The organism is Serratia sp. HMSC15F11, from assembly GCF_001808215.1.
Classification (GTDB): Bacteria; Pseudomonadota; Gammaproteobacteria; order Enterobacterales; family Enterobacteriaceae; genus Serratia; species Serratia nevei.
In genome coordinates, this window is record NZ_KV792462.1 from 1 (window position 1) to 56350 (window position 56350).

The window sequence follows — 56350 nt, forward strand, 5'->3', positions numbered from 1 at the left end:
AAGAAATGACCTGCTTATTCGCACCTTCCTTAACACCTCGCGGTAATGATTGTGTCTGCCCGCAAGATCTGCGGGCAGACGGCCTGCAATAAGTGTTACGACATCAATGATCAGATGCGGGCGTTAAGCTTGAGGTCATACCCCGTCTTAATCACCGCACCCATGGAGCCATCGTTGTTTTGCTCTTTGTACTCAACTTCGATACGTGCGAAATTCAGCTTGATAACATCGGTTGGCAGCACGGTATCGATTTCAGTACCGATGGTGGAGTTCAGCGGCATATTACCCACGGTCTTGAATGAGGAAACCAGGCAGTTACTGAAGGTCACGGCAATAAAATCTTGCTGACCCTGGCCTGATTTACGGCAAACAAGTTTTGCCTGAGGAATATGCTCGCCGGTGGCGCACATCAGAAACAGCTTCGGCGAAGCCTTATTGCTTACCATACGGAATTCAAAGTCTTTCATTTCGACTTTGCCGGAACCACCGCCGCTGCCGAATCCCCAGCGCCCGGCATTTTCCTCCGCCCATTGCCAGGCTTGCAGCTGAATCCATCCCGGATAAGTTTGGTCAGGGGATTCACCGTCAACACCTTCAATCTTCAAAAAATAGTCTACTAAAGCTTTAGTGCTCATTTTTGTCTCCTTGACTGATAGGTCCTACTACGTTAATTGAAATATCTACTCAGATAAGTCGTTATATTGCCTACGCAATCATTGAAATAGCGACAATGGGAACCCATTAGCCATTAATAAATAGCCATGACGCAGAGAATAACGCCGCTAAATTTCAATGAAATATCAATTCTCACCCACGCCATTTAATAATTAACGTCGGCAATATCCAAACCAATAACCAGCCGTGACTTATCTGCTCCCATCTTTTTTGGCTGACGGAAGTTTTGATACCAATCGCAAGGACACGGTCATGCCTTCCAACTGGTAATGCGGGCGCAAATAGAAATGTGCGCGGTAATAACCCGGATCGTCTTCAACATCCTCAACGCGAACTTCGGCGGCGGCCAATGGACGACGCGCTTTCGTCGCTTCCGTCGACACGGAAGGATCGCCATCCACGTAATTCATCAGCCAGTCATTCAGCCACAGCTGCATATCGTCTCTGGAACGGAAAGAACCGATTTTGTCGCGTACGATGCATTTCAAATAGTGTGCAAAGCGGCACGTGGCAAAAATGTACGGCAGCCGGGAAGAAAGCTTGGCGTTGGCCGTCGCATCCGGATCTTCATATTTCGCCGGGGCATGCATGGTGCAAGAACCGATAAAGGCGGCGAAATCAGAATGTTTGCGATACACCAAAGGCAAGAACCCGGCGTCTGACAGCTCTTGCTCGCGCCGATCGGAAATGGCGACCTCCGTCGGGCACGTCAGCTCATAACCGCCCTCATCGGAAGGGAACGCGTAGGCGGGCAGTTCCTCCACCGAGCCGCCGGATTCGATGCCGCGGATTTTCGAACACCAGCCGTACTCATGGAAGGCGCGGTTGATGTTGACGCCCATCGCATACGCCGAGTTGGCCCAGGAGAAATCATCATCCATATCCGGCCTGACGGCCTCCTCGAAAGCGAACTCTTCGATCGGGTTGGTCTTCGCACCGTAAGGCAAACGCGACAGGAAACGCGGCATGGTCAGCACCAGATAACGCGAATCGTTGCTTTCGCGCAGGCGGCGCCAGGAAGCGTATTCCGGCGTGGTGAAAATCTTGCCGATATCCCGCGGGTTGCCCAATTCATTCCACTTGCTCATCTGCAGCAGCGACGGCGAAGCGGCGGAAATAAACGGACAGTGCGAGGCGGCGGAAATTTTCGCCAGCTCCGTCAGCAGCGTCACGCTCATCGGGCTGTGATCGAACTCAAAATCGCCGATGATGCAGCCGAACGGCTCGCCACCGAACTGGCCATACTCTTGTTCATAAATTTGTTTGAACACCGGGCTTTGATCCCAGGCCGATCCGCGGTAGCGCCGCAGATTGCGCGTCAGCTCATCCTGGCTGATGTTCAATACCCGAATCTTCAGCGTTTCGCTGACGTTGGTATTGTCAACCAGATAACTCAGACCTTGCCAGGCGGACTCCAGCTTCTGGAACTCCTTATGGTGCAAGATATTGTTCATCTGCTGCGAAAGCTGCTCGTCAATCTGGGCGATCAGCGATTCAATGGTCAATACGACATCCTGGCTGACCTTGACCTTGCCCTGGTTGGCATATTCGGACAGCGTGCCGATGGCCCGACGAACCGCTTCTGAGGCCTCGTTCGTTCTGGGCCGGAACGAACGCTTGAGCAGACCGTCAAGCTCGTTTTCCGTTTCCTGCGTTTCAACTTCAGCGACCGCCGTTGCCTGCTGCTTAGCTGAATAGCGTCGTTGCCTCGCTCTCATTCCTCATCTCCTTTATTCCCGGAATCCTGCACATCCTGTTCTGCATCCGCGACCGTTTTACGTGCATCCGTCACCAAACGATGCAGAAAATCGGGCTTCTCCAGCAGATTCTTCACCACCTCTTCCGCGCTGGATTTGCCATCCATATACGTGATCAGTTCCGTGAGATGTTCGCGGGCCTCCAGCAGGCGTTGCATCTGCGGAACCCGTTTGGCGATGGCGCCGGGCGAAAAATCCTCCATCGATTCAAACTCTAATTCCACGTCCAGCAGCGCATCGTCCTCACTCAAGGTATTCTCCACGTAAAATTGAAGACGAGGTTTAATGGCCCGCATGCGATCGTTGAAATTGTCCTGATCGAACGTCAGGAATTTCCGCTCTTCGATCGGCAGCAAAGGTTTTTTCCGATGCCCAGAGAGATCGGACATGACCCCCGTGACAAAAGGTAACTCTACTTTCTTTTGTGAACCGTAGAGCTCTACGTCATATTCAATTTGCACGCGGGGCGCGTTATTTTTACCGATAAATTTCTGAGAGCTTGAGTCCTTAGCCATTGGAAAACTCCTTTGTGAGAAAAATTACTTCCCGGACAATTGATTTAACGAGGCCAGAGATTCCGGCAAAAGCTCCTCAACAATCGTCGCGAAGTCCATACCGATCATTTTTTGTGAACGTCGAATAAGAATGGGGGCCGGATGGCTGGGCTCATAGTTTTGGAAATAGTCCAAAACCTGGTCCAACAGCAAAATGACATCCTGCCGGGAACGGATATATTTGCCAGGCAGGGTGGCCGGCACCTCCGCCGCTTCCGCGTCGGCCGGCGCAGCGCCGATCTCCTCCGGCAACTCCTGCTGTTCGAGAGAGAGCAGTTGGCGGCTGAAGAGCGCTAAATAGTCGCGTACCTGGCGGCAGTCCAGCCGGTAATCTTCAGCCTGCAGGTTGGCGTAGTTTTCCACGCGCTCCAGGGCGTCGATTCCCCGCGACAGCTGTTCTTTTAATGACGGCATATTTCTGCCGGCAAAATAGCTGTCAGCCTGCCCCAACACCTTCACCACTTCCGAAAAATGCAGGCTTTTGCCTTCCTGCTCGTCCATTCGCATATTGAGCAGTTCATCGGTGGTTAACGGCGTATCGGGGAAGATCTTGCTGTTTTTGATTTCGTGCAGGCAGGACGAGGTGGCGAGCCAGCCTAACGCGGCCGCATGGAAGCTGTCCGTCGCCGGCTCCATATCGGCCTGAGGGAAAATGGTGCTCCCCTCTTCGGCATATTTGCCGTCGATAGTCGTGATGCCTTGATAGACAGCCGAAAAACCATCGATATGAAGGTTAGCGCGCATAAACCACAGCACGACATGTAAATCGAAGCACTGTTCAAGTAAGGCGGCGGATTGCTCGCGAATAGCATGCCAATTGATGTCGCGCGCATTATCCACGGCATTCAGCGGATCGGTTTGGCTGTCAAATTCCGATAACGTGAATTCAATTTCACTGTATCGAGGGTCAAATTCGACGCCGTTAACTGCTGTTGAGATGACTTCATTCATGGCCTGATATCCTTTTCATCAGCACTACAAACATAAAGCCTATAAAAATGGGCTTTTACATTCGCCAGTCTTTCCCAGAGTCCTTTTAGCGTAATTAGTCGTCACCAAGCCCGCAAATTGTTTAGATGTATTAATATTAACAACAATAATAGATTAAACCTATCAATAAAAACTCAGTGATCGGTTTAAACTATTTTACATTTACACATTTATTTTTTAATTTTAAAATCAATAAGTTACAAGCAATAATTATGCAAGCTAATAATAGGAAAAAAATCAAAAAATGCCCTAAAAACAACGTTTCTCCGTTGGTAGGATAATTCCAATAAAACCTCAGAATACAAATAATTTAACAATCAAATGGTAACTATGCTAAATAGTGAAATTTTTTCATACAAGCATGACAGTCATTCGTTTCTTGCGATCGGGTAGCACGAAATGATCATGAGAACACGATGACAGTGTGACTTTCATTTCCAGCACTCAGTACTTACAAATGCGAAACCTGGTGTGAAAATAAACAATTTGGCGAGAGTTTTGATTATTAATTTTAAAGCTTAGGTTCTGAGTTAACATTCCGCCGTGGCGCACCTAACACGGTAGTGGCGCGCAAACAGCTGGGTTGATAAAGCGCATTTTTTATAGTTAACCCAGGGTAATGATCAGATTAACTTAAGATTCACTCCCCCACTCACCGACGTATTCTTTTACGCCAGGCCAGCACTGAGTCAGCATCTAAAAAATCGCTGGGTTCGATAAAGTGGTATAAATAATATCATTTCACCTGCCGGAAAAATAACCACTTCAATCTTGTGACGGCGATAACCCCGTTATGACCAGCGATCCACTCCATGCTCAAGGGATGTTTTCCTAACTGATAAGACCACTAATTTGATACTAGCAAAGCCAAAACCAATATCAAGGAAAAACATTATTTTTTTAATAAAAAATTAACAAAATAATATACAATTATCAAACAATTCAATAACTTAAAAAATCAGTATTTCTGTTATTTTTAGTCTGATAAAAATAGTTCACCCAAGTTTACAACCGATCATAATGCCACTCATAAAATCAGTCGGAATCTCTTCACCGTTGAATTCACATCAAAAAAAAAGGAAAAAATCGAAAATAAATGCAACGAGCAGCATTCCTTTCCACAGGATCAACTTTCGCAAAACAAAATAAGCAAGATAATTCCCAATAAGATGGCGAAAAAGAACCGCTAATTAGTTAGCGGTACAAAATAAAAACAAGATTAACCCTATGGAGTTATATCACACGCGCTTCGTCGATTATTATTAAGGAAAAAAACCTTATTGATCTTTATGTTGCCACCATCCTCACACAGTGACGCCGCCGCGACTCCGGGGGTAAAAAAAGACATAAAAAGAATGTGCAGCCGCATAACCAGGTAACGCGTGAAAACGGCCCAGAGACTTTTTTTACCCTACGTTCAGCCGGTGTGAGAATGTTATTGCGGGTGAAAAAGCGGAACGCAACCTCCCCTGCCTCCTTGAACGTGCGCTCCCTGAGAGAGCTGCCGCCTTTCAGCTATCCCTCCACCTCACGCGAAAAGTCGACGCGAAGCCCACCGTTTTACTGATCCAGGACATCTTTCGCATTCACCTGGCTGGTACATTGATTGAAAATCATTCCTATTCAGGAGAAAAGGCCATGGTTAAATCACTGAATGCGGCATTCACTCGTCTTTTTGATCGCCCGGACGCCGGCAAGTTGGCGCTCAGATTGACCTTCGGCGGGCTGATGCTGTTTCACGGCGTAGCGAAAATTCAGCATGGCGTCGGCTGGATCGCCGGAGCGCTGCGGGAACAGGGGCTGCCCGCCTTCATCGCCTATGGCGTGTATGTGGGCGAGATCCTGGCGCCGATACTGATCATTTTGGGGCTGTTCACCCGCCCCGCCGCGCTGGTTTACGCCTTTACGCTGGTGGTGGCGTTTTTGATGGTGGGCACTGGCAAGGTATTCACCGTCACCGACGTCGGCGCCTGGGGCATTGAAAACGAACTGGTGTTCTTTATGGGCGGGCTTGCCATCCTGCTGCTGGGCAGCGGCAAATACGCGATCGCGCGCAATGAAGCCTATCGATAAGCGGTACCATGATTAAGGAGGTTCCTGATGTGAACCTCCTTTTTGCACGCTTAAGGTTTGGTGAGCAGCGTGTTCGCCATGAAAGACAATAAGGCGGTCGATTCGGGGAAGGCCGCGCGGTTCTCGGTGACCGCGCGATCAAACCGCCAGTTCATGATGTAAACCACGGGCGCAGTCGGATACCGATTAATGAAATCCCAATACAGTTGAATTTGCGCATGAAGTTGCTGGTCGTTCATTCCTAACGACGCCGTAGAAGGCGGTACCAACACCCATTTTTGTCCGGCGGCGCTTATCGGCGCCAGGCGATTGTAGGTACTCCACATATCCGCCACCGACCAGTTGTAGTTATCCACCCCAACCCAATCGGGCGTGCTTTTGACGTTGGCCGGGCACGCGGTCGCGGGTGCGCCCTGCTGTATTTCACGGATCCATTCGGCGTCGTTGGCATGCCGGTAGGACAAGATGGTATAGACGGGGATCGCGACCCCATACTGCTGCATGGCCTGCCGCAGGGTGCAAACATAGCTGGAGTATTGGTAAGCGTCATATTTCCCCGCGGTCTGTAAGGCAGGAACGTCGAACGGCTCATCGATAAAATAAATGGCGCCGGGCTTATATTTAGCTTCGGCGATCTTCTTGACCACCGTCCAGATGGCGTTCCAGGAACCTGCGGCCCGGCAACTGCTGTTCGAGACCGCCCCAGGGCAGATATCGATAAACGGCGATCCCGATACCGCCCCCGAGCCAGCCTGAATATTCACGGCGCAGGTGCCACCGGCGCAAACAGGCAGATTAAGGCTTGCCATCGTGTGCACCACATTCAGATTGGTCATACTGAAGCCGGTGTCGGTAATCGCCTTAAGCGCTTCTGTGGCGCTGAAAGACGGCGTGGCGGTTTCATAAAAGTCCAGCCAGTCATAGCCGTAATACTTGATATTGGCATTGGGGCCCGCCGCCAGCGCGTTAGCGCCGAACAGGCACCAGCACAGCAGTGCAAAACGTTTCAACATACTCTTCCCCTTCAAACCCTCGTCGATGCTAGCCAAAGGTGGGCGGCAAACGGCGCCGCCGACCGGAAACACCATCATGGCACCGGCTATCGGCGGTGGCCCGCCGTTTGCGTTGTACAGCGGCAGAGCGAACGCGTTTCAGGTTTGAGGAATACGTCGCGTCGGTTTGCTTGCCGAGCGGCGAGGAGACGCGGGTAAAAAAGAACCTGGAAGAGCCAGGCAAAGCCCGGCGGGAATCAAGCTTTAGAGTCTGAACCGCCGGCTATCGGCCATTAACTCTCGGCCAGGCGGTACACCGGGACCTTGCGCGTGGTGCCGGTCAGGGTGTCGAAGATCTCCGTTTCCGCCGTCACGATCGCCATGCCGGTTTTTCTTAGCCTGCGCACCTCGGCGGCAATGCGCTGGATGCCGAACCAGAACAATCCGTCCAGCGCCGTTACCGGCAGCCCTTGCTCGAGCGCCAGTCTGAGCCGCTCACGCGGCGCCTTGAGCGCCTTGGCGATTTCCCGGTAAGGCAGCGCGTCCACGCCCGATGCCGCCCGGCGGTGAATGCGGGTCGACAGGCTGTACTGAAAGGCCTCCGGCACGCCGCTCAAATCGCTTTTCAGGCTGTAGACGCAGCCGAAACGCTTGCCGTTGAACACCACATTCTTCTGGCTGAGCGGCAGTTCCTCCCGTATTCCGGCGATCAGCTGCGGCGCCCGCACCAGCAATAACCGGAAAGGCAGTTCGAAGCTGGTTACGTAGTCCACGTTGAGCAGCGCAATGCGCAGACGCTCTTCCGCTCCGGCCTGCGTCTCGCGGCACTCGTTCAGCACCTCGCTCCACTGGTGCGCAAGCCGCGGGGCCTCATCCAGCGGCGCGAAATGGTATTTCTCGATGTGATAGTCGATTTTCTCGTTCATGCCCGTTAGCCCCCGCGTCAGTCATCATTGCCATCAGCAAATTACCCTACCCGCGGGCAACAGTACAACACCGCATCGCGTGACAGGAGGCGTAAAAACGGGAAAACGGCGCAGGTCGGGGTGGCGGTCACAGCAGGACAAAGAGTGAGACGAAAAGACGGTTTGATAACGTCGGGACAGGGATATAAGGGACGACAGCCGATAGGAACGCTGGTTTTACTGTGATGGGGATCGTTGAAAGATTTATTCGTAAGTGATTGAATAGTGGCGGAGAGAGGGGGATTTGAACCCCCGGTAGAGTTGCCCCTACTCCAGTTTTCGAGACTGGTCCGTTCAGCCGCTCCGGCATCTCTCCTAACAACGCTTGCTATCATGCCCGCTTTTACGGCATTTTTACAGCATTAGCATACCGCTGAACGTTCAAGTGATGAGTTTACGAGCAACCTGATGATTAAATGGCCGTGGAAAGCGACTCAACCCTCTCAACCCCAGGCAGACACTCAGGCCCAGTGGCAGGACGCGCTGGCGATCCCGCTGCTCTCGCCGCTGAATGAGCAGGAGCAGCAGCGGCTGGTGGCCGTTGCCGGGCAGATCTTGCAGCAAAAGCGCATCGTGCCGCTGCAGGGGCTGCAGCTCACCTCGCAAATGCAGGCGCGCATCGCCCTGCTGTTCGCCCTGCCGGTGCTGGAACTCGGCGCGGAGTGCCTCGACGGCTTCAACGAAATTCTGCTCTACCCCACTCCGTTCGTGGTGGAAGACGAATGGCAGGACGAAATTGGCCTGGTGCACTCGGGGCCGGTGGTGCAGTCCGGCCAAAGCTGGGAACAGGGGCCGATCGTGCTCAACTGGCAAGACGTGCAGGACTCTTTCGATCTTTCCGGTTTCAATCTGGTGATCCACGAAGCGGTGCACAAACTGGATATGCGCAACGGCGGCGTCGCCACCGGCGTACCGCCGATCCCGCTGCGCGAAGTGGCCGCCTGGGAGCACGATCTGCACGCCGCGATGGAAAGCCTGCAGGACGAGATAGACATGGTCGGTGAAGAGGCCGCCAGCATGGATGCCTACGCCGCCACCGATGCGGCCGAGTGCTTCGCCGTGCTGTCGGAGTATTTCTTCAGCGCCCCCGAGCTGCTGGCCGAACGCTTCCCGGCGCTGTACCAGCACTTTTGCCGCTTCTACCGCCAGGATCCGCTGGCGCGCCTGCTACGCAGCCAGGCGGAGAACGACGCGCAATGGGCTGATTGACGGGCACATTGCTCAGATACCGAGCAGTCGCACCACTCAAGGCAATTTAGCGTTGACACACCCGGGGCCGCTGGATATGATGCGCCCCGTTCACACGATTCCTCTGTAGTTCAGTCGGTAGAACGGCGGACTGTTAATCCGTATGTCACTGGTTCGAGTCCAGTCAGAGGAGCCATATTTAGAGAAGCCCGCTTAAGGAAACTTAAGCGGGCTTTTTGCTATGGGGCATTTACAGCCCGCGTTGTTCCATCAGCAGCGCCAAATCGACCAAGCGGTTGGAGAAGCCCCACTCGTTGTCATACCAGGCGAGCACTTTCACCAGGTTGCCGCCGATGACCAGCGTAGACAAACCATCGATAATCGACGAACGCGCGTCGCCCCGATAGTCGCTCGACACCAGCGGTTCATCGCTGTACCCCAAGATCCCTTTCAGCGGGCCGGATACCGCCGCCGCGCGGAAAGCGGCGTTAATCTCCTCCGCCGTTGCCGGGCGTTTCAGCGTCACCGTCAGATCGACGATGGAAACCACCGGCACCGGCACCCGCAGCGAGTAACCGGTCAGGCGGCCGTCGAGATCCGGGATCACCTTGCCGAGCGCCTTGGCCGCGCCGCTGGAGTAAGGCACGATCGACTCCGCCGCCGCCCGCGCGCCGCGCAGATCTTTTTCCGGCTGATCGTGCAGCGCCTGGCTGTTGGTATAGGCGTGAGTGGTGTTCATCAGCCCGTATTCGATGCCGAAGGCCTGATGCAGCACCTGAGCGGCGGGTGCCAGTCCGTTGGTGGTGCAGCTGCCGTTGCTGACCACTTTATGCAGCGCCGGATCGTAGAGCTGGTCGTTAACGCCCATGACGATGGTGATGTCGTCGTTCTTAGCCGGCGCCGAGATAATCACCCGCTTGGCGCCGCCGTGGGTGATGTGCACTTCCGCCTTGGCTTTATCGGTAAAGAAGCCCGTCGCTTCGATCACCACGTCCACGCCCACGCTGCTCCAGGGGATCGCGGCGGGATCGCGCTGCGAAAACACCTGGATCGGCCGGCCGTCCAGCAACAGCTGGTTGTCGCCGGCTTCCACCCTGGCCGCCAGGGTGCCGGAAAGCGTGTCGTATTTCAGCAGGTGCGCCAGCGTCTTGCTGTCCGTCAGATCGTTGATCGCCACCACTTCAAAATCGCTGCGGCCCAGCGCCGCGCGCAGCACGTTGCGCCCGATCCTGCCGAAGCCGTTAATGCCTACTTTCACCATGATGCTCTCCTCGTTTTGGGCTTTGCCTCAAATCTAGCCCTGCCCCGAGGCGGCGTAAATGACGTTTACCGATCAATTTAAGCCAAATTGCGCGCGTGGAAACGTTCGCGGTACTCGCTCGGGGTCAGCTGCAATTTGCGCTCAAACACCCGCCGCAGGTTAAGGCCGTTGCCAAAGCCGGTGGCCAGCGCGATCTGTTCGATGCCCTCCGCACTCTGCTCAAGGCGTTGCCTGGCGGTATGCAACCGCCCTTCTTCGACGAATTTGGCGGGAGAAATGCCCGTCTCGCGGGTGAATACGCGGGTAAAGTTGCGCGGGCTCATCGCCACGCGTTCGGCCAACCGATCGACGCTGAGATCGTCGGCGAGGTTTTCCAGGATCCAAGACTGCAGATCGCGGATCGGGCCCGGCGATTTGGCCTGGTTGAGCGGGTAGCGGCTGAACTGCGCCTGCCCGCCGGGGCGACGCAGAAACATCACCAGATCCTGCGCCACTTCGCGCGCCTGCACGAAGCCATAGTCGTCCTCCACCAGCGCCAACGTCAGGTCGAAGCCGGAACTGACGCCGCCGGAGGTCCAGATCGGCCCATCCTGCACGTAGATCGGGCCATTCTCGACCTGTACCCGCGGGAAGCGCGCCTGCAGCGTTTCCGCCAGCCGCCAGTGGGTGGTCGCCCGCCGTCCGTCCAGCAATCCGGCCTCGGCCAGCAGCAGAGCCCCGCCGCAAACGGAAGCGATACGGCGCGCCTGCGGGGCCGCGCGGCGCAGCCAATCCGCCACCAGGGCGCCCTCTGCTTCGGTCGCCCCCTTGCCGGCAACGATGACGGTATCGCGCGGCAGGGCCGGATCGAGATCCGCCAGGCGATGGTCGGCCAACAGGCTCAGCCCGGACAGGCCGTGTATCACCCGATGGGATTGCGTGGTGGCGACCGCGATCTGATACAGCGGCGCCCCGGCAGGGCTCAGACGGTTGGCCTGCATCAGGATATCGGCGATGCCCGCCGCTTCGAACAGCATGCCCCCTTCAGGGACGATAATCAGGAATGTATGCATGGCGATAATAAGAAGAACGAGCAAAACAGGTCATGCAGCCACTGTATAAGAAAAGCCTCGCCGGTTCACTCTGCGGGCATAAAAAAGCCCGCCGGCAAGCACCGACGGGCCCGGAAAGCACTGCCCTCAAGCCTGCGGCAGGCTCACTCCGCCGGCGCGCGCCAACTGCGCCAGCAGCGCCGTTTGAAACGCCTCGTCGTGTACCGCCGCGTGGGGATCGAACCGTTGCTGATGGTGCCAATAGCCGCCGGACGCCAGGGCCTGCGGCTCATCGCTGGTCACCAACCACGCCTGCGTCACATGCCCCAGCGCCAGATCGTCGGGCGCATCCGCGCCGCCCATTTTGGTCGGCACCCAGCCGGGATCGACCGCGCTGCTGATCACGTCAGGCCACAGGCGCGCCACGGCGGCGGCCAGCGCAGTGACGAACAGCTTGCTGTCCGAATAGGAGCCCGCAGCGCCGCCGAGCCAGTCTACGCCGTTCAGTTCCGGCGCTCCGTCAAAGTGCATGCTGCTGCTCAGGTAGACGATGCGCTTGGGGCGTTCGATCAGGGCCGTCAGCAGGTAGGGCGCAATCACGTTCACCGGCATCACCTGCGGCCCGGTAAACATACCGGCGTTGTGGATCACCGCGTCCGGGCGGCCGAGGCGATTGACCTGCTCGGCAAGCTGCCGGATCTGCTGCACATCGGACAGATCGCCAATCACCGCCTGCGCGCCGCGATCCAGCAGGTCGCGCACCGCGTCCAAACGGCCGGGCGCACGCGCGTGCAGAATAACCTGATGCCCTTCGTCCAACAGCGTTTGCGCGGCGGCGCGGCCCAGCCCGTCTACCGAACCGGTAATGAAAATGCGTGACATGTTACTCCTCCGTTTAGCGCCAGCCGAGCGCCGGCGCGACATGGGTTAAAATCGATTCGATGACGTGGGCGTTGTACTCCACGCCCAGCTGGTTAGGCACCGTCAGAAGCAGCGTATCCGCTTCGGCGATGGCCTCGTCCTGCGCCAACTGCTTGATCAGCACGTCCGGCTCGGCGGCATAGCTGCGGCCAAAGATCGCCCGGGTCTGCGCGTCGATATACCCCAGTTGATCGCCCTCCTTGCCGCCGCCGCCGAAGTAGTTGCGATCCCGCTGATCCACCAGCGCGAAGATGCTGCGGCTCACGGAAACCCGCGGCTCATGCGCGTGGCCGGCCTCTTGCCAGGCGGCGCGGTAGGCGCGGATCTGCTTGGCCTGCTGAATGTGGAAGGGTTCGCCGGTCTCGTCGTTCTTGAGCGTCGAGCTTTGCAGGTGCATGCCGAGCTTCGCCGCCCAGACGGCGGTGGCGTTCGAACCGGCGCCCCACCAGATGCGGTCGCGCAGCCCGGCGGAAAACGGCTCCGGCCGCAGCAGTCCGGGCGGATTCGGGAACATCGGCTGCGGATTGGGCTCGGCGAACCCTTCGCCGCGCAGCGCTTCCAGGAACACTTCGGTATGGCGGCGGGCCATGTCCGTGTCGCTCTCGCCGTCAGCCGGGGCATAGCCGAAATAGCGCCAGCCGTCGATCACCTGCTCCGGCGAGCCGCGGCTGATGCCGAGCTGCAGCCGCCCGCCGGCGATCAGATCCGCCGCGCCGGCGTCTTCCACCATGTACAGCGGGTTTTCATAACGCATGTCGATCACGCCAGTGCCGATCTCGATGCGTTGGGTTTTGGCGCCGATGGCGGCCAGCAGCGGGAACGGCGATCCCAGCTGGCGCGCAAAGTGGTGTACGCGAAAATAGGCGCCGTCCGCCCCCAGATCTTCGGCGGCGACCGCCAGATCGATGGACTGCAGCAGCGCATCCGCTGCGGAACGGGTGCCGGACTGGGCGGAAGGCGACCAGTGGCCGAACGAGAGAAAACCAATCTTTTTCATCGGGAATCATCCTCAAAGGCAAAATCATCGGCCTACAGTGACAAAAATCGCGCGCTCTGCGCCAGCAAAATCGCCCCCGATCGCACTAAACGAACCGATTGCCGCCGCGCCGCCCGGCGATTGTAATCAAAAAATAAATGTCGTATAACAAGCAGCTCCGAGGGGTGTCCTGTTACGGGCTGAGATGGCGCAAGCCGAACCCTTTGAACCTGATCTGGGTCATGCCAGCGAAGGGACGGTTAGGCAACAACGCTCTCACCCGTTGCCTGTTCATACCCCAGCGTGCCCGGATCTCCACTGACTCAAGGAGGTCCCATGTCCATCACCACCCTGTTCGAAAGCGGTCTTTACGGCCGGCTGCGCCAACATGCCGGCAGCCACTGGCAAGATTACGTCGATCACCCGTTTCTGCAGCAGCTGGCCGCCGGCACCTTGCCCGAACGCGCTTTTCGCCGCTACCTGACCCAGGACTACCTGTTCCTGCTGCACTTCGCCCGCGCCTACGCGCTGCTGGTCAGCAAGCTGCGCACCCTGCCGGAAATGCGCGCCGCCACCGCCTCGCTCAACGGCATCGTCGCCGAACTGCCGCTGCACGTCGCCTACTGCGCCGAATGGGGGCTGAGCGAAACGCAGATCGCCGCCCAGCCGGAAGCGGCGGAGACCATGAACTACACCCGCTACGTGCTGGATATCGGCCATGCCGGCGACGCCCTCGACCTGCTGGCCGGCCTGCTGCCCTGCGTGGCCGGCTATGCCGAAATCGGCCTGCGGCTGCTGCACGACCCCGCCACCAAAATGGAGGGCAATCCTTACGCCTCCTGGATCCGCAACTACGGCGACGAGGGCTATCTGGCCGGCGTGCGTGCCGCCATCGAGCTGCTGGAAACCGTCGGCCACCAGCGCGGCGCACAGGGCCGCCTCACCGAGTTGGCGCAGATTTTCACCACCGCCACCCAGTTGGAATCGGCTTTTTGGCAGATGGGGCTGAACGCCTCATGACCTCCCCGCTTCTCCCGCCCGGCATCCAGGTGCGGGATCTCAGCCTGCGTTTCGGTCAGCAAATCGTCTTCGATCGGCTGAGCTTCGACATCGCCGGCGGCAGCTTCGTCGCCCTGCTCGGCGCCAGCGGCGCCGGCAAAACCAGCCTGCTGAAGATCATCGCCGGCCTGGAACGGGCTACCTCGGGCACGGTGACCGGCAGCGACGGCCTGCCGATCGCCGGGCGCATCGCCTACATGGGGCAAAAAGACCTGCTCTACCCGTGGCTGACCGTCGAGGAGAACGTCGCCCTCGGCTCGCGGCTGCGCGGCGAAACGCCGGACCGGGCGTGGGCGGCGCACCTGCTGGAGCTCGTGGGCCTGGCCGCGCATGGCCGCAGCCTGCCCGCCGCGCTGTCCGGCGGCATGCGCCAGCGCGCCGCCATCGCCCGCACGCTCTACGAACGCCAGCCGATCGTGCTGATGGACGAACCCTTTTCCGCGCTGGACGCCATTACCCGCGCCGAGATCCAGAGCCTGGCCGCCGAACTGCTGGCGCAAAACACCGTGCTGCTGATCACCCACGATCCGATGGAAGCCTGCCGCCTGAGCCACCGGCTGCTGGTGCTGTCACCCTGGCCGCTGGGCCTCGACGATACCCACCGCATCAGCGGGCAACCGCCGCGCGCGCCGGATGACGCCGAGTTGCTGAAAAGCCAGGCCGAGCTGCTGCAGCAGCTGGTGAGGGCCGCGCAATGAATATCGCCAAAGAACGCGGGCTTACCCGCCTACGGCGCGGGCTGACGGTGTTTGCCGGCCTGCTGCTGCTGTGGTGGCTGGCGGCGCAAAGCGGCATTCCGGCCTTTCTGCTGCCCACGCCGAGCGCGGTGGCGCAGGCGCTGTGGGACGGACGCGCCTATCTCGCCTGGCACACGCTGGTCACCGCTTCGGAGATCGTCAGCGGGCTGGCGCTGGGCGTGCTGCTCGGCGCGGCGCTGGCGCTGTGCATGATCTTCTCGCCGCGCCTGCAACGCTGGCTGATGCCGCTGGCGCTCACCAGCCAGGCGATACCGGTGTTCGCCCTGGCGCCGCTGCTGGTGCTGTGGTTCGGCTTCGGCATGAGCGCCAAGGTGGCGATGGCGGTGCTGGTGATCTTCTTCCCGGTGGTGTCGGCCTTTTTCGACGGGCTGCGCCGGGTCAACAACGACTATCTCGATCTGGCGCGCACGATGCGCGCTTCGCGCTGGGCGCAGCTGCGGCACGTGCGGCTGATGGCGGCGCTGCCGGCCTTCGGCTCCGGCCTGCGCATGGCCGCCGCCGTCGCGCCCATCGGCGCCATCATCGGCGAATGGGTCGGCTCGGCCGAAGGGCTGGGCTACGTGATGCTGAACGCCAACGCGCGCATGCAGACCGACGTCTGCTTCGCCGCGCTGTTTATTTTGGTGCTGATGACCGTGCTGCTGTGGGCTGCGGTGGATGCGCTGCTGCGGCGCCTGATCGCCTGGGCGCCGGAAAACGACTGATATACCCGTCATATTTCAAGTTACAGGTGTGTTGGCTGCCTTTGCTCACCCGAATCACTTACTTAAGTAAGCTCATCGGGACTCGCTCAGTTGCCGCCTTCCTGCAACTCGAACTATTTAGGGTATAACCTTTGAATAATAAGGAACCAACCATGATTAAAAAGACCCTCTGCGGGCTGCTGCTCAGCGCCGCTCTGGCTGGCCAGGCCGGCGCGGCCGAAAAGCTGACGCTGGTGCTCGACTGGTACATCAACCCCGATCACGCGCCGATTATGGTGGCCGAGCAGATCGGCGCCTTCAAGGCCGCAGGGCTGGACGTCAAGATCGTGCCGCCGTCCGATCCGGCGCTGCCGCCGCGGCTGGTGGCCGCCAAACAGGCCGACCTCGCCATCACCTATCAGCCGCAGCTGCATTTCTTCGCCGATCAGGGCCTGCCGCTGATGCGCGTCGGCTCGCTGATCAACACGCCGTTGAATACGGTGATCGCGCTGGATAAAAACATCACGTCGCCGGCGGATCTCAAGGGCAAAACGGTGGGTTACTCGGTCAGCGGCATCGAACAGGCGACGCTGGCCACCATGGTCGAACACGAGCACCTCAAGCCGCAGGACATCAAGCTCATCAACGTCAACTTCCAGCTGACCAGCGCCCTGCTGGCGGGCCAGGTCGATGCGGTGATCGGCGGCTACCGCAACATCGAAGCGCTGGAGCTGAAGCTGCAGGGCAAGACGCCGGTGGTGTTCAACGTCGAAGATTTCGGCGTGCCGGCCTACGACGAGCTGATCATCGTCGCCCACCGCGATGCGGTGAACGAGCCGAAAATTCGCAAGTTCCTCGCCGCGCTGAAGCAAGGCAGCGACTACCTGCATGCGCACCCGCAGGACACCTGGCTGGCGTTCGCCAAGGCGCACCCGGAGCTGAATACCGAGCTGAACAAACAGGCTTGGCAAGCCAGCCTGACGCTGTTCGCGCGCGATCCGGCCAAGCTGGATCGGGCACGCTACCAGGCTTACGAACAGTTCCTGTTCGACAACAAGCTGATCAAGAAAATCACCCCGGTGGAACAGTATGCGGTGGAGCTGAACTGATCACGCCGAAGCGGCCGGCGGCGCCACCGTCACTTCGCCCTGGCCGCTGCGCTGCAGGGCCGCCTTCACCAGCCCGTTGGCCTTGCAGCGTTCGATAAACGCGTTCACGTAGGCGGCGCCCTGCGTTTTTTGCCGCGGCACCGCCATCGCCTGGCGAATGGCGGTGAAATGCCCATCCAGCACTCGGTAGCCGGGATGGGCGGCCGCGGCGGCCAGCAGCGGTTGACGCACGCCGGCCGCCGCCTCCAGCCCGCGTTCGAAAAACAGCGCGATCGCCTCGGCGGAAGTAGCCGCCCGCACCAGCTGCGCCTGCTGCAGCGTACGCGACAAAAACAGATCGTACGCGGCGCCCTGGCCGACCGCAATGCGCACCTCCGGCCTGTCGAGCTGCGCCACCTCAAAGTAAGGCGCGTCGTTTGCCACCAGGTAAGTCCCCTCAATGATCACGTAGGGTTCGCTGAAGGCGATTTGCGCCGCGCGCACCGGCTCGATGGCCATAAACGCCAGGTTCCAGGCGCCGCTGTCCAGGTCGGCGAACACCTTGCCGGCCGCGTCATAGGTCACCAGCTCCAGCGCCACGTCCAGTTCGCGAGCCAGCGCGGCGGCCAGCTCCACCGAAGCGCCTTGCGGTTTGCCACCGGCTCCGGCCTGTGCCAGCACCGGATTGCCGTAGTTGATCGCCGCGCGCAACACGCCTTGCGGGGCCAGATCGTCGAGTACCGCGGCGGGAATCGTCTGCATACTTCCTCCTGAATGGCTGATGGGCGCACCGTCGTAGCGCTCATTAAGCGTAGAGCGAAACCTCCGACCAGCAAGCTTTCGCCGCCGAGGCCGCCGTCGGCGTGATTAACGTCACACTATTGTCATAAAAATGTACAATAGCCGCCGCTCGTCGGCCGTTGCGGGAGATCGCGCGTTGTTCCGCCGCCGGCAATAGGCTATACCCTTCACTTTTCGCGCCGCGGCACGCTCGGCGGCGCAAACCAGGGCAGCAACGGTTTTATTTCAATCAGACAAGGTTTGGCGGATGGTTCTAGCAGTCGTTTCGTTTGTTCTTTTTTTGGCGTCAATTTTGATTTATCGCACCCGGGCCGCCGCCAACCGCTGGTGGTTCGCCATTCTGCTGACGCTGCTCGGCAGCTATCTGGTGCTGAACGTCATCCTGATCGCCAGCAACTACTTCACCGGCGACGGCATCACCGACGCGGTGATTTACACCGTCACCAGCAGCCTCAAAGGCGCGGGCATCAGCAAATACGTGCTGCCGTTTATCGGCCTGCTGGCGGCGTTGGGACTTATCTTCGCGGTGCTGGCCCGCAGCCTGCTGCGCCGCAAGGCCAAAGGCAGCAGCGTGGCCTACAGCGTCGTCGCCGTGCTGCTGGCGCTGTTTTCGGTTGGCACCACCCCGGCGTTTCAGGACATCTCGCTGCTGGTCAAGAGCCAGATCGTCGGCGATACCGCCGATTTCACCACCTACTACAAGGCGCCGAAAAAGACCGTGCAGGGCAAACGGCCGAACCTGGTGTACATCTATGCCGAGAGCCTGGAGCGCACCTACTTCGATACCGAGCTGTTTCCCGGCCTGGCCGACGAGCTGAACGCCCTGCGCGCAGACAGTATCGATTTCAGCAACACCCAGCAGCTGCCGGGCACCGGTTACACTATCGCCGGCATGGTCGCCTCGCAGTGCGGCATTCCGCTGTTCGCGCCCTTCGACGGCAACGCCTCCAGCGCGGTCTCCACCTTCTATCCGGAGAACGTCTGCCTGGGCGACGTGCTGAAGGCCGCCGGCTACAGCAACTCTTTCTATCAGGGCGCCGAGCTGGCGTTCGCCGGTAAAGACACCTTCCTGAAATCCCACGGTTTCGACCACGTTTACGGCTTCAAAGAGCTGCGCGAACAGGTCGCCGAACCGAGCTACAAAAACGACTGGGGTTGGTACGACGACAGCGTGCTGGACGTGGTGTACGGCAAGTTCGTCGAGCTGTCCAAGCAGCGCCAACCGTTCTCGCTGTTTACCCTGACCGTCGACACCCATCACCCGGACGGCTTTATCTCCGCCGGCTGCAGCAAAAAGAGTTACGCCTGGCAGAATAAAGAAAACCGCTCGCTGAGCGCGGTGGCCTGCAGCCAGCAACACATCGCCGCGCTGATCGACAAGATCAAACGCTCGCCCTATTTCAGCAACACCGTGATCGTGGTGTCCTCCGATCATCTGGCGATGAACAACACCGCCTACGATATCCTGACCAAACAGAAGCGCCGCAACCTGTTCTTCATCATCGACGGCACCCGGCCGCTGGCGGAACAGCGCAACGAGAAGCGCAGCACGCTGGACAACGGCGCCACGGTGCTGGACGTGATGGGCGGCGACAACTACATCGGCCTCGGCCGCAGCAGCCTGTCGGCGCCGTCGCTGTCTACGGTGTTCCTGAACATCGAAGAGAAGATCAACGGCTGGAAACCGGCGGTGATCAACCAGTGGGGCCTGCCGAACCGCATCAGCGACTACAGCGTGGATACGCGCCGGCGCAGCTTCAGCTTCTCCGGCGTCACCTACAAGGTGCCGTTCATTCTGCGGGTGGGCGATAACCGCATCGAACCGATGTTCAACGTCTACCTTTCCACCCCGCTGCGCAAGCAGCTGGCCGGGCTGGGGGCGGGGGAGAAATTCGTCTGGGTCGATAAATGCTACGAGATCGGCCGGGTCTGGGCGCCACAGCTGGCGCTGAGCACCGACATCTGCGTAGCCTCCGGCACCCTGGCCTCACCGCCGCAGATCGTACAGGCCAACGGCGATCGCTTCCGCGGCAAGGTGAGCTTTACCGCCCCGGCGGCGGACAGCGTCGCCGATTATCAAAACGCCGTCGCTCGCCTGCAGGTGGACGACGCGGCGATGAAGTACCGGGCGGACAGCATCGAGTTCATGCTGCCCGGCATGCCGGAACAGGTGAAGGCCATCACTGGCGTTTCCGGCGTCGAGGAGTGGGGCCGCTGGTCCGACGCCAACCTGGCGCCGGCGGTCGACATCGATTACGTCGATCCGCTGCCGAAGCGCTTCGATCTGGTGCTGCGCGCCCGCGCCTACGGCAACAACGTCGGCGAACCGATGTCGGTGCGCGTCGGCGACGAAGAGCGCTTCGTGTCGCTCGGCGAACAGGACAGCACCGTCACCCTGCGCTTCGACAACCCGCGCGGCGCGCAGAAGATCAGCATTACCCCGCCGGCGCCGACCGAGCCGAAAGAGAGCGCCAGCGGCGGCTTTACGCCGAAGAAGCTGGGCATCGGCCTGGTGTCGCTGAAGGTCGAAGCGGCCGCCCCCGCCTCCTGATCCCCACGCCTTCACGGACGCGGTATTTTCTTTGCCGCGCCCGTCATTTCGGCCAAGCTTTTACGCCCTTCTTCGGCTAACCTGTGACGGTAAAACGCCGCAACCCCGCCACAGAGCCGGGACATCCAAGGAGAAAGTATGAGCTATGCCCCACCTCGCAGCGGCCTCAGCGCCGATCAGGCACTCGATCAACTGGAAGCCCTGTATGACGCCGCGGTAGACGCGCTGCGTCAGGCGGTCGGCGACTTTATCAGCCACGGCACGCTGCCGGATGCGCAGGCGCGCGCCGCCGGGCTGTTCGTGTATCCCGAACTGCGCGTCAGCTGGGACGGGCAGCAATCCGGCCCGAGCAAAACCCGCGCCTTCGGCCGCTTCACCCATCCCGGCAGCTACAGCACCACCGTGACCCGGCCGCAGCTGTTCCGCCACTATCTGACCGAACAGTTGGCGATGCTGGAGCACGATTACGCCGCCCATATCGAAGTGGCGCCGTCGCAGCAGGAGATCCCGTTCCCTTACGTGATCGACGGCTCCAGCCTGGCGCTCGATCGCTCGATGAGCGCCGGCATCGCTCAGCATTTCCCCACCACCGAGCTGGCGCAGATCGGTGACGAAACCGCCGACGGCCTGTATCACACCACCGACAACCATTTCCCGCTGTCGCATTTCGATGCGCTGCGCGCGGATTTCTCGCTGGCGCGGCTGCGGCACTACACCGGCACGCCGGTGGAACACTTCCAGCCGTTCGTGCTGTTCACCAACTACACCCGCTATGTGGATGAGTTCGTGCGCTGGGCCTGCGCGCAAATCGCCGATCCGGCCAGCCCGTACATCGCGCTCTCCAGCGCCGGCGGCACCTATATCACGCCGGAAACCAGCGCCCCGGAACAGGCGGTGTCCGATCTGGCGTGGAAAAATCACCAGATGCCGGCCTATCACCTGATTTCGCGCACCGGCCAGGGCATCACGCTGATCAACATCGGCGTCGGCCCGTCCAACGCCAAGACTATCTGCGATCACCTGGCGGTGCTGCGCCCGAGCGCCTGGCTGATGATCGGCCACTGCGGCGGCCTGCGCGAGAGCCAGTCGATCGGCGATTATGTGCTGGCCCACGCCTATCTGCGCGACGATCACGTACTGGATGCGGTGCTGCCGCCGGATATCCCGATCCCGAGCATCGCCGAGGTGCAGCGCGCCCTGTACGACGCCACCAAGATGGTCAGCGGCATGCCCGGCGAAGAGGTCAAACAGCGCCTGCGCACCGGCACCGTGGTCACCACCGACGATCGCAACTGGGAGCTGCGCTATTCCGCTTCGGCGCGGCGTTTCAACCTCAGCCGCGCGGTGGCGGTCGACATGGAGAGCGCCACCATCGCCGCCCAGGGTTACCGCTTCCGGGTGCCGTACGGCACGCTGCTGTGCGTCTCCGACAAACCGCTGCACGGCGAAATAAAACTGCCGGGCCAGGCCAACCGCTTCTATGAAGGGGCGATCTCCGAGCACCTGCAGATCGGCATCTGCGCCATCGATCTGCTGCGCGCCGAGGGCGATCGCCTGCACTCGCGCAAGCTGCGCACCTTCAACGAACCGCCGTTCCGGTAACGGTTCTCAGGCCCGCTGCGGCGTAATGTTTGCCAGTTAGCGTTCTTATGAAGTTGTTCGTGGAGTTTCGGTCGATAAATAAAAGTTGCGCCATGAAACTCATGTGCCTCGACCGAACAAGGGGCCGTAAGCGCGGCCCCTTGCAACCCGCGCCTTTGCCCAATCAGACGGTTGGCTTTGCCAACGTTACTCAGCCCATCCCTGGGCCTCGCCCCTTCGGGGCCGCTGCAAGCAGCGTTCAAATCTGCGCCAGGCAGATTTGTCCTCCCTCCGCCATACCGCATTGAGGCCGGTTGCGACAGGCGTCCCTGCCTGTCTCACCTGAAACCGCCGTCCATGGCGGTTTCGCCTAATGCGCTATGCCTGCGCTCGGCGTCTTCAAGGGCGCCAAACATCGTGCTCACCCCGCCATTTTCATTGTCTTTTAAGCAGTTAACATCAAACAGTGAGGAACACTTTCCCGATGGCAGAAATTCGGGAGTTGGCCCTGACGCACATCACCAACTGCCGATTAAAGCTGCACACAACGCACTCAGGTGGGATAAAAATTGCCGATCAAGCTTAATTGACCAGTAATTTTTATCCTCAACGCACCAGCGCCAGCGCGCGTTTCTCCTGGCTGCGGCCGCCGGCGATCGACAGCAGCATGTCTTTGACCAGCAGAACCGGGGCGGACAGCGCCTGTTGGCCCGACATACACAGCGCCAGCGGCACAGACATCGTCGGCGCATTGATGCGCGCCATCCAGGCCTTGGCCGGGCCGATCATCGCGCGCGCCACCGATTCCGGCAGCACGGTCGCCCCCAGCCCGCCGGCGATCGCGGCGCTCAGCGCGCCCGAGGATTCGATCTCCCCCACCACGTTGATCGCCAGCTTGCGCAGCGCCATCGCCTCTTCCAGCTGATTGCGTACCGCATCGCCCTCGCGCGGCAGGAACAGGTTCAGCCGCGCCACGTCCAGCAGCTCGACGCTGTTGCCGGGATGCGGCACCGCACGCGTCGCCACCAGATAGAGATCTTCCCGCATCAAGGCGATGGCGTGCAGCCCGGCGGGCATTTTGGCGCCGTAGACCATCGCCATGTCCAACGTCTGGTTAGCCACCTGCCCGGCCAGCGCCGCGCCGCTGTTCTCATGCAGGCTGAGCAGGATGCCCGGCTGCTGATCGCGCAGGCTCTGCAGCAGCGGCAGCGCCAGCTGCGCCGCCGTGCTGCCTGACGCCAACCCGAGAGACACCTGGCCGCTCATCGCCTGCCCGGCGCTGTTGACCGCGCTCTGCGCCTGCTCGCACTGGCGCAGAATGGTCTGCGCGTGGGCATAGAGAATATTGCCGGCCTCGGTCGGCTGTACGCCGCGCTTGGTGCGGATCAGCAGCTGTTGTTTCAGCTCCCCCTCCAGCGTCGCCAGCTGCTGGCTGAGCGCCGGCTGGGCGATGTGCAACACCTCCGCCGCCTGGGTCAGGCTGCCGATATCAACGATTTTCACGAAGTACTTCAGACGTCTGAAATTCATAGTGCCTCCAGCGAGCCGCTAAATTGAGAATGCCGAAATCCGGTCAGGCACCGCAGCAAGATCCGGGCCAGAGTCGGTAAACGGCCACGGAGGCGGGATATAAGGCGGTCAACGGCCGTTCGTCGGGCGGCGAGCGCCACAGCGCAGGGCAGACGTTGCACCACAGGCAAGCAACGGCCCGAACAACGGGCCATCCGGGGGCACTGCGCGCGGGATAAGCGACAAAAGCGAGAAAAAGCAGCAGGTTGGGCAATCTTGCAGCAAACGGGCGCATCGGGTGTTTTCGCGCTTTACAAGCCGCAACCGCCCCGCTATTATTCGCCCCGTTCACACGATTCCTCTGTAGTTCAGTCGGTAGAACGGCGGACTGTTAATCCGTATGTCACTGGTTCGAGTCCAGTCAGAGGAGCCATATTTAGAGAAGCCCGCTCAGGGAAACCCGAGCGGGCTTTTTGCCTTTCAGCCGCCGTCAAAAGCTGCGTTTCGCCACCAGATAGGCGCCCGCCACCAGCAGCAGGGCGCCGAACAGCGCCGGCAGATTCTCGCGCAGCGCCGCCGGGCCGGCGCGGTAGACGTCCACCAGCAGCCCCATGCACAGCTGGCTGGCGACCAGGATCGAGATGGTGGCCGCCGCGCCCAGTTTTTGGTAGCCCAGGATACCGGCAAACACGAACAGCGATCCCAGCAGCCCCGGCAGCAGCATCCACCACCTGGCGGCGCCGGTCACTTCCGCCACCGCGCCGAGGCCGTTTTTGGCCAGCAGCAACCCCACCAGCAGCAGCAAACCGACGCTGGAATTGATCACCAGCGTGATAAGGATGGTCGAGACGCTTTCGGTCATGCGCACCATCAGCAGATTCTGCACCACCAGCCCCATTCCCGCCGCAATCAGCAGCAATAGCATATTCATCGCCCTGTCTCCCGGGATCAGTGCGCCGGCGGTGCCGCCCGCTCGTCGAGCGTCAGCTGCAGGAAAGTCAGATCCAGCCATTGGCCAAATTTGGCGCCCACCTGCTCCATGCGCCCCACCTCGCGGAACTCGAGCGCCAGGTGCAGCTGAATAGAGGCCTGATTACCGGATTCGATGCCGGCCACCATCACATGCTTGCCGATCTCCCGCGCCCGTGCGATCAGGGCGATCAACAGCGCTTTGCCAATCCCTTCACCGCGATGCGCCTGATGGACATACACCGAGTGTTCTACGGTATGGCGATAGCCGTCCCAGGCGCGCCAGTCGCCGAACGACGCATAGCCGATCGCCTCGTCCGCGCCGTTCACCGCCACCAGCACCGGGTAGCCCGCCGCCTGCCGTTCGCCGATCCACGCCGCGCGATTGGCCGCATCCACCGTTTGTTCATTCCAGATGGCGGTGCTGTTCAACACCGCGTCGTTATAGATGGCGGCAATCGCCGCGCTATCGTTAAGCGTCGCATTTCGTATAATCATGGTTTACCCCGGCCAATTGTCCACTATAACACTACGATATGAATATTAAATTAGACAATCTAAATCAGCTGATCGGCGCACGCATTCGCATTGAACGCGAGGCGCGCCACTGGTCGCTGTCCGATCTGGCCGAGCAGGCGGGCGTCTCACGGGCGATGGTTCATAAGATCGAGCGCGGCGAGAGCAGCCCGACGGCGATGCTGCTGGGCAGGCTGGCGGGGGCGTTCGGCCTCAGCATGTCCAAGCTCATCGCTCGGGCGGAAACGCAGGAAGGCCGGCTGCTGCGCCGGGAAGATCAGCCGGTCTGGGTCGATCCGGAGAGCGGCTACGTGCGGCGCCACGTTTCGCCGCGCACCGATCTGCCGCTCGATCTGGTGCGTATCGAACTGCCGGCCGGCGCGACGATCCCGATGCCGGCCTCGGTGTATGCCTTCAAGCGCCAGCTGATCTGGGTCTTATCCGGCGAGTTGGTCTTTGTGGAAGGTGACGCGCGCCATGACATGGCCGAGGGAGACTGCCTGGAGCTCGGCCCACCGGCGGACTGCCGCTTTGAAAACCAGAGCGACCAACCGTGCGTGTATATGGTGGCGGTGCTGAGCGCCGCCTGACGCCCCGCCCGCGCTAGCCCTGCGTCGGCCGGTTATAGCCGGCGCGGAAAAACTTCTCCGCCAGCCGGCTGTCGCCGCCGGAAAAGAACTCGCTCATCGGCTCGCTGCCGAGGCCATAGGCGCGGCTCAGCTGCCCGGCTTCGAACGCCGCCCGGTTTTCGTCGCCGCAGCGCTGCGCCAAATGGTGCGCATAGCCGAGCACAAAGCCGCGCTTGTAGTCGGAGCAAAAGCGCGACAGCTCCGTCTCCGGCTTCAGGTTCTCCGCCTTTAGCCCCGCCAACAGCCCTTTGCCAAAATGGTCACCCACGGTTTCCTCCTCATCATGCCATCGATATATAACAAAATATACAGCGAATAAACGAACGAGAACATACTCCCTAAGTTTTACTCGCCGCATAAAAAAGGCCCGCCAAGCGGGCCTGAGGGAAGGCGGGCAATCACAGCGTGAAATTCAGCCCTTCGCTGACGGTCTTGCCCAGCGGTAGACGGCCCGACGGCGCCTCTTTTTCCTGCAGGAAATCCGGCAGGCGGGCCTTGTCGCCCGGTTTGCCGATCGCCACCATGGCGTGCACCGCATAGTCGTCCGGCAGCTGCAGCGCCGCCTTAATCTTGTCGTGGTGAATGCCGCTCATGCAGTGGGTCAACCAGCCTTTCAGGTGCGCCTGATGCGCCAGGCTAGCCCAGGCGGCGCCGGTATCGAACGCGTGGGTCGGGTTGTCCACCAGCCGTTCGCCGTTCAGGCTGGTGGTTTTGGAGACGATCACCACCAGCGCCGAGGCGTGCTGCGCCCAGCCGCGGTTGAAGTCGATCAGGAATTCCAGGTAGTTCTCCCAGCTGTCAGAACCGTGCTTGCTGTAGGCAAAGCGCCACGGCTGAATGTTGTAGGCCGATGGCGACCAGCGCGCCGCTTCAAAAAAGCTCAGCAGCGTTTGATCGTCGATGGCGTCGTTGGCCATCGCGCGCGGCGACCAGCGTTCGATAAATTGCGCATCAATCGGGTAATCGGAGGTTCTTGGCTGGCTCATGATAGGTTCTCGCAGTGAAGTAAAAACAAAAGTTCGCTGATATTCCCACAGCTTAGGACGGTAAAACTTTTATTTCGTGCCATTGCCCTGCGGCAGCTCCTGCTGCAGCCAGGCGAGAAATGCCCTGACCGGCGGATGCCGCTCGCGCCCCGGCGCGCACAGCACGCTGTACGCGGCGCCCGGTACGCGCACCTCCGGCCGGTACGCCACCAGCAGGCCGTTGTCCACCATATCGGACACCATCACCGAGCTGGCAAGCACCAGCCCCTGCCCGGCCACCGCCGCCTGCAGGGCATAATGCTCCTCGTGATAGCTGCGCATCGCCGCATGGCGCTGCCACCAGTCTACGCCAGCGGCCCGGCACCAGTCATGCCAGCCGCTGTCGTACAGCGCCGAATCCCCCCACTTGACGGTGATCAGCACCGGGTTTTCCGGCTCGGCGGCGGCCAGCTCCGGCGCGGCGTAGACGCCAAAGCTTTCCTCCAGCCGCACCGTCTGATGCAGCGCAGGATACTGCGCGCGGCTGTAACGCACCGCCACGTCCACGCTGGCGTCCTGCTGCAGATCGATCACCTCGGCGCAGGCCTCCAGGCGCACCAGATAGTGTGGGTACGCCTGGTAGAAACGTCCCAGGCGCGGCACCAGCCACAGCGCCGCGAAAGAGTGCGTGACCGAGACGCACAGCGACCCGGTGCTGAGCTGCGGCCGCAGGCCCTCGAGCGTGGCGGCGACGTCCAGCAGCGCGCCGTGCACCCCGGCAAACAGCGTTTCGCCTTTCGGCGTCAGCCGCACGCCGCGCGGCACCCGCTCGAACAGCGCAAACCCCAACTGCTGTTCCAGCGCTTTGATCTGGTGCGAAATCGCCGTCGGCGTCACCGTCAGCTCGGCCGCCGCCAGCTTGAAGCTGCGCAGGCGAGCGGCGGATTCAAAGGTGCGTAATGCGTTGACGGGCAGCATGGCAAACATGGCGAAGCCTCTTGAGATGAGTTGAAATCATCCTGGCAGAAAAGCCGTCATTTGTCGCCTGCCGGCACTTGTTTCTAGAGTAGGGCTGAATCCACTTCATACCGAGGAATATGACATGAATAAAACTCATCAATCCAAACGTCTGGTGGTGCTGGTCGGCAGCCCGCGCCGCGACGGCAACAGCGCCGCGCTGGCGCAGGCGATCCTAGCGGGCGCCGCCGAAGCCGGTACTTCCGCCAGCCTGCATTTTCTCGATGATTACCTGAGCGGTTTTCTGAGCGATGAACGCCACACGCCGCCGCCGGCCGATCGCTACGCCGAGCTGTTCCTGGAGCACTTCCTGCCGGCTGACGGCGCGGTATTTTGCACGCCGATTTACTGGTACGGCATGTCGGCGCAAACCAAAGCCTTTTTCGATCGCTCGTTCAGCTTCTATTCCAACGCCTACCCTCAGGCGGAACAGGTGCACCAGCGCATGAGCGGTAAACGCATCGGGCTGGCAGTGGCGTCGGAAGAAACCTACCCCGGCGCGGCGCTGGGCATCGTGCATCAGCTCCAGGAATTCAGCCGCTACACCCATTCCGCGTTCGTCGGCGTGGTGCACGGCGCCGGCAACCAGCGCGGCGAGATCGCCCGCGATCCGCGCAATCCGCTGCAGGCCGCCCGCGAACTGGGGCGCGAGTTCTTCACTCGCCCCTACTCGGATTATCAGATGGACAGCCCGCGCAGTACGCAAGTCTGGGAAGAGTAAGCGCGGCGCGCGGCGACAATTGCAAACATAACGTTAGCATCTGTCGCAATCTGTTGCGGGCCATTGGCCCGCCGTTGCCGCGCTTGTATGATACGACGCGGCGCCAGACGGTGGCCGCCGATCTCAAGCGGAAGCGAACTGCAATGTCTAAACAGTGGAAAATAGCGGCGGCCAACGCCGGTTTACGTCTCTATACCCGCATCGCGGGCAATTTCCGGCCCGCAGCGAGCTTCGATCCGCAGCAATCCTTTGAACGCATCGTGATTTTCTCCACCAGCGCCCTCGGCGATCTGATGTTCAATACGCCCGCCATCCGCGCACTGTGCGAACGCTATCCCGGCGCGCAAATCACGCTGGTCTCCAGCCATAAAAACCGGCAGCTGGTCGAAGGCAGCCCCTGCTTTCATGACGTGATTTACTGGGACCACAAGGCCAAAGACATGTTGGCCGTTATCCGGCGCCTGCGAAAAAACCGGCCACAGCTGGCGGTCATCCTGCACTCGAAGGCGCCTTACGACGTGCTGGTCGCCATCGCCGCCGGTTGCCAATACCTGTTCAAAGACGTTTACGGCAACAAACCGAGCGGCATGGAGCGCTGGCTGACCGGCGTCAGCCACAGCAGCGACGGCCATTTAATTCAGCGCAAGCTGGATATGGTGGGGCAATTGGGATGCCGTACCGACAATCCTGACATGTTCATCCCGGTCGCGTTTCCCGCGCTTGAGAAGCCGGCGGGCAAGATCCTGATCGGCTTTCAGATGGGCGCCTCCGAAATGCTGCGCCGCTGGCCGGTCGACCGCTTTGTTGAGCTGGCACAACGGCTGCTGGCGCACTCCCCCGACTGTCAGATCGAGTTGATTGGCAGCAAGGCGGAGCGCAGCCTCGAGCGGGAATTTATGGCGGGTTTGAGCGAGGAACAGCAACAGCGGGTGGTAAGCCATATCGGCGCGACCACGTTACCGCAACTGCTGACGACGATCGCCAATCTGCAGGTGCTGGTGACCGGCGATACCGGGCCGCTTCACCTCGCCGTGGCGTTGAAAACCGCCACCGTCAGCCTGTTCGTCACCGCTAACCCGCGGCATACCGGCCCCTATCAGGACAGCGAACAGCATCAGGTGATGCACGTGCCGGTTGACAGCGCCGCGCTGAGTGCCGCTGAGCGCCGCCAGCCGCTCAGTATTATCGCGGCGGAACAGGTGCTGGAGAAGACGCTGGCGGCGCTGTCGTCTGCACAGTCCCGATCGGCCGCCGTTTAGGCTGCGACAGCAGCAGCGCCAGCGGCAGCCAAAACAGGTACCAAAACTCCGCCGGATTGGCGATCACAAACATGCCCTGCGAACTGTAGAACACCAGCATAAACAGAAACAGGCCCGCCTCCCAGCGCCGCCCTGTGCGCCAGTGTGCGATGGCGAGCCGCGCGCCATATCCCAGCAGCGCCAGCAGCAACAGGAAACCCACGCAGCCGCCCTTCAGCAACGCGCCGAGGTACAGGCTGTGCGTGGTGTGGTTCAGCTCGCCGGTGTAATTGAGAAAGTTAAGCTGCTTGTCAAAGCCGTAGCCGAAGAACGGCGCCTGTTCGATCAGCGCCAGGCTGTGGCGCCAGATGCTGATGCGAACAAAGCTCTGTTGATACAGCTCGCCAAAACGCGTCAGCAACATTTCGCCGATCGCGCTGTAAACGACGGCGAGAACCACAGCCAGCGCGCCGGGCAACAGAAACCACAGCCACCGTCCCGGCCGGTGTCGATAAGGCATCGCCACCACCACCGCGAGCGCCAGTGCGATCAGCGGGCCGCGGCTTTGCGTCAGCACCATGAATGCCAGCAGCGGCGGGATAAAGCACAGCGCCGCTTTTTGCCCGGTATCGCGGAAAATCATCAGGCTCAACAAAATGGCGATGGCGGCGTAACCGGCCAGATCGATCACGTTGCTCGGCCCCGGATTGCGGGCGGTGGTTTCCCGCAGATAATAAATCGACGGGGCGTCGACCAGCGTCAGATACAGGCACAGCGCCGTCATGCCGGCCAGCATCGCCCACTGCAGTTGATGACGCCGCTCACCGTCGAGCAGCGTCACCAGCCAGGCGAGGTAGAGCAGGATATAGGCGCTGTGGGTCAGGGCCGACGGCATGTCGCCCGGCGTCTCGCCCCACAGCGCGCTGAGGGAATAATAAAGCAAAAACATCAGCGCCAGCCCGCCGCCCCAGCGCGCCTGACGATTGGCCCACAGCTGCCGCCGCAGCGGCGGCCAGGTGAACACGGCGGCCAGCCACAGCAGCGCCGCCAAATGAAACAGGTTGTTGACGCGGGTCTGCCCGCAAAAGATCGCGCTGAAAAACGCGAAGGCTAAAAACAGCGCGCTGCCGAAGCGATAACACCGCTCAGGCTTGCTGAAAGTAAACATTGCCGTCCACCTTCTCGAAGATATCGCTGCCGATAGCGCTGTGCAGGGAGAGGTTTTTAATCGCGATCTGCTGCTTTTTCATGATCGCGCCGGCGTGTCGAAAAGCGGGGATCACCAGCGACTCCACCTTGTCCGCCAGGAACGTCGGCAAGCGATCCTGCTCGGTTTCGTAAAAGCGCGGCTGGTGGAAGTTGTTCATGTCCAGTCCGGCGATAAACAGCTGCTTGAAGCCGAGATAGGCGATGATTTGCAGCGCCCAATAGGCCACGGTGCCGGCATCGAAAATGCCGCAGCGGATATCCTGGCTAAAGCCGAGCATGCGGCTCTCGGCGGCAAAGACCACGCCGTTTTCCCGGCAGTAGTGATCCCACAGCGCGCCGCTGTCGATCCGGGGGCGGTAAATCTTGCAGGCCGCGTCTTCGACGATCGCCAATCGGCAGCCGATCGCCGCCGGGCCAAAGCGATCGAGAATGCGCGCCACGCCGTGCACGGTGGTGAACAGCGTCAGCCCAGGCCGTTGAATGACGTCGCGCACGATCTCTGGGCGGCTGTCGATAAACCCCATGTCCACGATGACGTAGAAACGAAAATCCAGCTGCCGATGCAGGCAATAGGCGCCGTTGACCCCGATGGCGGGCATGGCGGGAATATTTTCGAAGCGCAGCGCCTTCACCGACGGGCCGGTAGCCGTCAGCAGCACCTCCCCCCGGCAGCTACTGCGCAGTTCGCTCAGCGGGACGATCGGCACCGCCCGGTGCTTGTACCATAAGGCGGCGATTTCACCGCCTTCGCCGCGCGCGATCTTCACGTAGGGCCAGAGGTTTTCGTTATGCCGATAAGGGCGCGCGTGGGAATAGCGGTAGATCTGCTTAAAAAAAGAGCCCATGGTGGCGATGTCCTGTCCAGAGTGCGTGACGATACCTACAGAGGCATCTTTCTGTATGCTCAGAATTTAAAAACGTGTCAGCACTGGCCAGGCCGCACAGCGAGTATCTAAATATTCGTTTAGTGAGGCAATTTTTGTAATTTGAATTATTAGTCAGCGTATCGATAAGAGATATGTCGAAGTGTTAATTGAATGAGAAACTGTTGCAGCACGTAAAAATAACGTGAGTGGCAGCGGCACCGCCGCTTGGCATTGAAGGGGTTTTGTTATAATGTATCACAACTTCAGCCAAAGGAAGACGACGATGAAAATCCAGCTGTCGCTGCTGTTTCTCAGCCTGCTGGCCGGCAAGGCCGCGGCGTTTCAGTCAAAAGTGCCCGAACCGCGCCCGGAACAGGCGCGCGCGGCGGAACAAAACATCGAAAATCTGTTTTACGGCTTTCACGCCATGGACGCCCAGCCGGTGAACATCGGCAGCTGCGCGGCGGTGCCGGTAGCGGGATGCCAATGCGCGTTCTGCACCCAGCTGCGGCAGGCCGGGCGCTGAACCTTATTCACCCCAGCTCATACTGCACGATCAGCTGACCTTTCTTCATCTTTACGCCGGTGATCGCAATTGCCCCCACCTCGCCCAGCCTGGCGACATGGGTGCCGCCGCAGCCGTAGGCGGGCAGTTCGCCGAAGCCGACCTGGCGCATCCCCTCCACCGCCTGTTGGCGGCGGGGTAAATCGGCGGCGATCAAGCGCACCAGCTCCGCCTGCAAAAAGTTCGCTTCTACCGTCTGCGCATCCGGCCCTGGCGTAAACGTGATGCGCCCTTCCCCCGGCCAATGATGTGCCTTGACCGGCCGCCAGCCTCGGGTTTCTCCCAGCCAGCCGATCAGATGCCCGCCGGAGTGCCAGCGGGCGTGCAGGCGACGCTGCGCTTCATCGATTTGCATCGTAACCGGCCCGAGCGGCAGCGGCGCAGCGGTAAAGTGCAGCACGGTATCCCCTTGCTGCTGCACCCGCAGCACGGCGATGCCGCCTAACGTCCCCACGTCGGACGGCTGGCCACCGCCCTGCGGGTGGAACAGCGTGGCGTCGAGCTCTACGGCGTAAGCGCCCGCCTCGGCCGGCGCGCAGCTCAACACCTGCGCCTGGCCCTGTACATCGTCACTGTAGTAATAACGTCGTTCGGTCATCATTTTTCTCCTCGGTTCGAAGAGCCATTATATTCATGTCATAATCGAGGGATAATCCGCCGCTATCACAATGGACCTTTGCGTCATGAGCACAAATCTTTCTTACGCCCTGTTGCCCGAAATGGCCGTTTTCGTTCAGGTGGTAGAGAGCGGCAGCTTTTCCGCCGCTGCCCGTAAACTGGGCACCTCGCCTTCCGCCGTCAGCCGCAGCGTGGCGAAACTCGAGCAGGCGCTGGCGCTGCAGCTGCTGCACCGCACCACCCGCAAACTGCGGCTGAGCGAAAGCGGCGAAGAGGCGTTTGCGCACTGCCGCACCCTGCTGGCGGCGGCCGACGCGGTCATGGCGATCGGCGGGCGCGGCGCCGTGGAGCCCGAGGGGCTGGTCAGCGTCAGCGTGCCCAAGGCGGTGGGCCGCTTCGTGCTGCATCCGCACATGCCGGAGTTCCTGCGCCGCTACCCGAAGGTAGACGTGAGGCTGCGGCTGGAAGATCGCTACATGGATTTGATCGACGATCGGGTCGATCTGGCGCTGCGCATCACCGATCGCCCGTCGCCCGGGTTGATCGGCCGCCAGTTGATGAGAATAGACCATCTGCTGTGCGCCACGCCGCACTACCTGGCGCAGCACGGCACGCCGCAGCACCCGCACGATCTGGCGGCGCACAGCTGCATCTATCTGGGCGAAACGCCGAGCGACGCGCAATGGAAGTTCCGCCGCAGCGGCAAAACGGTGACGGTCAACGTGCGCGGCCGCTACGCCGCCAACCACACCGGTGTGCGGCTGGACGCGGTAAAACAGCATATCGGCATCGGCAGCCTGCCGTATTTTACCGCCCGCCAGGCGCTCGACGACGGCGAGATCGTGCAGGTGTTGCCGGAGTGGGATTTCCTCAGCAGCTATCACGGCGGCCTGTGGTTACTCTACGCGCCTAACCAGTATCTACCGCCCAAACTGCGGGTGTTTATCGACTATCTCGTCGCCTGCCTGGCGCAGGAGCCGCAGCTAAAGCGCCTTGCGTAACGTGATGTTGATGCGGTGTGGCCCCACCAGCGAGTGGTAGCCTTCCTTGACCGGCAGGATGCCGTGAAAACAGAGCCGCGCCGGGCCGCCCCATACCACCACGTCGCCGTGCGCCAATGGGATGCGCCGCGCCCGGTCGCTGCGTTGCAGCCCGCCGAACTGAAACACCGCCGGCAGCCCGAGCGACACCGAGACGATCGGCGCACCGAAGTCGTGCTCGTCTTTATCCTGATGCAGCGACAGCTTGCTGCCAGGATCGTAACGGTTCATCAGGCAAGAGTCCGGCACGAAGGGGCCGAAGCCCGCCTGCTGCGCGGCTTCGTCCGCCAGCGCCATCAGGATGGGGGGAATGGCCGGCCAGCGTTTGCCGCTGCGCGCGTCGCGTTCCGAATAGCGGTAACCGCGGCTGTCGCTGGTCCAGCCATTGCCGCACCAGCTCATCGCCACCGACATCACGTGCCCGCCGGGGGTAGTCAAATGCCGCCACGGCACCTGGGCGACTACGCCCTGCACCGCCGCCAGCAGTTCCGGCCCGTGATCGCGCACGAAGCCGTGCATCACCACCGCGCCGGGGGCGATCTCTTCGCGCCACGGCGGCGGCAGCGCGTCTTCAAAAAGATCGATTGTCATCGCCAAAGCCTGTATGAATACACAGTATTCATTGTAACCCGCCGCCGCCGATTGTCCAGCGCCCGGCAACGCCATTGTCGTTGGCGGCAAATTTCTCTACAGTAGCCGCCATAAAATCAATCACTCACCAGGAATGCGTGTGATTAAGGGCATCACTCTTTCGGTCGTCGCCTCCATCTTGTTCGGCGCGATGTATTACTTCACCTCTACCCTCACCCCGCTGAACGGCGAACAGGTCTACGGCTGGCGCACGCTGCTGACGCTGCCGTTCCTGACGCTGTTTATGGCGCTGTCCGGCGATTGGCGCAAAGTGGGCGACACGCTGGCCTGGATCGGCCAACGGCCGCAGCGCCTGCTGGGCCTGCTGCTCACCTCGGCGCTGCTGGGGGTGCAGCTGTGGCTGTTCCTGTGGGCGCCGCTGCACGGCAAGGCGCTCGACGTGTCGCTCGGCTATTTTCTGCTGCCGCTGACCATGGTGCTGGCGGGCCGTTTTTTCTACCGCGATCGGCTGTCGCTGCTGCAAAAGCTGGCGGTGGCGTGCGCCATGGTGGGGGTGGGCAATGAGCTGTATCAGGCGGGCGGCGTCTCGTGGCCGACGCTGGTGGTGGCGCTGGGCTATCCGCTCTACTTTATTTTGCGGCGGCGTTTCGGCACCGACAATCTCGGCGGGCTGTGGTGCGAGCTGGCGCTGATGCTGCCGGCGGCGGCCTGGTTCGCCTTCGGCGACGGCGGCGCGGCGGCGCTGCAGATCAATGCCGAGCTGTATTGGCGCATTCCGCTGCTCGGCGTCATCAGCGCCGTGGCGCTGGTGTGTTACATCCTCGCCAGCCGCCTGCTGCCGTTCAGCCTGTTCGGCCTGCTGAGCTATGTGGAACCGGTGCTGCTGGTGATCGTCGCGCTGCTGCTCGGCGAAAACATCGGCCAAAGCGAATGGCCGACCTATCTGGCTATCTGGCTGGCGGTGCTGCTGCTGGCGGCGGAAGGCGCGCAGCACCTGCTGCGCCGCCAGCGGGTCTGACTCAGGCGGCCAGCGTGGCGCCGCCGTCGATCACGATGTCCTGCATGGTGATGTGGCTGGCCAAATCGGAGGCCAGGAACAACACCGCGTTGGCGATCTCATCCGGGCGGGCGATTTTGCCCAGCGGGATCCCCAGCTTGAACATCTCGGGGAAACCGGCGATGGTGCGTTGCTGCGCGTCGTCGGTCTGCCACATGCCGCGCTGCATCGGCGTGTCGGTCGAGCCCGGCGACACCAGATTGCAGCGCACGCCGAACGGCGCCATCTCCAACCCCACACAGTGGTTCAGGCTGGTCAGCGCCGCCTTGGAGGCGCAGTAGGCCGCCATCTGCGCGCGCGGTACGTGCGCGGCATTGGAACCAATGCTGACGATCGCCCCGCTGCGCTGCGCCTTGAAGTGCGGCAGCACGGCGCGGAACAGGTAGAACGCCCCCGAGGCGTTGACGTTGATGCACTGATGCCAGTCATCCACGCTCAGATCTTCGGTATTGCCCATGCGCAGAATGCCGGCGGCGTTGACCAACACGTCCAGTCGCGGGTTCTCCGCCAGCTGTTGGCGGCACACCGCCTCCACCTGCTCCGGCCGGCTGATGTCCAGCATCACGCAAGGGTAAGGCAGATCCGGGTTGGCGAACTCGCGGTCAAATCCCACCACCTCGGCGCCCTGCGTCAAAAAATGCCGGGCGATCTGCTCGCCGATGCCGCGCGCCGCGCCGGTCACCCACACGCGTTTGCCGGTGAAGTCCATCTGAATGCTCATGCGCACACCGCCATCCGGGCACGCTGCCGGGTCATGTTGTTGTTCATCGTTGTCTCCTGCGAAAGCGTATGACGCGGCGCGCACTGCGCCGCAAAGAGGCCTACAGCGCGCCGCTGTTCAGGCCGAAAGCGTTGAGCATGGTGCCCAGTTTGGCGGCGGTTTCCATCCACTCGGACTGCGGCGTCGAGGCGGCGACGATGCCCGCGCCGGCGAACAGCCGTACCCGGTTGCCGCGCAGCAGGCCGCTGCGGATGACGATCGCCCACTCACCGTCGCCGTTGGCGTCGCACCAGCCGACGATGCCGCTGAACAGGCCGCGATCGTGCGGTTCCAGATCGGCGATCAGTTGGCGGGCGCTCTCGGTCGGGAAGCCGCACAGCGCCGGCGTCGGATGCAGCAGGCAGGCCAGCTGCATCACGTTGAGATTCGGGTTCAGCAGCTCGCCGCGAATGCGGGTGGACAGGTGCCACATGGTGCCGGTGCTGAGCAACGACGGGCCGCTGGGCACGCTCAGGCTGGCGCACAATGGCGCCAGGTGGCGGCGAATGTCGTCGATCACCAGCTTGTGTTCGTATTTGTCTTTGGTCGAGCGCATCAGGCGCTCGCTGCCGAGGCGATCCTGCTGCGGATCGTCCTGACGGCGCGCCGAGCCCGCCAGCGGATTGGTGTGGATCTCGCCGCCCTGCTTGCGGATCAGCAGTTCCGGGCTGGCGCCGATCAGCACGCCGCCATCGGCCAGCGGCAGGGAAAAGTGGTAGCCGGTCGGGTTCTGCACCATCAGGTTATTGAGGATCTGGTGGCCCGCCACCGGCTGCTCCAGCTCGATGTCGAGGATGCGCGACAGCACCGCCTTGTCCAGCTTGCCCTGTTTAAAGCGGCTGACCGCTTCCGCCACCGCGTGCTTGAAGCGCGGCTCGTCCGGAATGCTGGTGCAGGCGGCCAGGCGATGCGCCTGTTGCAGCATCGGGCGCGCGGCGCGGGTAAAGCTGTCGTTGGCGACAAACTGGCAGTTTTCAGGCACGTACAGGCTGGAAGGCCGGCGCGTATCGAACGGAATGGCGCCCACTACCACCGGCGTCTCCTGGCCGGCGGCTTTGGCGCGCGCCAGCGCCTGGCGGATATGCTGCGCCAGCGCGCTGCCTTCCTGCTCGCCGCCGAACGCCGGCGTCTCGATACGCTCGAACACGCCATCGGCGAAGAGGGAACGGAATTCGGACCGGTACAAAAAGGTCGATTGTTCGGCGTACACAAACCCGGGGAAGGTTTGGTTTTCTGTCGTCAGTGTCGCCACTAGACCACTCCTTTGTTGCGCCTTACCAATGATAATGTTTATGCGAATAATTATCATTAGCCATAAAAGGAGGATAAATTACACCGGATCCCCACCGTGGGTCAATCTCCGATGAATGAATCTTTCCGCCCGCTGCGGCAAATCCGCGTTACGGCAAAGTAAGAAATAACACACTGTTATGATTGTGTTTTAGCAGAAAATAAAAGTCGTGACGTCGTCACCTTCACGCCAAAAGCGCCCGTTAAACCGGCGGCCGGCGGGGCAATTTGGCGTCAACGTCTTAAGCAGCGCTAATACAAACGTCTGCCGCTGCATATCCACGGCGACCATGCGCGCATCGAGAAAATCGAAGTAACAGCGCACCTGCGGATAAAGCGCCTTGAACAGGCTCTCTTTGGCGGAAAACGTCAGCGTCAGCAGTTCATTGAACGGCAGCGCCTCGCGCAGCAACGCCTCGCGCTCCCCCGCCGAAACGATCGCGCCCCACAGCTCCTCCGCCCGCACGTCGGAGAGCAGCGTCTCCACATCCAGCCCAACGCCGCCCAGCCCGCTCTCGCGGTGCACGGCGCACAGCGCGGTATCAGAATTATGGCTCAGCGCCCCGGCGATGCCCGGCGGCCACTGCGGCGCGCGATCTTCGCCGCGCGCCAGGGTGAAATCGGCAAAACCGAGCGGCGCCAACAGTTGCCGCGCCAGAAAACGCCCGGCCAGATACTCCGCGCGGCGCTTCGGCACCGCGCGCGCCAGATGATCCGGCAGCGCAAAGCCCGCCTCGGGAAAACTCTCGTCACGATACTCCGCCAGCGCAAAATGGCAGCGCGCCACCTGGCCCGGATAGCCGTCCGGCGTGAAAAATTCGATATGGCGGATAAAAGTGGGCAACGGCGGTATCCATGATAAGCAGGCAGGCTGATGATGTTAGCCCCCGAAACGGCCTGCAACAATGACCCTGGGCAAAATAAATGGCGTTAAGGCCCGCACGGCGGCGCGTTAGCCGGGATGGGGAGGGGCCTCTCCCCCGCATTCGGGAGAGAGGCTGAGCATTACAAGATGCCTTTCATGGTCTTTTCGAAATCGCTCCAGGCGCAGAAACCGTCCTTGTCGATCGGGCAGCCTTTCAGCGCCAGCGTCACCCGCTGCGGCGGGGTTTGCAGCGTCAGCGGCGTCGCCTTGCGCAGCTGTTCGGTGGACTGATAGACGTACTCGATCTTCAGCAATTCACGGTCGTTCTGCGCGTCGCGCCAGCGCTGGAACACCAGTTTGCCACCGATCGGCGTTTTCTCGTATTGCTGCGGCAGCTGATACGGCTGGAACTGCATGGCCGACAGCAGCGAGGCAATATTGGAATCGTGGCCGACCAGCACCGTCAGCTTCGGCGCGTCCGGTTTGCGCTCGCCCAGCAGCGCGTTGTTGATGTAGGTCAGCAGCGGCTTGGCAACGTTCTGCGCCACCACCGGTGAGGTGAACAGCGAGTCCTGATAGCCGTCTTTCAGCTGCGCCAGCTGCTGCCACTGGTGCGGGGTGGCGATTTTGCCCCAGGCCACCTCTTTCATCGGGAAACCTTCGTAATACTGCAGCATAAAGGCGTCCACCAGCGAGTTGCCCACCCGCAGCGGGCCGGAGACGCCCGGCTCTTTGCCCGGCACCGCGCTCATCACGCTGGTTTCTTTGGTCAGGTCACAGTGTTTGTCGGTCTTGCAGGCGGCGGAATCCTTGTAGTCGATGATCTTCGCCAGCTGTTGGTAAGAAGCGTCCAGCTTCAGCGAGCCCAGCGCGGCGTTCATCGCCGCCAACGCCTGCTGGTTGAAGGCCTCGCTGGTGTCGGTGATGATCGGGTTGAAGGTCGGATCCATCTCGCCCATCTTGTCCTGATGGTGCACGCTGACGTCACAGCCGGGGAACGCGCCGTTGCTGAAGAACTGCGCGGTGGCCACCGTGCGCTGCAGGCTGTTGGCGTAGACGTACACGCTGCCGGCGGTCGGGCAACCCTCTTGCGGCAACAGGCCGGTCTGCTTCAGCCAGGCGTTGAAGTAGTGCCCCATATACACTTCCAGCACCCCGCCCTTGGTGGTCAGCTGGCCGCCCGGCGTTTCCCAGGCCGGCCAGGCCTTCGGCGTAGACTGCGCCAGCACGCTGCCGTTGTTGGCCAGCGGCGCGCGCAGGTTATGGCGGCTCATGACCAGCACCTGTTCCAGCTGATAACCGCCGGCTTCCGCCAGCGCGTTCCCGGTGAATAACAAAGGCAGGCACAGCAATAACGTTTTTTTTCTCATCCGCAGAGGCTCCCGGAAAATGATTATTTTTAAGGTGTTAGCGTTTGCCCAAGTATGATGGCGGGGTTAGTGTGACAAGTGTGTGACAGGGTTCACGGGAAAGGATCGTAACCGCGGCCACCGGGCGGTGGCCGCGTGGCTTCAACTCAGTACCACAGGCTCATGATCGGCCAGCCGATCAGCAGCAGCGCGGCGATGTACACCACGCCGAGAATGCCGCCCAGGCGCCAGTAGTCTTTCGACTTCACGTAGCCACAGCCGTAGATGATCACCCCCGGCCCGGTGGCGTACGGCGTCAGCACGCCCATGATACCGATCGACAGCACCAGCAGCATCGACAGCTGCTCCATCGGCACGCCCGGCAACCCTTTACCGACCGCCAGGATCACCGGCAGCATGGTGGCGGTGTGCGCCGACAGGCTGGCGAACAGGTAGTGGGCGAAATAGAACACCAGCACCAGCGCCACCACCGTCATGTTCGGCGAGAAGCCGTCCAGGTGGGTGCTCATGGTCTGGGCGAACCAGTCGATAAAGCCGGAGCGCGTCAGGCCATTGGCCATCACCACCAGCGTCGCCAGGTTAACCAGCGTGTTCCAGGCGCTGGAATATTTGGTGATCTCTTTCCACGACACCACGTGCAGCGCCAGCATCAACGACACCGCCAGCAGACACACCGCGGTAGCGTCCAGCATTTTGCCGCCGAACACCCACAGGCACAGGCTGAGCAGCACCAGGCCGATCAGGGTGTATTCCTTGCGCGTCAGCTTGCCCATTTCCCCCAGCGCGGTATCCGCCCAGGCGGCCACTTCGCTGCTGTGGGTCACGCCCGGTTTGTACAGGTAGTAGGAGATCAGCGGCGCGATGATCAGCAGCAGCAGGCCGACCGGCAGGAACGCCAGGAACCACTGCATCCAGCTGATGTGCACCCCGGCGATCTTGCCGACGAACTCGATGCCCAGCACGTTCGGCGCGGCGCCGGTGACGAACATCGAGGAGCTGATGCTGGTGCCGACCACCATCATCCACATCAGGTAACCGCCGATGCGGCGTGAAGAGGGATCGTTGGGGAAGGAATCGAACAGCGGCGGCAGGTTTTTCACCACCGGAAATACCGTGCCGCCGGTGCGCGCGGTGTTGGACGGCGTGAACGGCGCCAGCAGGATATCGATGATCACCACCGCATAGCCCAGCGTCAGCGTGCGCTTGCCCATGAACTTCACCAGGAACAGCGCGATGCGCCGCCCCAGCCCGGTGGCCTCGTAGCCCAGCGCGAAGATAAAGGCGCCGAACACCAGCCAGACGGTGGTGCTGGAGAAGCCCGCCAGCCCCCATTTCAGCGCCTCTTTACCGGCCTTGAAGCCCGGCTCCGCCAGCTCCTGCGCGCCGAACAGCACCCAGTTGGCGCTCAGCACGCTGACGGTCACTGCGATAAAGCTGATGGCGGTGGCCGGGATCGGCTCCAGAATCATGCCGACGATCATCGCCACGAAGATGGCGAAGTAGTGCCAGGCCTGCGGCGGCATGCCGTCGGGCACCGGTATCAATAACAGGATCGCGAGCACCGCCAGCGGCGCTATCGCTTTCCAGATCTTTTCCTGGGTTTGGGACATAGGGACTCTCCTGAAGGCTTGGTTATTATTCTTGGGCACCCAGCTGCGCCAGCAGCCAGGTCACTATCAACAGGTCGGCGCTGCCGCCGGGGCTGAGGTTGCGGGCGATGCAGTCGGCATCGAAGCGCCGCAGGCGCGCCAGACCCGCCTCCCCCGCCGAGCCGCCCTGCGCCAGCAGCAATGCCGCCCGGCGCCGCAGCCAGCGCAGCCCGTGCAGGCCGCCGCGCGAGGCGACGTTGGTGTCGTCGTTGTGGGCCATCAGCCACAGCAGGCTGTCCAGCAGCGCCCGCTGTTCGTCGTCGCCGCCGGCCAGCCGTTGCCGATACAGCGGCAGCGCGCCGTCAATGACCAGCCGGAAACCGGCCTCCGCCTCGCCGCGCGCGCCGCTCAGCCCGTGTGCGGCGAACAGCCGCTGGCCGGCGGTCTGCCCGGCGTTGTTGCGCCGCAGCTCGCGATCCACCAGCCCCCGGCACATCGCCGCCACCTCGGCGCACAGCGCTTCGGCGCCGATGGCGCGGCCCTGCTGCTGCAGGCGGCCGAAGGCGGTGCACAGCAACCCGAGCGAGAACACGCTGCCCTTGTGGGTGTTAATGCCGCCGGTAGCGCGAAACATCTGGTTTTCGCAGGCCAGGCCGAGCGGCCGCAGCCGCGCCAGCTGCTGTTCTGCCGGCAAAGTGGCGTCTTCGCGCCCGCGTTGGATAAAGCGCGGCAGCCACACGCCGATGGCGCGGGCGCTGCGATAGAAGTGCCCGAGATCCATGTCGCGGTGGGCGCCGGTGTTATGGCGATCCACCAGCCCCGGCTTGGGCGTGAGGTTGACTTCCACCAGCAGCGCGCGGAAAGCGGCGCGGGCGAAGTCGCAGGCCGGTTCGGCACGGTGGGCGGGCAGGTTAATCGGCAGAGATCGCATCGTTGAACATCCTTTCCATTTCATGCAGCAGCTGCTCGCTGCTGTGCCGCCGCTGGCGGGCGCAGATCTTGGCCGGTTGGCCGCACAGCAGGCAGCGCCGTTCCGGCAGGCCGATGTCGCGGCGCGACAAAATGCGCCCCTGCGTATCCAGCACGTCGATATCCCACAGCCGGCCGATCGGGCGGCTCACCTCCAGCTGCATGGCGCAGTCCTTCACCCGCTGGGCATCGGCGCGCAGCGCGACAAACCCTTCGCAGCCGGTGGAGAGCGCCAGCGCCTCGGCCTGCGGGCTGGGCCAACCCTGTTCGGCGCACAGCCGCAGCAGCGCCGTCCACCCCAGGTTGAAGATGCCGCGCGTCAGCGCGCTGTCCTTCACCGGGCCGGGCACCACCAGCGTCAGCACCAGCAGCGTGCACTCGTGCTGCGCCAGCCATGCCTGCTGCCGCGCCTGGCGGCATTCGCGGCTGGTGAGCAGCGCCGGCAGGCTGACCGCGCGTTCGGCGGCCAGTTGGGGATCGACGGCGGCCATCGCTTACTCCGCCACCTGATGCACCACGTCGATCACCGAGCCGTCGCGGTAGCGCACCACCGCCACCACCTTGTCGGTAAAGGCGATCGGCTGCGGTTCGCCGGTCAGCTGCAGCGCACGGGCGCGCAGCCAGTCGATGCTCACCACCTCGAGGCCGGCCTCCCGCAGACGCTGCGCCAGCTCCGGCCGCGCCGGGTTGACGGCGATGCCGTGGTCGGTCACCAGAATGTCGATGCTGGAGCCCGGCGTGACACAGGTAGTCACCTGCTCCACCAGCGTCGGGATGCGCCCGCGCACCAACGGCGCAACGATGATCGCCAGCCGCGCGGCGGCGGCGGTATCGCAGTGGCCGCCGGACGCGCCGCGCAGCACGCCGTCGGAGCCGGTCAGCACGTTAACGTTGAAGCCGGTGTCGATTTCCAGCGCGCTCAGCACCACCACGTCGAGCCGATCGACCGACGCGCCCTTGGAACTGAAGTTGGCGTACTGGTTGGCGCTGATTTCGATATGGCGCGGGTTGCGCGCCAGCGAGGTCGCCGCCGCCCGATCGAAGCTCTGCACGTCCAGCAGCTTGCCGATCAGCCCTTTCTCGTGCAGATCCACCATGGTCGAGGTGATGCCGCCGAGGGCGAACGCGGCGCGAATGCCGCGGGCGCGCATCTTGTCCTCCAGGAACCGGGTCACCGCCAGCGAGGCGCCGCCGGTGCCGGTTTGCAGCGAGAAGCCTTCGGTGAAGTAGCCGGAACCGGCGATCACCTCGGCGGCGCGGCGGGCGATCAGCAGCTCGCGCGGGTTCGAGGTCATGCGCGTGGCGTCGGCGCCGATCTTGTCGGCGTCGCCCACCCGCTCCAGCTGCACGATCAGATCCACCCGATCCTGCGCCAGGCTGGCGGGATGATGCGGGTACGGCACCAGCTGCTCGGTCAGCAGCACCACGGTGCCCGCCGCCTCGGCGTCCACCCGCGCATAGCCGAGCGAGCCGCAGCAGGCTTCACCGCTGTAGCCGTTGGCGTTGCCGAACTCATCGCAGGCCGGCACGCCAAGGAAGGCCACGTCTATCTTCAGCTCGCCGGATTCGATCAGGTTGACCCGGCCGCCGTGCGAGTGAATTTGCACCGGCTCCGCCAGCAGACCGCGCGAAACGGCGTCCGCCAGCGGGCCGCGCAGCCCGGAGGTGTAAATGCGGCTCACCACGCCGTGGCGGATATGCTCAACCAGCGGCGCATGGCAATCGGTCAACGAGCTGGACGCCAGCGTCAGGTTGCGGAACCCCATCGCCGCCAGCGTCTCCATCACCTGATTGAGCGTCAAATCGCCGCCGCGAAACGCATGGTGGAAGGAAATGGTCATGCCGTCCTGCAGCCCGCTGCGGCGCACCGCTTCCTGCAAGGAGTCGCACAGCTTGAGATCGCGCGGTTTGCGCGCCTGCAGGTTGGCTTTGGACACGTCCTGATAGCCCGGCAGATCCCCCGGGTTGGCGAAGGTCATCAATCGTTGTTGGCGGTTCATCATGCTTCCTCCCCGTGCTGCGCCGGTTCTTCCCGTAAGCCGGACAGCGCGGCGCGCTCCAGCACCAGCCGGGCGCGCTCAATCACCGGGCTGTCGACCATTTTTCCGTTGAGCGACACCACGCCGCGCCCTTCTCGCTCCGCCGCTTCGGCGGCGTCCACTACCCGCTGCGCGTGCGCCACCTCTTTGGCGGTCGGCGCGTACAGGTTGTGCAGCAGCTCAATCTGGCGCGGGTTAATCAGCGATTTGCCGTCGAAGCCGAGCTGTTTGATCAGTGCCGCTTCCTGCAGGAAGCCGGCCTCGTTATTGGCGTCGGAATAGACGGTGTCGAACGCCTGAATGCCGGCGGCGCGCGCCGCCTGCAGCAACGAGCAGCGGGCGAACAGCAGCTCGATGCCCTCCGGCGAGCGCTCGGTGCGCAGGTTGCGCACGTAGTCTTCCGCCCCCAGCGCGATGCCGATCAGCCGCGGCGAAGCGTGCGCGATCGCCACCGCGTTGGTGATGCCCTGCGCCGATTCGATCGCCGCCAGCAGCCCGGTGCTGCCGACCGGCCGGCCACAGGCCGCTTCGATAGCGGCAATCTCGCGCTCCATGTCGACAACGTCCTGCGCGCTGTCGGTCTTCGGCAGGCGCACGATGTCCGCGCCGCCGCGCACCACCGCCTGCAAGTCCGCCAGGCCGTAGGCGGAGTCGAGCGCATTGACGCGCACGATGGTTTCCACCTCCTGGTACAGCGGGTGCTGCAGCGCGTGATACACCAGCCGGCGCGCCGCATCTTTTTCACGCAGAATCACCGAGTCTTCCAGATCGAACATCAGCGCATCGGCCTGGTAGATAAAGGCGTTGCTGACCATCGCCGCGTTGGCGCCGGGGACGAACAACATGCTTCGGCGCAGCCGGCTTTTATTCAGCGTTTTCATCTTTCGCCTCCCACGGCAGTTGGCCGCCCTCGCAGGCGCGCATCAGTGCCGTTTCCAGCCGGGCGCGCAGCACGCAGTCCAGCGCCCCCTTGTCGTCGACGATCACCTGCACCGGCTCCACCTCATAGCGCTGCAGCACCTCCAGCAGGGTGTGGCGGATCGCCGCGCCGAACTGTTTTTCCACGCTGCTGGCGATCAACAGATCGTGCTGCGGCCCCTCGGCGGGCGCGATGCGCACCATGACATCGCTGGATTCCAGCGTGCCGGCCATTGCTTCTCGGATAATTTTCATCATTCACCTGATTGTGCGGACTCAAAAGGATGCGGGGCCGCCTTGGCCCGGCGCTGCGTTTGCAGATCCTGCAGGTAGTACAGGGTGTCCGGCGGCACCAGCGGCGCGGCGGCGTGGAAGTCCCCCGCCGCCAGCAGCTTGCGCACCCAGGAGGCGGAGATCGCCGTGCCCTGATATTGCAAACGCTCGATTTCCACCAGCGCGATCGGCGGGCTGGGCAGCGCCGGCGTTTCCAGCCAGTAGCGCATGTCGCGGTTGTATTTCGCGGTCACCGCGCAGAACGGCTCGTTGCCGACGAAGCGGTGCGTAATGCCCAGCGCGGGCGCCAGATACTGGCGGAAGATCTTCAGATCGATTTCGGTGTAACAGTCGTCGGCCACGCCCTGATCCTTGATGAAGTAACAGGGGAAGGTGGCGCGCGAGATCACGTACTGCGAGCCTTCGTGTACCCTGAGGTTGGGGATATCGGCGGTGCCGGCCAGCACCAGTCGGCGGCGGTCTTCATAGCTGAAGCGCGAGGTGTTTTCCTTCACCAGAAACAGGTGCAGCCAGTCGCAGCGTTTGGCCGCCTGACGCACCAGATACTGATGCCCGCGGGTGAAGGGATTGGCATTCATCACGATGCTGCCGATGATGTCGCCCGGCCGGCGCTGGCTCGCCAGCTGGGCGGCGTAGCGCTTCAGGCGGCACGGGCTATTTTCCATCAGCACCACGATGCCCGGCACGGTGGCGATCGGGTAGAAACCGCACTGGCGGAACAGCGGCTCGTTCTGCACCTTGGTGTAGATAAACAGCTGAGTGTGGTGGCGCTCGTAGGCCAGGTTCACCAGCTCGGTCGCCAGCGCCAGCGCCAACCCTTCTCCGCGCATCAGCGGGCTGATGGCGACGCATTTGATAATATTGTCGGCGATGCCGCCGCAGGCAACCAATTTGTCGTGCTGGGTAACGGTAATAAATATTTCAACCGTGGTGTCGATATTCAGATCGTTACTGCGCAAGAAGGCGCTTATTTCCGAAATCGCTTTATGATCCGATCGCTTTACCCGATTAAATACGGCATCGCCTAACATAACACGCTCTCTGGGTTAACTGGCAAACAACAAATTAAATACAAAAAGGCATTTTAATTAACATCATCAAGGGTAATTAAAACCTTAAAAACCATGGAGATAAACACCGTCTCGCGTTCGATAAATCAATGGTAAACAGAAAAAAAACGCCGATTATTGACCTATTTCACAAACCGATTCCGGTTAATAAGTTATTTAATGTTCTTTATTTACTTAATTAATCTTATGGTGTTTATTATTGAGATAATCTTTATTTGGCGCCGCAATTTACTTACATTCATTTAGCATCTTGATTGCAATAGCAGGTTTCATTATGGAATGGCTGAACATCCTGATCGTTGAAGACGAAACGCCGCTGGCGGAAATGCACGCGGAGTTTATCCGCCAGAACGGCGGCTGCCGCCAGATTTGGCTGGCCGGCACCCTGGCGCAGGCGCGCGCCATGACCGAGCGTTTCAAGCCGGACCTGATCCTGCTGGACAACTTTCTGCCCGACGGCCAGGGCATCACCCTGCTGCGCGAACTGACGCTGAGCGGGTATCGCGGCGGCATCGTGTTCATCACCGCCGCCAGCGACATGGCCACCGTGGCCGAGGCTTTGCGTTACGGCGTGTTCGACTACCTGATCAAACCGCTGGCCTATGACCGGCTGAGCCAGACCCTGCAGCGCTTCAGCCAACGCCGCGAAGCGCTGAAGGACAAAGCGCGCCTCAACCAGCGCCGCATCGACGAGATGTTCAACACCTACGCCCGCGGCGAACAGCAGGCGGCGCTGCCCGCCGGCATCGACGAGCTGACGCTGGGCAAGGTCCGCGCGCTGTTTGCCGAACCCGCCGCGCGCCACACCGCTGAAAGCGTTGCGCAAAAAATGGGGCTCAGCCGCACCACCGCGCGCCGTTATCTGGAGTTTTGCACCGCCGCACAGCAGCTGCGCGCCGAGATCATTTACGGCAAGGTCGGCCGCCCGCAGCGGATCTACCGCGCCGGCGAACCGCATTAACGGTTATTTGATCGCCCTTGCAAGGTTGCATGTAACCGCTTTACTTTTTATGCGCCGGTCAGCATCTTGGTGAGCATCACCTAGCCGACTGGACGATCGCCGATGCCCGCTGCGCCCCTTGCTTCCCTGACCGAGATCCTCGCCCGCCGTGACTGGCAAAATCCGGCCTGCACCCACTCCCGCCGGCTGGACGCCCACCCACCGTTCGCCAGCTGGCGCACGGTGGAAGACGCGCGCGACGATGCCCCCAGCGCCAGCCGCAGGTCGCTGAACGGCGAGTGGCGCTTCAGCTATTTCCCGCGCCCAGAGGCGGCGCCGGAAGGCTGGCTGCAGCAGGATCTGCCGGACGCCGCCCCGCTGGCGGTGCCGAGCAACTGGCAGCTCGCCGGCTACGATGCGCCGATCTATACCAACGTGCGCTACCCGTTCCCGGTCGATCCGCCGCGCGTGCCGGAAGACAACCCAACCGGCTGCTACTCGCGCACCTTCAGCGTCGATCCGGCCTGGCTGGCCGCCGGCCAAACGCGCGTCATCTTCGACGGCGTCAACTCGGCGTTCTATTTGTGGTGCAACGGCCACTGGGTCGGCTACTCGCAGGACAGCCGCCTGCCGGCGGAGTTCGATCTCAGCCCGTGGCTGCAGCCGGGAGAAAACCGGCTGGCGGTGATGGTGCTGCGCTGGTGCGACGGCAGCTATCTCGAAGATCAGGACATGTGGCGCATGAGCGGCATCTTCCGCGACGTCAGCCTGCTGCACAAACCCGCCGCGCACCTGAGCGATGTGCGCATCACCACGCCGCTGCATGACAGCTTTACCCGCGGCGAACTGGTGGTGACGGCGCGCGCCAGCCGGTCCGGCCCGCTGCAGGTGCAGGTTCAGCTGTGGCGCGATGGCACACGGGTGGCCGAACGCACCCAGCCACTCGGCAGCGAGATCGTGGACGAGCGCGGCGCCTATGACGATCGCGTCACGCTGCGCCTGCCGGTGGAACGCCCGGCGCTGTGGAGCGCCGAAACGCCCGCGCTGTATCGCGCCACCGTCGCCCTGCTCTCACCCGAGGGGGAGGTCATCGAGGTGGAGGCCTATGACGTCGGCTTCCGCCAGGTAGAAATCAGCGGCGGGTTGCTGAAGCTCAACGGGCAGCCGCTGCTGATCCGCGGCGTTAATCGCCACGAGCATCATCCGCGCCACGGCCAGGTGATGGACGAGGCGACGATGCGCCACGACATCCTGCTGATGAAGCAGCACAACTTCAACGCGGTGCGCTGTTCCCATTACCCCAACCACCCGCTGTGGTACCGGCTGTGCGACCGCTATGGGCTGTACGTGGTGGACGAAGCCAATATCGAGACCCACGGCATGCAGCCGATGAACCGCCTGGCTGACGATCCGCTGTGGCTGCCGGCGATGAGCGAGCGCGTCACCCGCATGGTGCAGCGCGATCGCAACCACCCTTGCATCATTATCTGGTCGCTGGGCAACGAGTCCGGCCACGGCGTGAACCACGACGCGCTGTACCGCTGGGTGAAAAGCCAGGATCCGACCCGCCCGGTGCTATATGAAGGCGGCGGCGCCGACACCGCCGCTACCGACATCATCTGCCCGATGTATGCGCGAGTGGATCAGGATCAGCCGTTCCCGGCGGTGCCCAAATGGGCGCTCGGCAAGTGGATCGGCCTGCCGGAGGAGCAGCGGCCGCTGATCCTGTGCGAATACGCCCACGCGATGGGCAACAGTTTCGGCGGTTTCGAGCGCTACTGGCGCGCGTTCCACGCACATCCGCGCCTGCAGGGCGGCTTTGTCTGGGACTGGGTCGATCAGGCGCTGATCAAGCGCGACGCCCAGGGCGAAGAACACTGGGCCTACGGCGGTGACTTCGGCGATACCCCCAACGATCGCCAGTTCTGCCTGAACGGGCTGGTGTTCGCGGATCGCACCCCGCATCCGGCGCTGTTCGAAGCGCAGCGGGCGCAACAGCTGTTCCGTTTCGCCTTCGACGCCGCCTCGCTGACGCTGACCGTCACCAGCGATTACCTGTTCCGCCACACCGACAACGAGCAGCTCAACTGGCGGCTGGAGCTGGACGGCGTGGAGCGCGCCAGCGGCAGCTTCGATCTGGCGCTGACGCCGCAGGGCAGCCATAGCTTCACCCTGCTCGATCGCCTGCCGATGCTGCATCAGCCCGGCGAGCTGTGGCTGAACGTGGAGGTGGTGCAGCCGCAGGCCACCGACTGGTCCGAAGCGCACCACCGCTGCGCCTGGGATCAGTGGCGGGTGCCGCGCGCGCTGCATCCCGCGCCGCCGCCGGCGCAGGGCGTGCCGCCCACGCTGACTGAAGACGAGCAGGGGCTGACCCTCACCCACGGCGACCAGCGCTGGCGCTTCGAGCGCAGCAGCGGCCATCTGACGCAGTGGTGGCAGAATGAGCAGCCGCAGCTGCTGACGCCGCTGCGCGACGGTTTTGCCCGCGCGCCGATCGATAACGACATCGGCGTCAGCGAGGCGGACCATATCGATCCCAACGCCTGGGTCGAACGCTGGAAGCTGGCGGGCCTGTACCGGCTGGAGGAACGCTGCACGCGGCTGCAGGCCGATGCGCTGCAAAACGGCGTGCGGGTGGTGAGCGAACACCAGTTCGGCGTGGACGAGCAGATTTTGCTGATTAGCCGCAAGCAGTGGCTGTTCGACGCGCTGGGCGCGGTGAGCGTGAACGTGGAGGTCGAGGTGGCCGACGCCCTGCCGCCGCCGGCGCGCATCGGCCTGCACTGCCAACTGGCGACGGTGCAGCCGCAGGTGGAATGGCTGGGCCTGGGCCCGCACGAGAACTACCCGGATCGCCGCCTGGCCGCGCAGCACGGGCGCTGGCGCCTGCCGCTGGCGGATCTGCACACGCCGTATATTTTCCCCGGCGAGAACGGCCTGCGCTGCGACACCCGCAGCCTGCGCTACGGCGGCTGGCGCATCGACGGCCGCTTCCACTTCTCGCTCAGCCGCTACGGGCTGCAACAGCTGATGGCCTGCAGCCACCAGCATCTGCTGCAGCCGGAAGCGGGCACCTGGCTGCACCTGGACGGCTTCCATATGGGGGTGGGCGGCGACGATTCCTGGAGCCCGAGCGTGCACCGGGATTACCTGCTCACCGCCGGCATTTACCGCTATCAGCTGCGCCTGCAGCGGGCGCCAGAGAGCTAAATCTGCCAAAAAACTCAACGGGTTGCGCATTCTGTAAGCAAACAGTCACAGAATGTGTAATCCGCCTTTGACATGCCGACGGCGCCTCGCTATTATTCGCCCCGTTCAAACGATTCCTCTGTAGTTCAGTCGGTAGAACGGCGGACTGTTAATCCGTATGTCACTGGTTCGAGTCCAGTCAGAGGAGCCAATTTAAGGGAAGCAGACGTTCACTAACGTCTGCTTTCTGCATTTCTATCAATTGGTTATCCCCTCTCAGTCGTTCACCCTCGTTCACTAAAAACCACTCGAAGCCATATCATTTTGATGGTAAAAATGCTGGTAATGCTGGTTCGATTTCCCTTTTACCAACAATCGAGGGGGTGTTTTCATGTCACTGACTGATATCAAAGCAAAAAATGCAAAACCCCTTAAGAAGGAATACAAGCTGACCGATGGCTTTGGCATGTTCCTTCGCGTTACCCCCAAAGGTTCAAAATACTGGCAAATGGCCTACCGTTTCGAAGGGAAGCAAAAAATCTTCTCCATAGGTGTTTATCCTGCTGTTTCCCTTGGTGATGCAAGACAACGCCGTGATGAGGCCAGAAGGCTTCTTGCTCAGGGCATTGACCCTAATGCAAAGAAACAGGCAGAGGTTAAAGAGCTTAAAGCCAAACGTGATAATACACGCTCCTTCAGAACAGTAGCCAAAGCGTGGTTCTCTACGAAAACAAAATGGTCTGATGATTATGGTGATGCCGTATGGAAGCGCCTTGAAACTTATGTCTTCCCGGTAATCGGTGACAAAGATGTTGCCGAACTGGATACGGGTGATCTGCTGGTTCCGGTGAAAAAGGTTGAGGCACTTGGTTATCTTGAAGTTGCCATGCGCATTCAACAATACATTACGGCAATCCTGCGTCATGCCGTCCAGCAAAAGCTGATACGCCATAACCCAGCCTATGATATGGAAGGTGCAGTTCAGAAACCACAAACTGAACACCGCCCTGCACTTGAGCTGGAAGAAATACCGCAACTACTGAAAAAAATTACCGAATACAAAGGCCGCAGGTTAACCATACTGGCAATACAGCTCAATCTGATGATTTTCATTCGTTCCAGTGAGCTGCGTTTCGCTCGCTGGTCTGAAATTGATTTCAAAAGTAAGTTATGGGTGATACCCGAACAGCGTGAAGCAATTGAAAACGTCAAACATTCGACTCGTGGTGCCAAAATGAAGCGTAAGCACTTCGTTCCCCTTTGTAAGCAAGCTATGAGGATACTAAAAGAGATCCGACAACTGACTTATGAAGAAGGCCATGATGATGGATTAATCTTCACTGGCTGTTATGACTCGTTTAAACCCATGAGTGAAAACACCATCAACAAAGCCCTGCGTAATATGGGATATAACACGAAGCAGGACATCTGTGGACACGGTTTCCGCACTCTGGCCTGTAGTGCCTTAATTGAGTCCGGGCTATGGTCAGAAGACGCTGTAGAGCTTCAAATGAGCCATAAGGAAAGCAATAGCGTCCGTGCTGCTTATACCCACAAGGCAAAACACCTTGACCAGCGCCGCCTGATGCTCCAGTGGTGGGCTGATTTCCTTGATGCTAACAGCAACGATATGGTCAGGCCGTTTGAGTTTGCTTCAAATAAATAAAGGGAAAGGCCGTTCGCGGCCTTTCAACTTCATGCTTAATTACAGTCTATGCTGAATATGATACTGAATCTTTCTCTATCGCTAAACCAGCGATTTTTTCCAGCATTATTTCCCAGAGTGCGTATTTTCTTTTGTGCTCAATAAACAGGGATTTTAAATACTCTTCTGTTGAAGGGATTTTTTCAGTCCATGTAATATCTTTACTGTAATCAATGCTTTTTTTCATATCAGATGCCGCATAGCTGTAGTATTTACTCTGAGAACGGCTGATACTGTCCTCTGCCAGCACTCTACGGAGCAGAGTTGCAGAACATGCATAACCATGCCTGTAAAGCTCACTCGATAAGGTACGAACAAAAGAACCGCGTAATAAAGACATCATCTCTGCGATTTCATTTTCACTCGCATTCATGACTTCAGAATCAAGTTTTCCATAACTATCTGTCCCGGACAAGAAAAGAATAACAAACGGAAAGCCTTTTTTCTTTGCTATGCCAGAGAACAAATCCAGTGAGTCATTATTTTTCTCTACCCGATTATAGATATTATAAAAAATAACATCACACCTGTTCTTAAATCCGTCTATACAAATTGTTTTTGCCTGCTGAATCTCGCCTTCTTCAATCAACGCTAGAGCCAACACCTCAGTCCATTTATCACGAAGCCCTGCCTGATCAACTGATTTATCTTCTTTGATTTTATTGAGAACCTGAATGGCTTCCTCAGTACACAGTTCATCAACCAGCAACTCAGCAAACTTAATGATGTATTCTGGCTGGTTCAGTTTTCTTTTCTCAAAGCATTGCCTGATGAAATCAACATCCCTGATATACAGACTTAACTCAACAGCATCATTAACATCACCTGTCTTAAGAAGACTTTCCCTTAAAGCACGAATAACATTGTATCCCAGATCTTTTTTATACTTATCAAAAATATCAAAGTTAAAATATACATCACCTTTAAGTACGGAAATTATTTTATCCGCTATAACATCAATGCTTTTGTCTTTTTGTAGGGACAGGGATTTTAACCATATTTCGACAGCACCATTATAATAGTCCATCCATGATCCATCTGATGTATCAGCAATTTCGCTGACTTTATCAAATGAGAGCAGTAAATCATGGCAAAACGCCTCGGTTTTTTCAGGCAGCGTTGATACCGTCTTTTCAAGTGGAAATATGACATTCCTGTATAGCCCCTCAAAAAAAATCGCTGCTTCATAATAATCATAAAAGCGTTTTGTTTTAATTACCCTTTTGTATTCAGCCTCAGCCTTTTTCAGTGATTCTTCTGGAGTTAACAGATATTTATTAATAAGAAAGGATTTTGCCTGACCATTATCCTCTGCAATATCACAAATTATTTGCATGAGTTGATCGGCAGGTATTTCTTTGAGTAAAGCAAGTTGTTTCTTGTTCAGTTTAGCCATCATCACATCCTGATAATGTTTGGTAGACGCAGAAAAGCTAATTGTACTAACACGAGGACAGAACATTCAATAAAAGCATTAACATAATGATTTAAAAAGAAATCTGTAGCACGCTGTTCATTGATGAAATGCACTATTTACCGTAAAATATCCCCCATCACACAGTAACCTGATACAGATACGTGGAATGGTCAATGAACAAACTTTCGCCTGAAATGCCCGAACTGCAATCAATGAATATCACTGCTGATAACATCACCAAGCTTAAATCATTGTTTCCTGAAGCTTTTAATGAAGACAGTATTGATTTTGAGGTTTTAAAGCAGCTTTTGGGTGAAAATGTAGACGACAAAGAAGAACGCTATGGCCTGAACTGGCATGGTAAGCGTCAGGCTCGTCAGCTTGCTCTTACCCCTTCCCGTGGCACCTTGCGTCCATGCAAAGATGAAAGCGTTGATTGGGATAATACCAAGAACCTCATGATCGAGGGCGATAACCTTGAAGTGTTAAAACTTCTTCAAAAAAGTTACGCTGGAAAAGTTAAGCTTATTTATATCGATCCTCCCTATAACACCGGGAAAGATTTTGTTTATCCTGATAACTTCCAAGATAATATGAAAAATTATCTCGAACTTACTGGACAAACAGAAGATGGAACACGTTTAAGCACAAATACAGAAACCAGCGGTCGTTATCACACTGACTGGTTAAATATGATTTACCCTCGAATTAAACTTGCTAAAAATTTATTAAAAAAAGATGGTATATTTATTGCCAGTATCGATGATGCGGAACTGAGCAATTTTAAAATCGTGCTAAATGAAATTTTCGGAGAAGAAAACCACCTCGGCACTCTGGTTTGGGATAGAAATAGAAAAAATGATGCCAAGTTTATTTCTGTAGGCCATGAGTATATGTTGGTTTACGCTAAAGATATTCAGTCATTAATAAATAACAACATAGTCTTAAGAGAAGAGAGAGAAGGATTAGAAGAAGCCAAGGTAATATATAAAAGATTAGTTAAGGAATATGGCGACGATTGGGATAAAATAAAATCCGGATGGATTAAATGGTTTGATAACATTCCATTATCAGATCCCAAGAGACGCATGATGCGTTTTGTAAAAGTTGGTTCTCGGGGACCATATCGAGACGATGGAAATATAAGCTGGCCCGGCGGAAATGGACCAAGATACGAAGTTTTGCATCCTATAACAAAAAAACCAGTTCCAGTTCCTTCAAGAGGATGGGTTTATCCAAATGAATTGAGATTCTGGGAGGAGTACAATAAAGGGAAAGTCGTATTTGGGCCTGATCATACAACATCAGCTAGAATTGCATCATATCTTTTTGAGAGTGAAGGACAAGTTTTACCTAGTGTTTTTTATAGTTATGCACAAACTTCTACTCAGGATTTTTTATCATTAATGGGTGAGAAAGTTTTCGATAACCCCAAAAGCAGAAAAGATATAGCACGCTTGATTAATTACTTTACAAAAGAAGACGATCTTATCTTGGACTTTTTTGCTGGTTCTGGAACCACGGGACATTCTGTTTATGACATTAATGCGCAAAAGAGTGCCAACAGACGCTTTATCCTTGTTCAGTTGCCAGAGCGTTTACATACAAGTGTGAAAGAACAAAAAATCGCTTACGAATTCTGTAATAAAAATGGAAAAAAAGTAAATATCACTGAAATAACTAAAGAACGTCTGCGCCGAGCAGGTAAAAAGGTTCGTGAAGATAATCCAGACTGGAATGGTGATATTGGTTTTCGTGTATTTAAACTTGATACATCCAATATTCGCCCGTGGGAAGCAACAGCGGAAAGTCTTTCACAACAACTTGATGCCTATATAAGCCCAATTGTTGAAGGACGTAGTGAAGAAGACCTACTTGCTGAATTAATGCTTAAACGTGGTATCGACCTGAGTGTTAACGTTGAAAACCAGCAGTTTGATGGATTAACTGTTTCTTGTGTTGACGGTGGCAAATTGTTTACCTGCTTTGCTAAACAAATCCCTGCATCTTCAGTAGAAGAACTGACCAAGGGGATCATCGACTGGCATAAGAGTTTGAAGGCTGGCAAAGATACTGTCTGCTATATCCTTGATGACGCATTTGAAAATAACGTTGCTAAAACAAATCTTTGCGCCATTCTGGAACAACACGGCCTGACTAACCTGCATAGCCTTTAAGGGATTGAGATGAAACTACATTTTGAATCTGACCTTAAATATCAACACAACGCTATAACATCAGTCTGCGATCTGTTTGAAGGGCAGGAAAAATGGGAGAGCGAAATGACTGTGCTGGCCCCAGCTCAGGGCGCTCTCTCATTTGAAGGTTCTACGGGTTCAATGCCTGTTAACCCACAAATACCCAAAGATGATGTACTGCTTAAAAATCTGAACAATGTTCAGTTGAAAAATCAGCTTCCTCCCTCGCCCATTCTCGATAGCCATGATTTTACTGTCGAGATGGAAACAGGGACTGGTAAGACGTATGTTTATCTTCGCACCATGCTTGAGTTGAATAA

General features: G+C 59.8%; 52 protein-coding genes, 4 tRNA genes and 1 riboswitch (1 of these 57 cut by a window edge). Of the genes, 22 read left to right on the forward strand and 34 right to left on the reverse strand.

Going from position 1 to position 56350, the window contains the following annotated elements:
* Positions 1–110 precede the first annotated feature (110 nt).
* The 4 genes from HMPREF3138_RS12465 to HMPREF3138_RS12480 all read right to left on the reverse strand — a co-directional run bounded on the left by HMPREF3138_RS12465 (position 111) and on the right by HMPREF3138_RS12480 (position 3937).
* Entirely contained in the window at positions 111–635 is a 525-nt protein-coding gene (locus tag HMPREF3138_RS12465; protein ID WP_004935369.1) for an Hcp family type VI secretion system effector, read from the reverse strand.
* Positions 636–866: 231 nt separating this feature from the next.
* Positions 867–2393 carry a type VI secretion system contractile sheath large subunit gene (gene tssC, locus HMPREF3138_RS12470; RefSeq protein ID WP_019456177.1) on the reverse strand — a complete coding sequence of 509 codons (1527 nt, stop codon included), beginning with the start codon at positions 2391–2393 and terminating at the stop codon, positions 867–869.
* Positions 2390–2947, reverse strand: coding sequence for a type VI secretion system contractile sheath small subunit (gene tssB, locus HMPREF3138_RS12475; RefSeq protein WP_038872309.1), 558 nt, complete (start codon positions 2945–2947; stop codon positions 2390–2392). Before tssB ends, tssC begins: the two co-directional genes overlap by 4 nt.
* A gap of 24 nt (positions 2948–2971) precedes the next feature.
* Entirely contained in the window at positions 2972–3937 is a 966-nt protein-coding gene (locus tag HMPREF3138_RS12480; protein WP_038872313.1) for a type VI secretion system protein TssA, read from the reverse strand.
* Between the two features lie 1677 nt (positions 3938–5614).
* Between HMPREF3138_RS12480 and HMPREF3138_RS12485 the strand changes: the two genes are divergently transcribed.
* A complete protein-coding gene (locus HMPREF3138_RS12485; RefSeq protein ID WP_038872322.1) occupies positions 5615–6049 on the forward strand; it encodes a DoxX family protein in 435 nt (144 codons plus the stop codon).
* A 50-nt stretch (positions 6050–6099) separates the two neighbouring features.
* Here the strand turns inward: HMPREF3138_RS12485 and HMPREF3138_RS12490 are convergent, their stop codons facing one another.
* The 3 genes from HMPREF3138_RS12490 to HMPREF3138_RS12500 form a co-directional block, all read right to left on the reverse strand.
* Positions 6100–7062, reverse strand: a complete 963-nt coding sequence (locus HMPREF3138_RS12490) for a hypothetical protein (protein ID WP_038872325.1) — start codon at positions 7060–7062, stop codon at positions 6100–6102.
* A 272-nt stretch (positions 7063–7334) separates the two neighbouring features.
* A complete protein-coding gene (locus HMPREF3138_RS12495) occupies positions 7335–7967 on the reverse strand; it encodes an ECs1377 family protein (protein ID WP_038872328.1) in 633 nt (210 codons plus the stop codon).
* Positions 7968–8232: 265 nt separating this feature from the next.
* A tRNA-Ser gene (locus tag HMPREF3138_RS12500) sits at positions 8233–8322 on the reverse strand.
* Between the two features lie 92 nt (positions 8323–8414).
* Between HMPREF3138_RS12500 and mtfA the strand changes: the two genes are divergently transcribed.
* Together mtfA and HMPREF3138_RS12510 are read left to right on the forward strand one after the other, a co-directional pair.
* Positions 8415–9215: a DgsA anti-repressor MtfA gene (gene mtfA / locus HMPREF3138_RS12505; protein ID WP_038872331.1), complete on the forward strand. Its 801-nt coding sequence runs from the start codon at positions 8415–8417 to the stop codon at positions 9213–9215.
* 99 nt (positions 9216–9314) lie between these two features.
* Positions 9315–9390: transfer RNA gene (locus HMPREF3138_RS12510), tRNA-Asn, on the forward strand.
* A gap of 54 nt (positions 9391–9444) precedes the next feature.
* On the opposite strand, the gene gap is transcribed toward HMPREF3138_RS12510, so the two are convergent.
* The 4 genes from gap to HMPREF3138_RS12530 form a co-directional block, all read right to left on the reverse strand.
* Positions 9445–10455, reverse strand: a complete 1011-nt coding sequence (gene gap / locus HMPREF3138_RS12515) for a type I glyceraldehyde-3-phosphate dehydrogenase (protein ID WP_038872334.1) — start codon at positions 10453–10455, stop codon at positions 9445–9447.
* Positions 10456–10532: 77 nt separating this feature from the next.
* A complete protein-coding gene (locus HMPREF3138_RS12520) occupies positions 10533–11507 on the reverse strand; it encodes a GlxA family transcriptional regulator (protein WP_038872337.1) in 975 nt (324 codons plus the stop codon).
* A gap of 126 nt (positions 11508–11633) precedes the next feature.
* Positions 11634–12368: an SDR family NAD(P)-dependent oxidoreductase gene (locus HMPREF3138_RS12525; RefSeq protein ID WP_038872340.1), complete on the reverse strand. Its 735-nt coding sequence runs from the start codon at positions 12366–12368 to the stop codon at positions 11634–11636.
* Between the two features lie 13 nt (positions 12369–12381).
* Positions 12382–13404: an LLM class flavin-dependent oxidoreductase gene (locus HMPREF3138_RS12530; RefSeq protein ID WP_038872343.1), complete on the reverse strand. Its 1023-nt coding sequence runs from the start codon at positions 13402–13404 to the stop codon at positions 12382–12384.
* A 150-nt stretch (positions 13405–13554) separates the two neighbouring features.
* A riboswitch (TPP riboswitch) is annotated at positions 13555–13657 on the forward strand.
* Between the two features lie 62 nt (positions 13658–13719).
* Here HMPREF3138_RS12530 and tenA point away from each other — a divergent pair.
* From tenA to HMPREF3138_RS12550, 4 genes are all read left to right on the forward strand, one after another.
* The gene (gene tenA / locus HMPREF3138_RS12535) at positions 13720–14403 is read left to right on the forward strand and encodes a thiaminase II (protein WP_038872347.1); all 684 of its coding nucleotides are present in this window, start codon (positions 13720–13722) and stop codon (positions 14401–14403) included.
* Positions 14400–15140 (forward strand): ABC transporter ATP-binding protein, encoded by a 741-nt coding sequence (locus tag HMPREF3138_RS12540; protein WP_070559078.1) that lies wholly within the window; start codon positions 14400–14402, stop codon positions 15138–15140. Before tenA ends, HMPREF3138_RS12540 begins: the two co-directional genes overlap by 4 nt.
* Positions 15137–15904 (forward strand): ABC transporter permease, encoded by a 768-nt coding sequence (locus HMPREF3138_RS12545; RefSeq protein ID WP_038872353.1) that lies wholly within the window; start codon positions 15137–15139, stop codon positions 15902–15904. Before HMPREF3138_RS12540 ends, HMPREF3138_RS12545 begins: the two co-directional genes overlap by 4 nt.
* Before the next feature lie 152 nt (positions 15905–16056).
* Positions 16057–16992 (forward strand): ABC transporter substrate-binding protein, encoded by a 936-nt coding sequence (locus HMPREF3138_RS12550; protein WP_038872354.1) that lies wholly within the window; start codon positions 16057–16059, stop codon positions 16990–16992.
* Here the strand turns inward: HMPREF3138_RS12550 and HMPREF3138_RS12555 are convergent, their stop codons facing one another.
* Complete coding sequence (locus HMPREF3138_RS12555) at positions 16993–17733, reverse strand: transporter substrate-binding domain-containing protein (protein WP_038872357.1); 741 nt, start codon at positions 17731–17733, stop codon at positions 16993–16995.
* 286 nt (positions 17734–18019) lie between these two features.
* Between HMPREF3138_RS12555 and opgB the strand changes: the two genes are divergently transcribed.
* Positions 18020–20323 carry a phosphatidylglycerol--membrane-oligosaccharide glycerophosphotransferase gene (gene opgB / locus HMPREF3138_RS12560; protein WP_038872360.1) on the forward strand — a complete coding sequence of 768 codons (2304 nt, stop codon included), beginning with the start codon at positions 18020–18022 and terminating at the stop codon, positions 20321–20323.
* Positions 20324–20461: 138 nt separating this feature from the next.
* On the forward strand, positions 20462–21925 hold the full coding sequence (locus tag HMPREF3138_RS12565) for an AMP nucleosidase (RefSeq protein ID WP_038872363.1): 1464 nt from the start codon (positions 20462–20464) through the stop codon (positions 21923–21925).
* 585 nt (positions 21926–22510) lie between these two features.
* On the opposite strand, the gene nac is transcribed toward HMPREF3138_RS12565, so the two are convergent.
* The gene (nac, locus tag HMPREF3138_RS12570) at positions 22511–23434 is read right to left on the reverse strand and encodes a nitrogen assimilation transcriptional regulator NAC (protein WP_038878026.1); all 924 of its coding nucleotides are present in this window, start codon (positions 23432–23434) and stop codon (positions 22511–22513) included.
* 336 nt (positions 23435–23770) lie between these two features.
* On the opposite strand from nac, the gene HMPREF3138_RS12575 reads away from it, so the two are divergent.
* A tRNA-Asn gene (locus tag HMPREF3138_RS12575) sits at positions 23771–23846 on the forward strand.
* Between the two features lie 57 nt (positions 23847–23903).
* On the opposite strand, the gene HMPREF3138_RS12580 is transcribed toward HMPREF3138_RS12575, so the two are convergent.
* Positions 23904–24344, reverse strand: coding sequence for a DMT family transporter (locus HMPREF3138_RS12580; protein ID WP_038878024.1), 441 nt, complete (start codon positions 24342–24344; stop codon positions 23904–23906).
* A 17-nt stretch (positions 24345–24361) separates the two neighbouring features.
* Positions 24362–24880, reverse strand: a complete 519-nt coding sequence (locus HMPREF3138_RS12585) for a GNAT family N-acetyltransferase (RefSeq protein WP_038878022.1) — start codon at positions 24878–24880, stop codon at positions 24362–24364.
* A 38-nt stretch (positions 24881–24918) separates the two neighbouring features.
* Here HMPREF3138_RS12585 and HMPREF3138_RS12590 point away from each other — a divergent pair, with 38 nt between their 5' ends.
* Positions 24919–25488, forward strand: coding sequence for a helix-turn-helix domain-containing protein (locus HMPREF3138_RS12590; protein WP_038878021.1), 570 nt, complete (start codon positions 24919–24921; stop codon positions 25486–25488).
* A 13-nt stretch (positions 25489–25501) separates the two neighbouring features.
* Here HMPREF3138_RS12590 and HMPREF3138_RS12595 read toward each other — a convergent pair whose 3' ends face one another.
* The 3 genes from HMPREF3138_RS12595 to HMPREF3138_RS12605 form a co-directional block, all read right to left on the reverse strand.
* Positions 25502–25795, reverse strand: coding sequence for a DUF2623 family protein (locus HMPREF3138_RS12595; protein WP_038878018.1), 294 nt, complete (start codon positions 25793–25795; stop codon positions 25502–25504).
* A gap of 130 nt (positions 25796–25925) precedes the next feature.
* Positions 25926–26513: a nitroreductase family protein gene (locus tag HMPREF3138_RS12600; RefSeq protein ID WP_033635168.1), complete on the reverse strand. Its 588-nt coding sequence runs from the start codon at positions 26511–26513 to the stop codon at positions 25926–25928.
* A 69-nt stretch (positions 26514–26582) separates the two neighbouring features.
* A complete protein-coding gene (locus HMPREF3138_RS12605; RefSeq protein WP_038878016.1) occupies positions 26583–27479 on the reverse strand; it encodes a LysR substrate-binding domain-containing protein in 897 nt (298 codons plus the stop codon).
* A 115-nt stretch (positions 27480–27594) separates the two neighbouring features.
* Between HMPREF3138_RS12605 and HMPREF3138_RS12610 the strand changes: the two genes are divergently transcribed.
* Positions 27595–28230, forward strand: a complete 636-nt coding sequence (locus HMPREF3138_RS12610) for a flavodoxin family protein (protein ID WP_038878014.1) — start codon at positions 27595–27597, stop codon at positions 28228–28230.
* Positions 28231–28373: 143 nt separating this feature from the next.
* A complete protein-coding gene (locus HMPREF3138_RS12615) occupies positions 28374–29489 on the forward strand; it encodes a glycosyltransferase family 9 protein (RefSeq protein ID WP_038878012.1) in 1116 nt (371 codons plus the stop codon).
* Here HMPREF3138_RS12615 and HMPREF3138_RS12620 read toward each other — a convergent pair.
* Positions 29413–30636: an O-antigen ligase family protein gene (locus tag HMPREF3138_RS12620; protein ID WP_038878010.1), complete on the reverse strand. Its 1224-nt coding sequence runs from the start codon at positions 30634–30636 to the stop codon at positions 29413–29415. The genes HMPREF3138_RS12615 and HMPREF3138_RS12620 overlap by 77 nt on opposite strands.
* Positions 30614–31522 carry a sugar glycosyltransferase gene (locus HMPREF3138_RS12625; protein ID WP_038878008.1) on the reverse strand — a complete coding sequence of 303 codons (909 nt, stop codon included), beginning with the start codon at positions 31520–31522 and terminating at the stop codon, positions 30614–30616. Before HMPREF3138_RS12625 ends, HMPREF3138_RS12620 begins: the two co-directional genes overlap by 23 nt.
* A gap of 304 nt (positions 31523–31826) precedes the next feature.
* Between HMPREF3138_RS12625 and HMPREF3138_RS12630 the strand changes: the two genes are divergently transcribed.
* Positions 31827–32069, forward strand: a complete 243-nt coding sequence (locus HMPREF3138_RS12630; protein ID WP_025303447.1) for a hypothetical protein — start codon at positions 31827–31829, stop codon at positions 32067–32069.
* A 7-nt stretch (positions 32070–32076) separates the two neighbouring features.
* On the opposite strand, the gene HMPREF3138_RS12635 is transcribed toward HMPREF3138_RS12630, so the two are convergent.
* Entirely contained in the window at positions 32077–32706 is a 630-nt protein-coding gene (locus HMPREF3138_RS12635) for a serine-tRNA(Ala) deacylase AlaX (RefSeq protein ID WP_038878005.1), read from the reverse strand.
* Between the two features lie 85 nt (positions 32707–32791).
* Here HMPREF3138_RS12635 and HMPREF3138_RS12640 point away from each other — a divergent pair, with 85 nt between their 5' ends.
* Positions 32792–33727 carry a LysR family transcriptional regulator gene (locus HMPREF3138_RS12640; RefSeq protein ID WP_033647920.1) on the forward strand — a complete coding sequence of 312 codons (936 nt, stop codon included), beginning with the start codon at positions 32792–32794 and terminating at the stop codon, positions 33725–33727.
* Here HMPREF3138_RS12640 and alkB read toward each other — a convergent pair.
* Positions 33710–34357 (reverse strand): DNA oxidative demethylase AlkB, encoded by a 648-nt coding sequence (gene alkB / locus HMPREF3138_RS12645; RefSeq protein ID WP_019452474.1) that lies wholly within the window; start codon positions 34355–34357, stop codon positions 33710–33712. The genes HMPREF3138_RS12640 and alkB overlap by 18 nt on opposite strands.
* Before the next feature lie 139 nt (positions 34358–34496).
* Between alkB and rarD the strand changes: the two genes are divergently transcribed.
* Positions 34497–35375 carry an EamA family transporter RarD gene (gene rarD, locus HMPREF3138_RS12650; protein ID WP_038878002.1) on the forward strand — a complete coding sequence of 293 codons (879 nt, stop codon included), beginning with the start codon at positions 34497–34499 and terminating at the stop codon, positions 35373–35375.
* A gap of 1 nt (position 35376) precedes the next feature.
* Here the strand turns inward: rarD and dhbA are convergent, their stop codons facing one another.
* The 11 genes from dhbA to citC all read right to left on the reverse strand — a co-directional run bounded on the left by dhbA (position 35377) and on the right by citC (position 46539).
* Entirely contained in the window at positions 35377–36135 is a 759-nt protein-coding gene (gene dhbA / locus HMPREF3138_RS12655; protein WP_038878000.1) for a 2,3-dihydro-2,3-dihydroxybenzoate dehydrogenase, read from the reverse strand.
* A 100-nt stretch (positions 36136–36235) separates the two neighbouring features.
* On the reverse strand, positions 36236–37426 hold the full coding sequence (locus tag HMPREF3138_RS12660) for an isochorismate synthase (RefSeq protein WP_038877998.1): 1191 nt from the start codon (positions 37424–37426) through the stop codon (positions 36236–36238).
* A gap of 189 nt (positions 37427–37615) precedes the next feature.
* Positions 37616–38308: a 4'-phosphopantetheinyl transferase family protein gene (locus HMPREF3138_RS12665; protein ID WP_038877995.1), complete on the reverse strand. Its 693-nt coding sequence runs from the start codon at positions 38306–38308 to the stop codon at positions 37616–37618.
* 161 nt (positions 38309–38469) lie between these two features.
* Positions 38470–39699, reverse strand: a complete 1230-nt coding sequence (gene agp, locus HMPREF3138_RS12670; RefSeq protein ID WP_038877993.1) for a bifunctional glucose-1-phosphatase/inositol phosphatase — start codon at positions 39697–39699, stop codon at positions 38470–38472.
* A gap of 146 nt (positions 39700–39845) precedes the next feature.
* Positions 39846–41309 carry an anion permease gene (locus HMPREF3138_RS12675; protein WP_004940821.1) on the reverse strand — a complete coding sequence of 488 codons (1464 nt, stop codon included), beginning with the start codon at positions 41307–41309 and terminating at the stop codon, positions 39846–39848.
* Positions 41310–41334: 25 nt separating this feature from the next.
* Positions 41335–42219, reverse strand: a complete 885-nt coding sequence (citG, locus tag HMPREF3138_RS12680; protein ID WP_038877991.1) for a triphosphoribosyl-dephospho-CoA synthase CitG — start codon at positions 42217–42219, stop codon at positions 41335–41337.
* Positions 42200–42748, reverse strand: coding sequence for a citrate lyase holo-[acyl-carrier protein] synthase (gene citX / locus HMPREF3138_RS12685; RefSeq protein ID WP_038877989.1), 549 nt, complete (start codon positions 42746–42748; stop codon positions 42200–42202). The genes citG and citX overlap by 20 nt, the downstream gene beginning before the upstream one ends.
* A gap of 3 nt (positions 42749–42751) precedes the next feature.
* Entirely contained in the window at positions 42752–44257 is a 1506-nt protein-coding gene (gene citF, locus HMPREF3138_RS12690; protein WP_038877987.1) for a citrate lyase subunit alpha, read from the reverse strand.
* Entirely contained in the window at positions 44257–45177 is a 921-nt protein-coding gene (gene citE / locus HMPREF3138_RS12695; RefSeq protein WP_038877985.1) for a citrate (pro-3S)-lyase subunit beta, read from the reverse strand. The genes citF and citE overlap by 1 nt, the downstream gene beginning before the upstream one ends.
* The gene (citD, locus tag HMPREF3138_RS12700) at positions 45161–45469 is read right to left on the reverse strand and encodes a citrate lyase acyl carrier protein (RefSeq protein WP_019452464.1); all 309 of its coding nucleotides are present in this window, start codon (positions 45467–45469) and stop codon (positions 45161–45163) included. The genes citE and citD overlap by 17 nt, the downstream gene beginning before the upstream one ends.
* On the reverse strand, positions 45469–46539 hold the full coding sequence (citC, locus tag HMPREF3138_RS12705; RefSeq protein ID WP_038877983.1) for a [citrate (pro-3S)-lyase] ligase: 1071 nt from the start codon (positions 46537–46539) through the stop codon (positions 45469–45471). The genes citD and citC overlap by 1 nt, the downstream gene beginning before the upstream one ends.
* Before the next feature lie 313 nt (positions 46540–46852).
* Between citC and dpiA the strand changes: the two genes are divergently transcribed.
* The 4 genes from dpiA (at position 46853) to HMPREF3138_RS12725 (ending at position 52376) form a co-directional block, all read left to right on the forward strand.
* Entirely contained in the window at positions 46853–47539 is a 687-nt protein-coding gene (dpiA, locus tag HMPREF3138_RS12710; RefSeq protein ID WP_021505854.1) for a two-component response regulator DpiA, read from the forward strand.
* Positions 47540–47641: 102 nt separating this feature from the next.
* A complete protein-coding gene (locus HMPREF3138_RS12715) occupies positions 47642–50731 on the forward strand; it encodes a beta-galactosidase (protein ID WP_038877981.1) in 3090 nt (1029 codons plus the stop codon).
* Positions 50732–50845: 114 nt separating this feature from the next.
* Positions 50846–50921 (forward strand) — tRNA-Asn (locus HMPREF3138_RS12720).
* Positions 50922–51101: 180 nt separating this feature from the next.
* Positions 51102–52376, forward strand: coding sequence for a tyrosine-type recombinase/integrase (locus tag HMPREF3138_RS12725; protein WP_070559081.1), 1275 nt, complete (start codon positions 51102–51104; stop codon positions 52374–52376).
* 46 nt (positions 52377–52422) lie between these two features.
* Here the strand turns inward: HMPREF3138_RS12725 and HMPREF3138_RS12730 are convergent, their stop codons facing one another.
* Complete coding sequence (locus tag HMPREF3138_RS12730) at positions 52423–53811, reverse strand: SpnT protein (RefSeq protein WP_070559083.1); 1389 nt, start codon at positions 53809–53811, stop codon at positions 52423–52425.
* A 194-nt stretch (positions 53812–54005) separates the two neighbouring features.
* Here HMPREF3138_RS12730 and HMPREF3138_RS12735 point away from each other — a divergent pair, with 194 nt between their 5' ends.
* Entirely contained in the window at positions 54006–56009 is a 2004-nt protein-coding gene (locus HMPREF3138_RS12735) for a site-specific DNA-methyltransferase (protein WP_016240060.1), read from the forward strand.
* 9 nt (positions 56010–56018) lie between these two features.
* A protein-coding gene (locus HMPREF3138_RS12740; RefSeq protein ID WP_070559085.1) for a type III restriction-modification system endonuclease crosses the window boundary here: on the forward strand, positions 56019–56350 show its 5' end (the start). It continues 2629 nt past the right edge of the window; 332 of the gene's 2961 nt are visible here — the first part of the coding sequence; its start codon is at positions 56019–56021; its stop codon lies off the right edge, out of view.

Excerpts from the sequence above, each read along its gene's own strand:
- HMPREF3138_RS12465 (WP_004935369.1), bottom strand. The coding sequence starts at position 635 with ATGAGCACTAAAGCTTTAGTAGACTATTTTTTGAAGATTGAAGGTGTT.
- tssC (WP_019456177.1), bottom strand. The coding sequence starts at position 2,393 with ATGAGAGCGAGGCAACGACGCTATTCAGCTAAGCAGCAGGCAACGGCG.
- tssB (WP_038872309.1), bottom strand. The coding sequence starts at position 2,947 with ATGGCTAAGGACTCAAGCTCTCAGAAATTTATCGGTAAAAATAACGCG.
- HMPREF3138_RS12480 (WP_038872313.1), bottom strand. The coding sequence starts at position 3,937 with ATGAATGAAGTCATCTCAACAGCAGTTAACGGCGTCGAATTTGACCCT.
- HMPREF3138_RS12485 (WP_038872322.1), top strand. The coding sequence starts at position 5,615 with ATGGTTAAATCACTGAATGCGGCATTCACTCGTCTTTTTGATCGCCCG.
- HMPREF3138_RS12490 (WP_038872325.1), bottom strand. The coding sequence starts at position 7,062 with ATGTTGAAACGTTTTGCACTGCTGTGCTGGTGCCTGTTCGGCGCTAAC.
- HMPREF3138_RS12495 (WP_038872328.1), bottom strand. The coding sequence starts at position 7,967 with ATGAACGAGAAAATCGACTATCACATCGAGAAATACCATTTCGCGCCG.
- mtfA (WP_038872331.1), top strand. The coding sequence starts at position 8,415 with ATGATTAAATGGCCGTGGAAAGCGACTCAACCCTCTCAACCCCAGGCA.
- gap (WP_038872334.1), bottom strand. The coding sequence starts at position 10,455 with ATGGTGAAAGTAGGCATTAACGGCTTCGGCAGGATCGGGCGCAACGTG.
- HMPREF3138_RS12520 (WP_038872337.1), bottom strand. The coding sequence starts at position 11,507 with ATGCATACATTCCTGATTATCGTCCCTGAAGGGGGCATGCTGTTCGAA.
- HMPREF3138_RS12525 (WP_038872340.1), bottom strand. The coding sequence starts at position 12,368 with ATGTCACGCATTTTCATTACCGGTTCGGTAGACGGGCTGGGCCGCGCC.
- HMPREF3138_RS12530 (WP_038872343.1), bottom strand. The coding sequence starts at position 13,404 with ATGAAAAAGATTGGTTTTCTCTCGTTCGGCCACTGGTCGCCTTCCGCC.
- tenA (WP_038872347.1), top strand. The coding sequence starts at position 13,720 with ATGTCCATCACCACCCTGTTCGAAAGCGGTCTTTACGGCCGGCTGCGC.
- HMPREF3138_RS12540 (WP_070559078.1), top strand. The coding sequence starts at position 14,400 with ATGACCTCCCCGCTTCTCCCGCCCGGCATCCAGGTGCGGGATCTCAGC.
- HMPREF3138_RS12545 (WP_038872353.1), top strand. The coding sequence starts at position 15,137 with ATGAATATCGCCAAAGAACGCGGGCTTACCCGCCTACGGCGCGGGCTG.
- HMPREF3138_RS12550 (WP_038872354.1), top strand. The coding sequence starts at position 16,057 with ATGATTAAAAAGACCCTCTGCGGGCTGCTGCTCAGCGCCGCTCTGGCT.
- HMPREF3138_RS12555 (WP_038872357.1), bottom strand. The coding sequence starts at position 17,733 with ATGCAGACGATTCCCGCCGCGGTACTCGACGATCTGGCCCCGCAAGGC.
- opgB (WP_038872360.1), top strand. The coding sequence starts at position 18,020 with ATGGTTCTAGCAGTCGTTTCGTTTGTTCTTTTTTTGGCGTCAATTTTG.
- HMPREF3138_RS12565 (WP_038872363.1), top strand. The coding sequence starts at position 20,462 with ATGAGCTATGCCCCACCTCGCAGCGGCCTCAGCGCCGATCAGGCACTC.
- nac (WP_038878026.1), bottom strand. The coding sequence starts at position 23,434 with ATGAATTTCAGACGTCTGAAGTACTTCGTGAAAATCGTTGATATCGGC.
- HMPREF3138_RS12580 (WP_038878024.1), bottom strand. The coding sequence starts at position 24,344 with ATGAATATGCTATTGCTGCTGATTGCGGCGGGAATGGGGCTGGTGGTG.
- HMPREF3138_RS12585 (WP_038878022.1), bottom strand. The coding sequence starts at position 24,880 with ATGATTATACGAAATGCGACGCTTAACGATAGCGCGGCGATTGCCGCC.
- HMPREF3138_RS12590 (WP_038878021.1), top strand. The coding sequence starts at position 24,919 with ATGAATATTAAATTAGACAATCTAAATCAGCTGATCGGCGCACGCATT.
- HMPREF3138_RS12600 (WP_033635168.1), bottom strand. The coding sequence starts at position 26,513 with ATGAGCCAGCCAAGAACCTCCGATTACCCGATTGATGCGCAATTTATC.
- HMPREF3138_RS12605 (WP_038878016.1), bottom strand. The coding sequence starts at position 27,479 with ATGTTTGCCATGCTGCCCGTCAACGCATTACGCACCTTTGAATCCGCC.
- HMPREF3138_RS12610 (WP_038878014.1), top strand. The coding sequence starts at position 27,595 with ATGAATAAAACTCATCAATCCAAACGTCTGGTGGTGCTGGTCGGCAGC.
- HMPREF3138_RS12615 (WP_038878012.1), top strand. The coding sequence starts at position 28,374 with ATGTCTAAACAGTGGAAAATAGCGGCGGCCAACGCCGGTTTACGTCTC.
- HMPREF3138_RS12620 (WP_038878010.1), bottom strand. The coding sequence starts at position 30,636 with ATGTTTACTTTCAGCAAGCCTGAGCGGTGTTATCGCTTCGGCAGCGCG.
- HMPREF3138_RS12625 (WP_038878008.1), bottom strand. The coding sequence starts at position 31,522 with ATGGGCTCTTTTTTTAAGCAGATCTACCGCTATTCCCACGCGCGCCCT.
- HMPREF3138_RS12630 (WP_025303447.1), top strand. The coding sequence starts at position 31,827 with ATGAAAATCCAGCTGTCGCTGCTGTTTCTCAGCCTGCTGGCCGGCAAG.
- HMPREF3138_RS12635 (WP_038878005.1), bottom strand. The coding sequence starts at position 32,706 with ATGACCGAACGACGTTATTACTACAGTGACGATGTACAGGGCCAGGCG.
- HMPREF3138_RS12640 (WP_033647920.1), top strand. The coding sequence starts at position 32,792 with ATGAGCACAAATCTTTCTTACGCCCTGTTGCCCGAAATGGCCGTTTTC.
- alkB (WP_019452474.1), bottom strand. The coding sequence starts at position 34,357 with ATGACAATCGATCTTTTTGAAGACGCGCTGCCGCCGCCGTGGCGCGAA.
- dhbA (WP_038878000.1), bottom strand. The coding sequence starts at position 36,135 with ATGAGCATTCAGATGGACTTCACCGGCAAACGCGTGTGGGTGACCGGC.
- agp (WP_038877993.1), bottom strand. The coding sequence starts at position 39,699 with ATGAGAAAAAAAACGTTATTGCTGTGCCTGCCTTTGTTATTCACCGGG.
- HMPREF3138_RS12675 (WP_004940821.1), bottom strand. The coding sequence starts at position 41,309 with ATGTCCCAAACCCAGGAAAAGATCTGGAAAGCGATAGCGCCGCTGGCG.
- citG (WP_038877991.1), bottom strand. The coding sequence starts at position 42,219 with ATGCGATCTCTGCCGATTAACCTGCCCGCCCACCGTGCCGAACCGGCC.
- citX (WP_038877989.1), bottom strand. The coding sequence starts at position 42,748 with ATGGCCGCCGTCGATCCCCAACTGGCCGCCGAACGCGCGGTCAGCCTG.
- citF (WP_038877987.1), bottom strand. The coding sequence starts at position 44,257 with ATGAACCGCCAACAACGATTGATGACCTTCGCCAACCCGGGGGATCTG.
- citE (WP_038877985.1), bottom strand. The coding sequence starts at position 45,177 with ATGAAAACGCTGAATAAAAGCCGGCTGCGCCGAAGCATGTTGTTCGTC.
- citD (WP_019452464.1), bottom strand. The coding sequence starts at position 45,469 with ATGAAAATTATCCGAGAAGCAATGGCCGGCACGCTGGAATCCAGCGAT.
- citC (WP_038877983.1), bottom strand. The coding sequence starts at position 46,539 with ATGTTAGGCGATGCCGTATTTAATCGGGTAAAGCGATCGGATCATAAA.
- dpiA (WP_021505854.1), top strand. The coding sequence starts at position 46,853 with ATGGAATGGCTGAACATCCTGATCGTTGAAGACGAAACGCCGCTGGCG.
- HMPREF3138_RS12715 (WP_038877981.1), top strand. The coding sequence starts at position 47,642 with ATGCCCGCTGCGCCCCTTGCTTCCCTGACCGAGATCCTCGCCCGCCGT.
- HMPREF3138_RS12725 (WP_070559081.1), top strand. The coding sequence starts at position 51,102 with ATGTCACTGACTGATATCAAAGCAAAAAATGCAAAACCCCTTAAGAAG.
- HMPREF3138_RS12730 (WP_070559083.1), bottom strand. The coding sequence starts at position 53,811 with ATGGCTAAACTGAACAAGAAACAACTTGCTTTACTCAAAGAAATACCT.
- HMPREF3138_RS12735 (WP_016240060.1), top strand. The coding sequence starts at position 54,006 with ATGAACAAACTTTCGCCTGAAATGCCCGAACTGCAATCAATGAATATC.